The sequence below is a fragment of the Cellulomonas sp. APG4 genome, from assembly GCF_009996735.1.
Classification (GTDB): domain Bacteria; phylum Actinomycetota; class Actinomycetes; order Actinomycetales; family Cellulomonadaceae; genus Actinotalea.
The window spans coordinates 1-51310 of sequence record NZ_JAACYI010000025.1 but is presented as its reverse complement, the minus strand read 5'-3'; the positions used below and the strand labels follow the sequence as shown (position 1 = coordinate 51310).

General features: G+C 74.8%; 40 protein-coding genes and 1 tRNA gene. 11 read left to right on the top strand and 30 right to left on the bottom strand.

The window, feature by feature from the left end; translation table 11 throughout:
• The 8 genes from GXB85_RS15485 to GXB85_RS15450 form a co-directional block, all read right to left on the bottom strand.
• Positions 1-1575 (bottom strand): ABC-F family ATP-binding cassette domain-containing protein (locus GXB85_RS15485; protein ID WP_161918559.1); only part of this gene is annotated, 1575 nt, incomplete at its 3' end.
• A complete protein-coding gene (locus tag GXB85_RS15480; protein WP_161918558.1) occupies positions 1575-2522 on the bottom strand; it encodes a 4-(cytidine 5'-diphospho)-2-C-methyl-D-erythritol kinase in 948 nt (315 codons plus the stop codon). The genes GXB85_RS15485 and GXB85_RS15480, both read right to left, overlap by 1 nt.
• A complete protein-coding gene (gene rsmA, locus GXB85_RS15475) occupies positions 2519-3394 on the bottom strand; it encodes a 16S rRNA (adenine(1518)-N(6)/adenine(1519)-N(6))-dimethyltransferase RsmA (RefSeq protein ID WP_161918557.1) in 876 nt (291 codons plus the stop codon). Before rsmA ends, GXB85_RS15480 begins: the two co-directional genes overlap by 4 nt.
• Before the next feature lie 102 nt (positions 3395-3496).
• Entirely contained in the window at positions 3497-4717 is a 1221-nt protein-coding gene (locus tag GXB85_RS15470) for a transglycosylase family protein (protein ID WP_370524283.1), read from the bottom strand.
• Positions 4718-5009: 292 nt separating this feature from the next.
• Positions 5010-6203: a ubiquitin-like domain-containing protein gene (locus GXB85_RS15465; RefSeq protein WP_370524282.1), complete on the bottom strand. Its 1194-nt coding sequence runs from the start codon at positions 6201-6203 to the stop codon at positions 5010-5012.
• 157 nt (positions 6204-6360) lie between these two features.
• Positions 6361-7305 carry a TatD family hydrolase gene (locus tag GXB85_RS15460; protein WP_161918556.1) on the bottom strand — a complete coding sequence of 315 codons (945 nt, stop codon included), beginning with the start codon at positions 7303-7305 and terminating at the stop codon, positions 6361-6363.
• A 1-nt stretch (position 7306) separates the two neighbouring features.
• Positions 7307-9124: a methionine--tRNA ligase gene (gene metG, locus GXB85_RS15455; RefSeq protein ID WP_161918555.1), complete on the bottom strand. Its 1818-nt coding sequence runs from the start codon at positions 9122-9124 to the stop codon at positions 7307-7309.
• 286 nt (positions 9125-9410) lie between these two features.
• On the bottom strand, positions 9411-10253 hold the full coding sequence (locus tag GXB85_RS15450; protein ID WP_161918554.1) for a type IV toxin-antitoxin system AbiEi family antitoxin domain-containing protein: 843 nt from the start codon (positions 10251-10253) through the stop codon (positions 9411-9413).
• Positions 10254-10542: 289 nt separating this feature from the next.
• Here GXB85_RS15450 and GXB85_RS15445 point away from each other — a divergent pair, with 289 nt between their 5' ends.
• Positions 10543-11133: an isochorismatase family protein gene (locus tag GXB85_RS15445; protein WP_161918553.1), complete on the top strand. Its 591-nt coding sequence runs from the start codon at positions 10543-10545 to the stop codon at positions 11131-11133.
• Positions 11134-11155: 22 nt separating this feature from the next.
• On the opposite strand, the gene GXB85_RS15440 is transcribed toward GXB85_RS15445, so the two are convergent.
• Positions 11156-12478, bottom strand: a complete 1323-nt coding sequence (locus GXB85_RS15440; protein WP_161918552.1) for an aminotransferase class I/II-fold pyridoxal phosphate-dependent enzyme — start codon at positions 12476-12478, stop codon at positions 11156-11158.
• 36 nt (positions 12479-12514) lie between these two features.
• Here GXB85_RS15440 and GXB85_RS15435 point away from each other — a divergent pair, with 36 nt between their 5' ends.
• Complete coding sequence (locus GXB85_RS15435) at positions 12515-13207, top strand: pyridoxamine 5'-phosphate oxidase family protein (RefSeq protein ID WP_161918551.1); 693 nt, start codon at positions 12515-12517, stop codon at positions 13205-13207.
• A 35-nt stretch (positions 13208-13242) separates the two neighbouring features.
• Here GXB85_RS15435 and rsmI read toward each other — a convergent pair whose 3' ends face one another.
• Complete coding sequence (rsmI, locus tag GXB85_RS15430) at positions 13243-14076, bottom strand: 16S rRNA (cytidine(1402)-2'-O)-methyltransferase (protein WP_161918550.1); 834 nt, start codon at positions 14074-14076, stop codon at positions 13243-13245.
• 35 nt (positions 14077-14111) lie between these two features.
• Between rsmI and GXB85_RS15425 the strand changes: the two genes are divergently transcribed.
• Complete coding sequence (locus GXB85_RS15425) at positions 14112-15650, top strand: phospholipid carrier-dependent glycosyltransferase (protein ID WP_161918549.1); 1539 nt, start codon at positions 14112-14114, stop codon at positions 15648-15650.
• A 178-nt stretch (positions 15651-15828) separates the two neighbouring features.
• Here the strand turns inward: GXB85_RS15425 and GXB85_RS15420 are convergent.
• From GXB85_RS15420 to galU, 5 genes are all read right to left on the bottom strand, one after another.
• Positions 15829-15901, bottom strand: a tRNA-Ala gene (locus GXB85_RS15420).
• A 55-nt stretch (positions 15902-15956) separates the two neighbouring features.
• Positions 15957-16958, bottom strand: a complete 1002-nt coding sequence (locus tag GXB85_RS15415; protein ID WP_370524281.1) for a hypothetical protein — start codon at positions 16956-16958, stop codon at positions 15957-15959.
• A gap of 110 nt (positions 16959-17068) precedes the next feature.
• Positions 17069-17671: a GNAT family N-acetyltransferase gene (locus GXB85_RS15410; protein ID WP_161918548.1), complete on the bottom strand. Its 603-nt coding sequence runs from the start codon at positions 17669-17671 to the stop codon at positions 17069-17071.
• Complete coding sequence (glp, locus tag GXB85_RS15405) at positions 17671-18885, bottom strand: gephyrin-like molybdotransferase Glp (RefSeq protein ID WP_161918547.1); 1215 nt, start codon at positions 18883-18885, stop codon at positions 17671-17673. Before glp ends, GXB85_RS15410 begins: the two co-directional genes overlap by 1 nt.
• A 10-nt stretch (positions 18886-18895) precedes the next feature.
• Positions 18896-19804, bottom strand: coding sequence for a UTP--glucose-1-phosphate uridylyltransferase GalU (galU, locus tag GXB85_RS15400; RefSeq protein WP_161918546.1), 909 nt, complete (start codon positions 19802-19804; stop codon positions 18896-18898).
• A 140-nt stretch (positions 19805-19944) separates the two neighbouring features.
• Here galU and GXB85_RS15395 point away from each other — a divergent pair, with 140 nt between their 5' ends.
• Positions 19945-20583: a 5-formyltetrahydrofolate cyclo-ligase gene (locus GXB85_RS15395; RefSeq protein WP_161918545.1), complete on the top strand. Its 639-nt coding sequence runs from the start codon at positions 19945-19947 to the stop codon at positions 20581-20583.
• 13 nt (positions 20584-20596) lie between these two features.
• On the opposite strand, the gene GXB85_RS15390 is transcribed toward GXB85_RS15395, so the two are convergent.
• On the bottom strand, positions 20597-23182 hold the full coding sequence (locus GXB85_RS15390) for a penicillin acylase family protein (RefSeq protein ID WP_161918544.1): 2586 nt from the start codon (positions 23180-23182) through the stop codon (positions 20597-20599).
• Positions 23183-23351: 169 nt separating this feature from the next.
• Here GXB85_RS15390 and GXB85_RS15385 point away from each other — a divergent pair, with 169 nt between their 5' ends.
• From GXB85_RS15385 to mscL, 3 genes are all read left to right on the top strand, one after another.
• The gene (locus GXB85_RS15385) at positions 23352-23723 is read left to right on the top strand and encodes an FmdB family zinc ribbon protein (protein ID WP_161918543.1); all 372 of its coding nucleotides are present in this window, start codon (positions 23352-23354) and stop codon (positions 23721-23723) included.
• A 103-nt stretch (positions 23724-23826) separates the two neighbouring features.
• The gene (locus tag GXB85_RS15380; RefSeq protein WP_161918542.1) at positions 23827-24474 is read left to right on the top strand and encodes an RcpC/CpaB family pilus assembly protein; all 648 of its coding nucleotides are present in this window, start codon (positions 23827-23829) and stop codon (positions 24472-24474) included.
• Positions 24471-24908 carry a large conductance mechanosensitive channel protein MscL gene (gene mscL, locus GXB85_RS15375; protein WP_237728319.1) on the top strand — a complete coding sequence of 146 codons (438 nt, stop codon included), beginning with the start codon at positions 24471-24473 and terminating at the stop codon, positions 24906-24908. Before GXB85_RS15380 ends, mscL begins: the two co-directional genes overlap by 4 nt.
• Positions 24909-24935: 27 nt before the next feature.
• On the opposite strand, the gene GXB85_RS17930 is transcribed toward mscL, so the two are convergent.
• A complete protein-coding gene (locus GXB85_RS17930; protein WP_202628053.1) occupies positions 24936-25160 on the bottom strand; it encodes a hypothetical protein in 225 nt (74 codons plus the stop codon).
• Between the two features lie 4 nt (positions 25161-25164).
• A complete protein-coding gene (locus GXB85_RS15370; RefSeq protein WP_370524280.1) occupies positions 25165-29541 on the bottom strand; it encodes a hypothetical protein in 4377 nt (1458 codons plus the stop codon).
• A 399-nt stretch (positions 29542-29940) separates the two neighbouring features.
• Between GXB85_RS15370 and GXB85_RS15365 the strand changes: the two genes are divergently transcribed.
• Positions 29941-30423: a hypothetical protein gene (locus tag GXB85_RS15365; RefSeq protein WP_161918541.1), complete on the top strand. Its 483-nt coding sequence runs from the start codon at positions 29941-29943 to the stop codon at positions 30421-30423.
• Here the strand turns inward: GXB85_RS15365 and GXB85_RS15360 are convergent.
• From GXB85_RS15360 to GXB85_RS15345, 4 genes are all read right to left on the bottom strand, one after another.
• Positions 30363-31742, bottom strand: a complete 1380-nt coding sequence (locus GXB85_RS15360) for a DUF2254 domain-containing protein (protein ID WP_161918540.1) — start codon at positions 31740-31742, stop codon at positions 30363-30365. The genes GXB85_RS15365 and GXB85_RS15360 overlap by 61 nt on opposite strands.
• A gap of 126 nt (positions 31743-31868) precedes the next feature.
• Positions 31869-32219 (bottom strand): GNAT family N-acetyltransferase, encoded by a 351-nt coding sequence (locus GXB85_RS15355; RefSeq protein ID WP_161918539.1) that lies wholly within the window; start codon positions 32217-32219, stop codon positions 31869-31871.
• A gap of 123 nt (positions 32220-32342) precedes the next feature.
• Positions 32343-33521: a serine hydrolase gene (locus GXB85_RS15350; RefSeq protein WP_161918538.1), complete on the bottom strand. Its 1179-nt coding sequence runs from the start codon at positions 33519-33521 to the stop codon at positions 32343-32345.
• Positions 33522-33657: 136 nt separating this feature from the next.
• Positions 33658-34368, bottom strand: a complete 711-nt coding sequence (locus GXB85_RS15345; RefSeq protein ID WP_161918537.1) for an MBL fold metallo-hydrolase — start codon at positions 34366-34368, stop codon at positions 33658-33660.
• Positions 34369-34451: 83 nt separating this feature from the next.
• Between GXB85_RS15345 and GXB85_RS18970 the strand changes: the two genes are divergently transcribed.
• The gene (locus tag GXB85_RS18970) at positions 34452-35015 is read left to right on the top strand and encodes a TetR/AcrR family transcriptional regulator (RefSeq protein ID WP_161918536.1); all 564 of its coding nucleotides are present in this window, start codon (positions 34452-34454) and stop codon (positions 35013-35015) included.
• Here GXB85_RS18970 and GXB85_RS15335 read toward each other — a convergent pair.
• The 8 genes from GXB85_RS15335 to GXB85_RS15300 form a co-directional block, all read right to left on the bottom strand.
• Positions 34999-36195 carry a YibE/F family protein gene (locus tag GXB85_RS15335; protein ID WP_161918535.1) on the bottom strand — a complete coding sequence of 399 codons (1197 nt, stop codon included), beginning with the start codon at positions 36193-36195 and terminating at the stop codon, positions 34999-35001. The genes GXB85_RS18970 and GXB85_RS15335 overlap by 17 nt on opposite strands.
• A 117-nt stretch (positions 36196-36312) precedes the next feature.
• The gene (locus GXB85_RS15330; RefSeq protein WP_237728318.1) at positions 36313-37917 is read right to left on the bottom strand and encodes a glucoamylase family protein; all 1605 of its coding nucleotides are present in this window, start codon (positions 37915-37917) and stop codon (positions 36313-36315) included.
• 23 nt (positions 37918-37940) lie between these two features.
• The gene (locus tag GXB85_RS15325) at positions 37941-40202 is read right to left on the bottom strand and encodes a glycoside hydrolase family 3 N-terminal domain-containing protein (protein ID WP_161918534.1); all 2262 of its coding nucleotides are present in this window, start codon (positions 40200-40202) and stop codon (positions 37941-37943) included.
• On the bottom strand, positions 40199-43642 hold the full coding sequence (locus tag GXB85_RS15320) for a hypothetical protein (RefSeq protein WP_161918533.1): 3444 nt from the start codon (positions 43640-43642) through the stop codon (positions 40199-40201). The genes GXB85_RS15325 and GXB85_RS15320 overlap by 4 nt, the downstream gene beginning before the upstream one ends.
• Entirely contained in the window at positions 43639-44547 is a 909-nt protein-coding gene (locus GXB85_RS15315; protein ID WP_161918532.1) for a carbohydrate ABC transporter permease, read from the bottom strand. Before GXB85_RS15315 ends, GXB85_RS15320 begins: the two co-directional genes overlap by 4 nt.
• Positions 44544-45575, bottom strand: a complete 1032-nt coding sequence (locus tag GXB85_RS15310; RefSeq protein WP_161918531.1) for a carbohydrate ABC transporter permease — start codon at positions 45573-45575, stop codon at positions 44544-44546. Before GXB85_RS15310 ends, GXB85_RS15315 begins: the two co-directional genes overlap by 4 nt.
• Before the next feature lies 1 nt (position 45576).
• The gene (locus GXB85_RS15305) at positions 45577-46830 is read right to left on the bottom strand and encodes a sugar ABC transporter substrate-binding protein (RefSeq protein WP_161918530.1); all 1254 of its coding nucleotides are present in this window, start codon (positions 46828-46830) and stop codon (positions 45577-45579) included.
• Between the two features lie 135 nt (positions 46831-46965).
• On the bottom strand, positions 46966-48132 hold the full coding sequence (locus GXB85_RS15300; RefSeq protein ID WP_370524279.1) for a LacI family DNA-binding transcriptional regulator: 1167 nt from the start codon (positions 48130-48132) through the stop codon (positions 46966-46968).
• A 216-nt stretch (positions 48133-48348) separates the two neighbouring features.
• On the opposite strand from GXB85_RS15300, the gene GXB85_RS15295 reads away from it, so the two are divergent.
• Together GXB85_RS15295 and GXB85_RS15290 are read left to right on the top strand one after the other, a co-directional pair.
• A complete protein-coding gene (locus tag GXB85_RS15295; RefSeq protein WP_370524278.1) occupies positions 48349-49425 on the top strand; it encodes a LacI family DNA-binding transcriptional regulator in 1077 nt (358 codons plus the stop codon).
• Positions 49426-49856: 431 nt separating this feature from the next.
• The gene (locus tag GXB85_RS15290) at positions 49857-51113 is read left to right on the top strand and encodes a glycoside hydrolase family 68 protein (protein WP_370524277.1); all 1257 of its coding nucleotides are present in this window, start codon (positions 49857-49859) and stop codon (positions 51111-51113) included.
• Positions 51114-51310 lie beyond the last annotated feature (197 nt).

Here is a 51310-nt window from a genome sequence, read left to right as displayed (position 1 = left end):
CGCGGCGCCGCGCACGGCCGCCCGGCGCAGCGCGAGGTACTCCTCGACACCGCCCGGCAGGTCGCGCAGGTGACCGTCCCCGAGCAGCGCCGCCTGCCGGTCGCACACACGCTCGAGGAGGTAGCGGTCGTGGGACACGACCACGAGCGTCCCCGGCCACCCGTCGAGCAGGTCCTCGAGCGCTGCGAGCGTGTCCGTGTCCAGGTCGTTCGTGGGCTCGTCGAGCAGCAGGACGTTGGGCTCGCCGACGAGCAGGCGCAGGAGCTGCAGGCGTCGCCGCTCGCCACCCGAGAGGTCGCGCACCAGCGTCTGGGCGCGCTCACGCGTGAAGCCGAGCCGCTCGACGAGCTGGCCCGCGGTGAGCTCGCGTCCGCCCACCACGACGCTCCGCCGCTCGGCCTCGACCGCCTCGAGCACCCTCAGGCCGCCGATCTCGTCGAGCTCGGCGACGTCCTGGGTGAGGGTGGCGACGACGGCGGTGCGCCCGCGTCGCACCCGGCCCGCGCCCGGCCGCAGCTCACCGGCGAGCAGGCGCATGAGCGTCGTCTTGCCCGCGCCGTTGACACCCACCAGGCCCCAGCGGTCACCCGGGCCGAGGCGCCACGTGACGCCGTCGAGCAGCACGCGCGAGCCGCCGTCGGCGTCCGGGAACGCGACGTGCACGTCCTCGACGTCGAGCACGTCCTTGCCCTGCCGCGCGGTCGCGAGCCGCGTCAGCTCGAGCTGGTCGCGCGGGGGCGGCTCGTCCGCGATCAGCGCGGCGGCGGCGTCCAGTCGGAACTTGGGCTTGCTCGTGCGCGCGGGTGCACCCCGCCGCAGCCACGCGAGCTCCTTGCGCAGGAGGTTGTCGCGCCGCGCGGCGGTCGCGCGCGCCGAGCGCTCGCGTTCCGCGCGGCTCAGCACGTAGGCGGCGTAGCCACCCTCGTAACCGAGCACGGACGCGGTGTCGGGCCCGGGGCGGTCGCCCGTCACCTCCCACATGCGCGTACAGACCGCGTCGAGGAACCACCGGTCGTGGGTCACCACCACGAGCGCGCCGCGGGCGTCCGACCTGCCCTCGACGCCGAACCGGCCCGCGAGGTGCTCGGCGAGCCACGCGACGCCCTCGACGTCGAGGTGGTTGGTGGGCTCGTCGAGCATCAGGACGTCGTGGTCGGCGACGAGGAGCGCGGCGAGCGCGACCCGTCGCTGCTGGCCGCCCGAGAGGGTCTGGACCTCGGCCTCGAGGTCGACGTCGGCGAGCAGACCCGCGTGGACCGCACGCACGCCCGCGTCCGAGGCCCACTCGTGGACGGCGGTGTCGCTCCCGTGCACGAGGTCCCCCACCCGCACGCCGGTCGGCAGCTCGTCGCGCTGGTCGAGCAGGCCCACACGGACGCCGCCGGCGTGAGTCACGCGCCCGGCGTCGGGCTCCTGACGGCGCGCGAGCAGCCGCAGCAGCGTCGACTTGCCGGCACCGTTGGGCCCGACGACGCCGATGCGCATGCCGTCGTCGACGCCCACGCTGACGCCGTCGAGCAGGGTCCGCGTACCGACCGTGAAGGAGATCTGGTCCGCACCGAGCAGGTGCGCCATCAGCCGCGTTCCTCGGCCGCACGCACCTCGGTACCGATGACCCTGGCGCCCGCCACGGGGCCGCTCACGCACATCACGTCGTCGGCGACGCCGGCCGCGGTGATCGCGGCCGCGATCGCGAGGGCCTGGTGCTGCGAGCGCGCGAGCGCCGCGACCGTGGGGCCCGAACCGCTCACGACGACCCCGAGCGCGCCCGCGTCCTCGGCGACCGCGAGGGTCTCGGCGATCTCGGGTGCGACCTCGAGCGCCGCGGCCTGGAGGTCGTTCGAGAGGGCCGCGCCGAGCGCCGGGAGGTCACCCGCCCGCAGGGCCCGCATGACGGCCGGATCGACGTCGGGCTCGTCGTCGACGGCCCCCGCGAGGAGCTCGTCGAAGACCCCGTAGGCGCGCGCGGTCGAGAGCCCGTCGCTGCGCAGCGCGAGGGTCCAGTGGTACTCGCCCCGGGTCATCGCCGGGCTCAGCGCGTCGCCGCGGCCCCTGCCGACGGCGGTCTGCCCCGCCAGCGCGAAGGGCACGTCGGCGCCGAGCTGCGCGCCCAGCTCCGTGAGCTCGGCACGGCTCATCCCCGTGCGCCACAGCGCGTCGCAGGCCACCAGGGTGGCGGCGGCGTCGGCCGAGCCGCCGCCCATGCCCCCCGCGACCGGGACGCCCTTGTGCAGGTGCAGCGCGACGCCCTCGTCCACGCCCGTGATGCGCGCGAGCAGGTCGGCGGCCTGGAGCGCGAGGTTGGCACCGTCGGTCGGGACGTGCTCGGCGTGCAGGCCGCTCACCGTGACAGTCCGGTCCTCGGCCGGCCACGCCGTGACGTCCTCGAAGGCAGAGACCGCCTGGAACACCGTCGCGAGGGGGTGGTAGCCGTCCTCGCGGCGCCTGCCGACGCCGAGGGTCAGGTTGATCTTGCCGGGCGCGCGCACGCGCACGCCGTCGGCGGCTGGTCGAGGACTCATCCGTCCCACTCTCGCACGTCGGCCGGGACGACGAGGTGCTCGGCGATCCGCGCGAACGCCTCGATGTCGAGCTGCTCACCTCGGACGTCGGGCCGCACCCCGGCGGCCACGAGCGCGCGCTCGGCCTGCGCGCTCGAGCCCGCGAGCCCGGCGAGCGCCGAGCGCAGCATCTTGCGCCGCTGCGCGAACGCGGCGTCGACCACGGTGAACACCTGCTCACGTGAGGCCGTCGTGCGGGGCGGGTCGCGGCGCTCGAGCGCCACGAGCGCCGAGTCGACCCGTGGCACCGGCCAGAACACGGCCCGGCCGATCGAGCCCGCGCGCCGCGCGCTCGCATACCACGCGGCCTTGGCCGACGGGATGCCGTAGGTGCGCGAGCCGGGCGGGGCCACGAGCCTGTCGGCGACCTCCGCCTGGACCATGACGAGCACCCGCTCGAGCGAGGTGAAGCGCGCGAGGAACGACAGGAGCACCGGCACGGCCACGTTGTACGGGAGGTTCGCCACGAGCGCCGTCGGGGCCTCCCCGGGGAGGTCGGTGACGGTCAGGGCGTCGGCGGGGAGCACGGTGAGGCGGCCCGCGGAGCCCGGCGCTCGCTCGGCCACCGTGGCGGGCAGGGCCTCCGCGAGCAGCGGGTCCACCTCGATCGCCACGACGTGCGCCCCGGCCTCGAGCAGCCCGAGCGTGAGCGAGCCCAGCCCCGGGCCGACCTCGACCACGTGCTCACCCGGCCCGACGCCGGCGGTGCGCACGATCCGCCGCACCGTGCCGGCGTCCACGACGAAGTTCTGCCCCCAGCTCTTGGTGGGGCGCACACCCAGGCGTCCGGCGAGGTCACGCACCTGGGAGGGGCCGAGCAGGGAGTCGTTCACGCCCGAGAGCCTAGGCCCGCGCGATGGTCCGGGCAGTCCGGTCCCGGTACGACGACGCCCGCCGGGTTCCACCGGCGGGCGTCGTCGTGCGGGACGTGCGGCTCAGCGCAGGCCGAGCTTGGACGAGCAGGCGGGCCACTGGCCCCAGCCCGAGCGCGCCTGCAGCATCTTCGCGCGCTTGGTCTGCTCGGCGGGCGAGGCCTGCGACGGCAGACCGCTGCCGCCGACCGACTGCCACGTGCCCACCGAGAACTGGTAGAGGCCGTGGTAGAGCCCGTTGCTCGAGACGATCGAGGGGTTGCCGCCCGACTCGCACTGCGCGAGCGCGGCCCACACGTCACCGCCCACCGAGCTGCTGCCGCCCGACGAGGACGAGGAGGACGACGAGGTGGTGGGCCGGGGCGCGGGGCGCGCCTTGGTGCCCACGTGGGTCACCTGGGTGACGGGCTCGGTGGTCACGGTGTCGCTGAGGAGCAGCCGGGACTCCTCGGCGCCGTCGACGGTCACGACACGGTGGACGGTCTCGCGCGTGCCCTCGACGCCCTCGACGGCGACCTCGGACTGCCCCTTGTAGAGCTCGTCCGTCTTCTCGCTCGTCTTCTCGAACGGGATCGCGGTGGTCGTGACGACCTCCTCGGCGACGACGCGCTGGACCTGCACCGTGAGGGGCGTGTCGCCCTCGGGCCGCACGACCGTCACGCGGTCGAGCTCGCCGACCTCGATGCCGAGGTCCGTGAGGACCGTGGCGAGCCCCACGGAGCCGTCGTCGACGGCGTGGGTCTGACCGTCGGCGACCACCTGGACGGGACCGTCGACCGCGAGGCGCAGCCCGAGCTCGGCACGGCCGTCGGCGGCCGAGCGCGAGGCGACCAGCCGCACGTCGTCGCCGCGCTCGGCGAGCGAGGCCAGGACGTCGTCGGCGCTGAGCGCCGTGGTCCACAGGTGCTCCTGCTCGCCGTCGGTGAGCACCTCGACCTGCCGCGCGTGCCGGACGACGATCTCGTCGCCGTCGCGCAGGCCGGCCCCGGGCTCGGGGGCCACGACGTCGCGGGTGCCGATCTCCAGGCCCTCGGCGGTGATGACGCCCGCGACGCTCCCGGCGAACGTGGTCACCTGGGTGACCTCGCCGTCGACGTCGAGCGTCACGGTCTTGTGGGCGGCCGCGTACGCGAGCGAGCCGCCCGAGACGAGCGCGAGCGCCGTGGCGAGGGCGCCGATCTGCAGCGCGCGCCGGTGGCGGAGGGGCGGGGCGGGCGCATCGGTGGAGGTCGAGGGGGTCGGGGAGTCCCCGCGTCCGAGTGCGCGGCGGAGGGAGTCGAGCACGATCACGAAGTGGAGTCCTGACGTCGTCCTGTCCGGGCACAGGGTGCTGCGCGGCTCAGCCCGTGAGGGGTGCGGCGCCGTGGCGCCGGGCTGGCCCGGACCCTGATCCGGCCGTCGGTCGGTGCCCTCGAGGACCGGGGGCGACCGGGGTGCGACCACCGGGAGGCCCCGGCAGCGACATGCGACCGTAACCGGTTCGTGACCTTGGGCCAACCGGTGGGCAGCCTGACGCGGTGCTGACGCGCTCGCGTGACCCGCTTGCGACCGGCTCGGCGCGGGTGCGCCGGACAGGTCAGTAGTAGTTGCGCGAGAGGAAGAAGCTCCAGGCGCCGCACGGGGTGTCGTAGCGGTTCTCGATGTAGCCGAGGCCCCACGCGATCTGGGTCGCCGGGTTGGTGCGCCAGTCGTCACCGGCCGACGCCATCTTCGAGCCGGGCAGTGCCTGGGGGATCCCGTACGCGCCGCTCGAGCGGTTCTCGGCCGTGGTGCGCCAGCCGCTCTCCTTGGTCCACAGGTTGTCGAGGCACGCGAACTCGGCCTCGTCCCAGCCGCGCGCGAGCGTCATCTCGAGGCCGATCGCACGCGCGGTCCCGGGTTCGACCGAAGGGAGGTCGGCCGGGTCCGGCATGGTCATGGTCCCGACGCGCACCACCTGGTCGACCGGCGCGGTGACGACCGACTCCGCGAGCACCGTGCGGCCGACCTCCTCGTCACCCACGAGCTGCGCGACGAAGGTGGTCACGCTCACGCCGGTGCGGCCCTCGACCTCGACCACCTCGCGCCCCTCGACGAGGCGCGGGTCGTCCTCGCGCACGGTCGCGAACGGCGTCTCGGTGCGCTCGGAGCGCGTCTCGGTGCGGACGCGCGTGACGAGCACGACCATGCCGTCCGCGACCGCCGAGTCGAGCGGGGCCGAGAGCCTGTCGTACGGACCGAGCACCACGCCCGCCTCGACCAGGACCTCGCGCACGGTCGCGGCCTGGGTGGTCAGGTCCTGCGTCGCGCCGTCGGCGGCGACGTGGACCGTCTTGACGGTCGACACCGCGAGCGGCTCGCGCCCGAGCACCGACGACCGCGAGGCCGAGGTGCGGACGGCCTGGTCCCGCAGGCCCAGCTCCGCCACCATCTCCTCGACCGTGAGGGCCGTGGTCCACACGGTGCGCTGGTCGCCGTCGACCACCACGTCCACCTCGCGCCCGTGGCGCACGACGACGGTCTGCCGTGTCCCGACCACGTCGGCCGTCCCCGGGCTCACGAGGTCACGCGGGCCGACGACGACGTCGTGGGCTTCGAGCACGTCCCCCACCGTCCGACCGAACGCCGAGACCGTCCGGACGTCGCCGTCGACGTCGAGCGTCACGGTCTTGTGCAGGCTCGCGAACGCCGCGGTCCCCGCGACGACGAGCGACAGGACAAGGGCCTGGGCCACGGTGCGTCGGTGCGCGCGCGCACGGACCACGGTCCGGCTCACGAGCACGTGCGGCACGAGGGCTCCGTCCGTCCGGGGGCAGGGTCGCCGCCCCGACCAGCCGGGCACGGCACATGTGACCGTAGCCCAGCCACGGGCCCCGCCGGTAGGCACCCGTCGGGTGACGCCGCGACGGCGGCCCGACGGCGCACGCGTGGGCACCGCACCGGACGCGTCACCAGGGACCGTAGACCTGCTCGGCGGTGCGCGAGACGGTCCGGCAGAGCTCCTCGAGGTCGAGGTCGAGCTCCTCGGCGACCCGACGCGCGGTCGCGGCGACCAGGTACGGCCCGTTCGGACGTCCGCGGAAGGGGTGGGGCGTCAGGTAGGGGGCGTCGGTCTCGAGCAGCAGCTGCGACGCCGGGGTCTCGCGCAGCGCCGCCCGGAGGCCGTCGTTCGCGGCGAACGTCACGGGCCCTGCGAACGACAGGTACCAGCCCTGCTCGGCGCAGTGCCGGGCCATCGCGGCGTCACCGGAGAAGCAGTGGAAGACGGTCCGCTCGGGCGCACCGTCGGCCTCGAGCACCTCGAGCACCGCGTCATGGGCGTCCCGATCGTGGATCTGCAGAGCGAGACCGAGCTCCTTCGCCAGCGCGACGTGCGCGCGGAACGCCTCACGCTGGACCGCCCGGCCCTGGTCGCCTGCACGGAAGAAGTCGAGCCCCGTCTCGCCGACCACGCGCACGCGGGGGTGCCGGGCCGCTGCGGCGACCGTCGCCATCGCGTCGTCGAGGGAGATGGCGTGCCGAGGCTGCGGATCCGGGTCGAGCCCGTCGGGAGCGACCTCACGGACGCCCGCGTGCAGCACCGCCTCGTTGGGGTGGATCGCGACGCCGCCCAGCAGCTCGGGGTGGGCGTCGAGAGCCTCGAGCGTCCAGGGCACGGCGTCGAGGTCGCAGCCGATCTGCACCAGCCGCGTGACGCCGGCCGCGGCCGCCCGCGCCAGGTGCGCACGCACCTCGGGCCCACCGGCCGACGGCGTCGTCACCGGGGCGCCGGACCACCCGCCCGGCCCCGTGCCGCCAACCACGGCGTCGAGGTGGGTGTGGTCGTCGACGAGCGGGGACGGCAGCGGCTCGGGGTCCGGCGGCCAGGAGACGTCGCGCGGCCGGCGCGCCACGTCAGGCCCCGGCCGCGGAGCCGTCGTCGGGACGCAGCCGCGCGAGCTCGGTCTCGACCACGGACTCGTCGAGCTTGGTGAAGACCGGCGTGGGCCGCTCGACGCGCGCCCCCACCGGCACGGGCGTGCTGGCCCAGGCGGGCGTGGTCGAGTACTCGCCGGTGATGACCGGGTAGGCGTGGCCGTCGTCGAGGTCCTCGACCTCGACGACCTGCGGCATGGGCATGAACTCCCCGTCACCGCCCAGCACCCGGTGCACCGTGTTCGACGAGTGCGGCAGGAAGGGGGCGAGCAGGGTGTTGCAGTCCCAGACGGCCTGGGCGAGCACGTGCAGCACGGTCGCGAGGCGGGAACGCTCGTCGTCGGCCTTGAGCTTGAACGGTGCGGTGTCCGAGACGTAGCGGTTGACCTCGCCGACCACGCGCATCGCCTCGGCGACGGCCTGGCGCTGGCGGTGCCGCTCGATCAGCCCGCCCACGGTCGTGAAGCCCTCGCGGACGGTCGCCAGCAGCGCCTCGTCGGCCTCGGTCAGCTCACCCGCCGCAGGGATCTCGCCGAAGCTCTTGGCGATCATCGACGCGGTCCGGCTGACGAGGTTGCCCCAGCCGGCGACGAGCTCGCTGTTGGTGCGCGTGACGAACTCGCGCCAGGTGAAGTCGGAGTCCGAGCTCTCCGGGCCGGCCGCGCAGATGAAGTAGCGCAGCGCGTCCACCTGGTAGCGCGCGAGCACGTCGCGCAGGTAGATCACGACGCCGCGCGAGGACGAGAACTGCTTGCCCTCCATGGTGAGGAACTCGCTCGAGACCACCTCGGTGGGCAGGTTGAGCTCGCCGTAGCCGCCGGGCTCGCCGCCCCGCTCGCCCCGACCCGCGTAGCCGAGCAGCTCGGCCGGCCAGATCTGCGAGTGGAACGTGATGTTGTCCTTGCCCATGAAGTAGTACGAGCGGGCCTCGGGGTCGTTCCACCACTCACGCCACCGCTCGGGCTCGCCCAGGCGACGCGCCCACTCGATCGACGCCGAGAGGTAGCCGATCACCGCGTCGAACCACACGTACAGCCGCTTGTTGGGGTTGTCGGCCCAGCCCTCGAGCGGGACGGGGATGCCCCAGTCGATGTCACGCGTCATCGCGCGCGGCTTGATGTCCTGCAGGATGTTCCGGCTGAACCGGATGACGTTGGGCCGCCACGTGCCCGCGGCCTCGCGTCCGTCGAGCCACTCCCCGAGCGCCTCCGCGAGCGCCGGAAGGTCGAGGAAGAAGTGCTCGGTGTCGACGAAGCGCGGGGTCTCGCCGTTGATGCGGCTGTGCGGGTCGATGAGCTCGGTCGGGTCGAGCTGGTTGCCGCAGTTGTCGCACTGGTCACCACGGGCCTCGGTGTAGCCGCAGATGGGACAGGTGCCCTCGATGTACCTGTCGGGCAAGGTGCGGCCCGTCGACGGCGAGATCGCGCCGCGCGTGGTCCGCGCGACCATGTAGCCGTTCGCGTGCAGCTGGCGGAAGAGCTCCTGCGCGACGGCGTAGTGGTTCGCCGTCGTGGTGCGCGTGAACAGGTCGTAGGAGCAGCCGAGGGCTGCGAGCTCGTCGACGATCACCCGGTTCGCGCGGTCCGCGAGCTCGCGGGCGGTGGTGCCCTCCTTGTCGGCCTGCACCAGGATCGGCGTGCCGTGCTCGTCCGTCCCCGAGACCATCAGCACGTCGTGGCCCGCCATCCGCATGTAGCGGCTGAAGACGTCCGAGGGGACGCCGAACCCGGCGACGTGACCGATGTGGCGGGGGCCGTTGGCGTACGGCCAGGCGACCGCCGAGAGGATGCGCGACATGCGCCCGATCCTAGGGTGCGAGCACCCGCACCACGCGGTCGTCCCCGGGCCGCGGGTCCCCCGTCCATCCGTGCTTCCGGGCGCGCGGAGCGCGGGGCTACGGCCCGCCCAGGCGGTCTGCGGGACGGCGGGGGCACCTGTGAAAGGCGTGACGCCACTCCTGCCACGTTGTGCACGCACGTCACACGCACCGCGTGGGCGGACCATGATCGAGGCGACGAGACGGCGAGGGGGCACCAGCGCATGGCGCGGGCGGCGCACACGGCACGCGAGGCGGACAGCCCCCTCAGCGCCCGGGACGATGACGGCGCACGGCCTCCAGGACCTCGTCGACTGCGGACGCAGTCGTGTGCACGGCGTCGGCGTAGGTGAAGCGCAGCACAGGCAGACCCTGGAGCTGCGCCGTGCGGTCGCGGCGCCTGTCCTCACCGAACTCGCGCCTGCCCGAGTGATACGCGTAGCCGTCGACCTCCACGACCACGACGCCGTCGACGAGCATGTCGACGAAGCCCACGCCGTCGATCATCGCCTGCGGCCTGACGTCCGCTCCTGCAGCTCGGAGGCCCAGCCGGAGGAACGTCTCGGGCAGCGAGGCACTACGGCCGTCGAGGAGCCTGATGAACCTGTCGAACTCCAGCCGGCCGGCCGACGTCGGTCGTTGTGCCCGGAGGCCGGCGAGCGACACGCGCCCGCTGTTGAGCGCGGCGTCGCCCAGCGCCACGGCGTCGCGCAGCGGCAGGCACCGCACGGCGTGACGCAGCGCACGCGGCATCTCCACGGCCACCCGGACGCCGTCGGGCTCGATCCCGGAGTCCCAGTGCACGACATGCCCGCCGACCGCGGGCGTACCCCGGTAGGCGGGCAGCGCGACGTGCGTCGCGACTGGGGCTGTCTTCAGCGGCATGCCCAGGTGCGCTGCGAGGGAGACACACGTCACAAGGGCTGACACGCGGCGCGCGTCGACCACGACCGGATGCGCGTCGGGAAGCCGGTACAGCCCTCGAGCCACCCGGACGACCGCGCCGCTCGCGACGAGCGACGCGAGCTCGCGCTTCTCGCGCCGCGAGCGGACGATCCGGCCCGTGCGCGCGCAGCCGTGGTGCTCGACGAGGTTCTCGACGACGCCCATGTGGGAAGGGTCGTGCGCCTGCCCTCAGCGCCGGTCGAGGACACCTCGGCGCTGTGGACGAGCCGCGTCCACAGCGGGCGCTGATGGCGCGGTCCGCCGGCGCGGTCCGTGTGGCTCATGGGGACGCTGGGGCTCTCGACGCGACACACAGGACCCACGCGTCACAGGAGTCCCGAGGACCGCGTGGACGGACCGCGCGGCGTGGAGTCACGGGAGGGGACGGACGACGCGGCGCCGGCCGCACCGGGCGGGGGTTGTGCGCGCGGGCGACCGACCTAGGGTGGACGGCATGACCGACGAGCGCCGTGCCCTGCTGGTGGTGGACGTCCAGCCGACCTTCTGCGAGGGCGGTGCGCTGCCCGTCACGGGAGGCAACGCGGTGGCCGAGGCGATCGCGGCCTGGGCGCGCGACGAGCGCGAGCGGTACTCGCTGGTCGTCACGACACAGGACTGGCACGTGGACCCGGGCCGGCACTTCGCGACACCGCCCGAGGAGCCCGACTTCGTCGACACGTGGCCGCCGCACGGGGTCGCGGGCTCGGCCGAGGCCGAGCTGCACCCGGCGCTCGCGGACCTCGCCCCCGACGCGAGCGTCAAGAAGGGCGCCTACGCCGCGGCGTACTCCGGCTTCGAGGGCGTGGATGAGGACGGCCGCACCCTCGCGGCGATCCTGCGCGACGCCGGCGTCACGGACGTGGACGTGGTGGGCCTCGCCGAGTCGCACTGCGTGATGTCGACCACGCTCGACGCCGTCACCGAGGGGCTGCGTGCACGCGTGCTCACCGACCTCACCGCACCCGTGACGCCCGAGCAGGGCGAGACGGCGCGCACGCGCATGGCCCAGGCGGGCGCCGAGCTCGTCGCGTCGGCCAGCCTGTGACCCGCCACACCCGCACCTCGCGCTAGACGGTCGGTCGCCCGGGCCCGAGGACGGCGTGCGCGAGCGCCTCGGCGAGCGGCTCGACGTCCGCGTCCACGAGACCTGCGACGGTGATCCGGACGCCCGGCCCCGACACGAGCCGGAACTGGCTGCCCGGCGCGACGGCCCAGCGCGGGCGCAGCTCGGCCACCACGCGCGTCTCGTCGACCCCGGGCACCCACACGTTGATCCCCGTGCGGCCGTGCGCCCGCACCCCGCGCGCCGCGAGTGCGGCGACGAGGGCCGACCTGCGCCGTGCGTACTCCTCGCGCGCGGTGGCGACGGTCGCCGCGACGTCGTCGTCCTGCCACAGCTCGAGCACCAGACGTTGGAGCAGCGTCGAGACCCACCCGGCGCCGAGAGCCATGCGGCCTGCGACCCGCGCGACGGTCGCCGGGTCGCCCGCGACGACGGCGAGCCGCAGGTCGGGCCCGTAGGGCTTGGAGACCGAGCGTACGAACGCCCAGCTCGTCGTCGCGCCGGCGAGCGTGTGCAGCGGCAGCGGCGACAGCTCGGCCGCGTGGTCGTCCTCCACGAGCAGCACGTCACGCCCCGCGAGCTCGGCCCGCAGCCCTCGTGCCCTCTCCCGGCCGATCGCCGCCCCGGTCGGGTTGTGCGCCCGCGCGGTCAGGACGACGGCCCGGGCTCCGCGGTCGAGGGCCGCACGCAGGCCCGCCGGCGTGGGACCGCCGTCGTCGACGGGCACCGGCACCGGCTCGAGACCCAGCGCCGCGACCAGGTCGAGCAGCGCCGCCCAGCCCGGGTCCTCGACGGCGACCGTGTCGCCCGGGCGCAGGTGGGCGCTCAGCAGGCGCTCGATGCCGTCGAGCGCTCCCCCGGTCGCGGTGAGACTGTCGACCGGCACGCCGTCGGCCGCCAGACGGGCCGCCGCCGCGCGCTCGAGCTCGGGCAGCATGCCGGGCGTGTAGCCGGAGGCGCCGCCGAGCCCGGCGGCCACGCGGGTCAGCGCGGGGCCGAGGGCCGGGAGCAGGGCGGGATCAGGGCTGCCGCTCGCGAGGTCGCGTGCGCCGTCGGCCGGGACCAGCGCGCGGGACCTGCGCGAACGCACGGCGGGGCGCGACCGAATGCGCGTGCCCGCGCGACCGGCGGTCGTCACCACGCCGCGGCGGCGCAGCTCCTGGTACGCCTTCGCGACGGTCGCGGGGCTCACGCCGAGCTCGAGCGCGAGGGCGCGCACGGGCACGAGGGCCTGCCCCGCGACGAGCGACCCGAGCGCGACGCCCTGCTCGACGCTGCGCGCGATCTCCTCGGCCGTGCGCCCCGACACCCGGTATTGTTCTGCCACAGATCAGAGTTTGTCATAGTACGAACGAGGTTGGCCATGGACGACGCGCGCACGACCGTCACGAGGGCCGCGGCCCGGACGACGACGCCTCCCTATCCGGTCTCGCCACGCACCCGGGCGACCCGCGCGCGCGACCGCATGTCGTACGACCGGGCCGCGGTGCACGCCGTGCTCGACGAGGCGTGGACCTGCCACCTCTCGTTCGTCGTCGAGGGCGAACCGCGCGTGCTGCCCACCCTGCACGCCCGGATCGGCGACACGCTGTACGTGCACGGCTCGACCGGCAGCCGCCCGCTGCGTGGCGCGGCCCGCGAGGACGGCCTGCGGGTGTGCGTCGCCGTCACGCTCCTGGACGGCCTGGTGTACGGCCGCTCGCAGTTCCACCACAGCGCCAACTACCGGTCGGTCGTGGCCCACGGCGTCGCGCGCACGGTCACCGACCCCGACGAGAAGCGTCGCGTGCTCGCGGCGCTCGTCGAGCGCACGGGCGTCGGCCGCAGCGCCGACAGCCGTCCGCCCACGCGCAAGGAGCTCGCGGAGACCGCGGTGCTCGCGCTCCCGCTCGAGGAGGTCTCGCTGCGCAGCCGCACCGGCGGCGTCCGTGACGAGCCGCAGGACCTCGCCCTGCCGCACTGGGCCGGCGTCGTCCCCCTCACCCTCGTCGCGGGTGAGCCCGTGGCCGACGACGACGTCGTGGCGGACGTGCCCGCGTACCTGCCGGCGCGCTGACCAGGACGGGCACTCGCGGTCATCGCCGCCCAGGGTCAGCCGCGACGGGCGAGGGCGGCCGCGTACACGTCGCGCGTGGCCAAGCCCGAGGCCTGGGCGACCTCGGCCGCGACGGACTTGAGGCGCTCGCCGGCGTCGACCCTCGCGAGCACCTCGCCCACCACGTCCGCGACCGCGGGGGCCCGCGCAGGTCGGCCGCCGAGGACCACGCAGATCTCGCCGCGCGGGGCGCCGTCGGCCGCCCACGCCGCGAGCTCGCGCAGCGACCCCCGGACCACCTCCTCGTGCGTCTTCGTGAGCTCGCGGCACACGGCGGCGGGCCGCTCGGGCCCCAGCACCTCGACCATGTCCGCGAGCGCCTCGGCGAGCCGGTGGGGTGCCTCGAACAGGACCGTCGTCCTGCGCTCGTCGGCCAGGCCCGCCAGGGCACGACGGCGCTCGCCGGCCTTGCGCGGCAGGAACCCCTCGAAGCAGAACCTGTCCGTGGGCAACCCGGAGAGCGCGAGGGCCGCGAGCACCGCGCTCGGACCCGGCGCCGTGGTCACCGGCAACCCCGCGTCGACCGCCGCGCGCACCAGCGCCAGGCCCGGGTCGGAGACCGTCGGCATGCCGGCGTCCGAGACCACGAGCACCGTCCCGCCGTCGCGCACCACTTCGAGCAGCGCCTCGACCCGGCCCGCCTCGTTGTGCTCGTGGTGGCTCAGCACGCGCCCACCCACCCGGACGCCGAGGCGCTGGGCCAGCGCGCTCAGGCGGCGCGTGTCCTCCGCCGCGACGACGTCGGCGTCCTCGAGCAGCGAGCGCAGGTGCGCCGACGCGTCCCGGGAGTCCCCGATGGGCGTGGCGGCCAGCACGATCCTCCCGGTCATGCCGGTCAGGCTACGGCCCCACCTACGATGACGGCGTGACCAGCACGGGGACCACGCGCGCCCTCGACGTGGCGGCCCCCGGGGTCGACGCGCTCGGCCGTCGCGAGCGCCTCGCCGCCTGGGCCTGGACGCTCGTGGTCGCGGCCCTGGCCGCCGCGGCACGCCTGCCCGCGCTGGGCCGCCCCGACAGGCTGGTGTTCGACGAGACGTACTACGTCAAGGACGCGTGGACCCTGCTCAACCTCGGCTACGAGGGCGCCTGGCCCGACGACGTCGACGCGGCGTTCGCGGCGGGCGAGGTGGACACCTGGTCGGCCGACCCTGCGTACGTGGTGCACCCACCGTTCGGCAAGTGGGTCATCGCCCTCGGGCTGCGCCTCATCGGCGCGCAGGACCCGGTGGGCTGGCGCCTCGGCACGGCCGTCGCCGGCATCCTCGCCGTCGTCGTGCTCACGCGCGCCGCGCGCCGCCTCTTCCGCTCGACCGCCCTCGGGGTGCTCGCCGGGACGCTCCTCGCGATCGACGGCTCGGCGATCGTGCACTCGCGCGTCGCGCTGCTCGACGGCGTGCTCATGCTGCTCGTGGTCGCGGGCTTCGCGGCGCTGCTCGTGGACCGCGACCGCGCGGCCGAGCGACTGCGCGCGCTCACGGGCCCACCCCGGGCGCCGTCGGGCTGGGGACCGTGGCTGGGCGTGCGGCCCTGGCGGCTGCTCGCGGGGGTGCTGCTCGGGCTCGCGGTCGGGACCAAGTGGTCGGCCCTGACGTTCGCGGCCGTCCTCGGGCTGCTGAGCGTGGGCTGGGACGCCACCGCGCGTCGTCGGGCCCGCGTGCGGCACTGGTGGCAGGCAGCCCTCGTGCGCGACGCGCCGTGGGCGTTCGTGAGCGTCGTGGGCGTGGGCGCCCTCACCTACGTCGCGACGTGGACCGGCTGGCTCGCCACGTCCGGCGGCTACCACCGCCGCTGGGCCGAGCTGCACCCGGGCGAGGGGATCACGTGGCTGCCCGGGCCCCTGCGCTCGCTCGTGCAGTACCACCAGGACATGTGGGCGTTCCACACCCACGTCACCACCGAGCACCCTTACGAGGCGCACCCCCTGGGCTGGCTCGTGCAGGCGCGGCCCACGAGCTTCTTCTACGAGTCGCCCGACGGCGCGCTGTGCGGTGCCGAGCGCTGCGCCCAGACCGTCACCTCACTCGGCAACCCGCTGCTCTGGTGGGCCGGGACGGCCGCCGTGCTCGCATGCGTCTGGTGGGTGCTGCGCCGACGCGACCACGTGGCGCTCGCCGCGCTCAGCGGGGTGGTCGCGGGATGGCTGCCGTGGTTCGCCTACACCCACCGGACCATCTTCACGTTCTACGCCGTGGTGCTGCTGCCGTGGCTCGTGCTCTGCCTCACGTGGGCCGTCGCACGCATGCTCGAGTGGGGCCGGCGCGACCCACTGGTACGGGTCATCGCGGTGGTCGCGCTCGGCCTCGTGGTCGCGACGTCGGTGTTCTTCTGGCCGTTGTGGACCGGGCAGGTCACGACGCTGCGCTTCTGGCAGCTGCACCAGTGGTTCCCGAGCTGGGTGTGAAGGGGGTGGCGGGGGGCGAGGCTCCGCTGCGCGGTCGCCGCGGAGGGCTGCGCTGCGCGGTCGCCGCGGTGGAGCTGAGGGGACCCCGTCGGCGCTCCGCGCCTCCTCCTCGAATCACTGAGTCTTCCACCGCATGACGAAGGGCCCGGCGCTGCGCGCCGGGCCCTTCGTCATGCGGTGGAGCTGAGGGGATTCGAACCCCTGACCTTCTCATTGCGAACGAGACGCGCTACCAACTGCGCCACAGCCCCTTGAAGCGGTGAACAGGTTAGCACCCGCGGGCGGGTGCTCTCGACCTCGTGCGGGTCACTCGCCCGACGCGCGACGGCGGGCCAGGACGGCGTCGAGATCCAGGCCGGCCGAGGGTGCGGGAGCGGTGCTCGCCGCAGGTGGCGTCGACTCCGCGACGGCACCCGTCCCGGCGGCGTCCTGGTCGGCGTCCACCTGTTCCGCGACCTGCTGCGGTGCGAGGTGCTCGGCGGTGAGCGGGGCCGGCTCGCGGCGCGGGGCCGCGGGCTTGAGCGCGTACGTGGGGCGCGGCACCGGCACCGGGGCCCACGTGGGTTCCTCCGTCGCCTCCTGCTCGCGCACCTCGGGCTGCGACGGGGCGGCGGTCGTGGACCGCTCCGGCTCGGTGCGTGCCTCGCCACGCGCGGCCGCGGCGGCGCTGCGGCGCACGGGCGCCGCGGGAACGCGTGCGATGACCTCGGTGGTCGCCTCCGAGGGGTGGACGGCGCGCCCGATCACGTGCGCGGTCCGCGCGAGGGGAAGCCTGTCGGACGCACCGGCGGCCCACGCGGCGTCCGCCCGGTGCCCGGCGACGACGGCGCGCCGGCCGAGCACGAGCACGCCACCGAGCAGCACGGTCGGCACCGCACCGAGCAGCAGGCTCGCCGACGCGAGGCCGGCCACGGCCCAGCCACCCACGGCCGCGACGAGCAGGACGACGGTGAGGAGGGCGCGCCGTCGGGCAGCGGCACGGCGCTGGGCGAGGTGGGCGGCCCTGCGGGCGTGCTCGGCGGCCGAGCGGCGCACCGCGTCCGCGACGATGCGGTCCCCCGCGGCATGCGGTCGATCCATGGCCCCGCCTCCTCCTCGAGCTGCTGCAGGGTGCAGCAGCGGCCGTGCCGTGCGGACCTCTCGCACCGGCGCCGGCACCTCGGCGACCCGCAGCACCCGCAGCCCGTCCGAGAACCTGTCCTCGGCACGTGCGTCGAGCAGCTGCTGGCGGAACCGCAGGCGCTGCGGCACCAGGTACGCGATCCAGAGCCCGACCATGGCTGTCGCCACGAAGCCTGCCGGGTCCACGCCACGACGGTAGGTGAGCCGCACGACGCCGTCGGGCAGGCCCCACGGCGTGTCGGCGGGCGAACTACACGCGTGTGGTTCGCCTGTCGCCGCCACCGCCCCGGGCAGGGTCAGCCCGTGGCGGTGCGCTCGCGCCAGCGGGCGAGCAGGCCGTCGGGGACCTCCTCGGCGGTCACGGCGAACGACCGGTGGTCACGCCACTCGCCCTGGATGTGCAGGAAGCGCTCGCGGAGTCCCTCCTCCCGCAGGCCCAGCTTCTCGACCACGCGCAGGCTCGCGGCGTTCTCGGGCCGGATGTTGATCTCCACGCGGTGCAGGCCGACCGGGCCGAAGCAGTGGTCCACGGCCATCGCGACCGCCGTCGGCACGATCCCCCGGCCGGCGACGTGCTCGCTCACCCAGTACCCGAGGCTCGCCGAGCACATCGACCCCCGTGTGAGGCCCGAGACCGTGAGCTGGCCCACCAGCAGGCCGTCGTACTCGATCACGAATGGCAAGGTGGTCCCCGCGCGGGCCTGCTGCGAGACCGTGCGGACGTACTCGCCAAAGCTCGGCCCCGGCCCGGGATCCGGGCTGGGCGACGTCGCCTCCCACCGGTCGAGCCAGTTGGCGTTGCGGATGCGCGTCTCGATCCAGACGCGCGCATCACGCCGCCGCAGCGGCCGCAGCACCACCGGACCCTCGCGCAGCACCACCGGCCATCCCCGCGCCATCAGCCCTCCAGCAGCAGGCACGCGAGCGTGTCGCCCGCGCGCACCGTGGCCGTGTCCTCACCGACGACGGCGAGCGCGTTGGCGCGCGCGAGGTCGCTCAGCGACACCGTGGCCGGATCGCCCACGGGGGTCAGCACGTAGCCGTCCGTCGGCGAGCCGACGACGGTCGCGGGCACGAACTGCCGCAGCCCCGCCGGTGACGCCCAGGGACGCGTCGACGCCGCCCGCACCGACGGGCGGAACAGGTCCTGGTGGCCGGCCATGGTCCGCAGCGCGGGCCGCACGAACACCTCGAACGCGACGAGCGCGGCCGCCGGGAGCCCGGGCAGCGCGAGCACCGGCACCCCCTCGACCGTCCCGAAGCCCTGCCGCCGCCCCGGGGTCATCGCGACGTGGTCGAACCGGACCGTGCCGAGCGGTGCGAGGACGTCGGTGACCGTGTCCCACGGCCCCTCGCTCAGCCCGCCGGTCACGACCAGCAGGTCGGCGCGGACGAGCTGGTCCTCGAGGGCCTCGCGCAGCGTCGAGCGGTCGTCGGGCACGGGCCCCACCCGCACCGCCGTGGCGCCCGCGTCCTGCACGGCGGCGACCAGGGCGTGGCCGTCGGCATCGTCCACCGTGCCGCCTGCGGCCCTGCCGACCTCGCGCAGCTCGTCGCCCACGGTCACGACGACCACGCGCGGGGTCGGGTGCACCCGCAGCCGGCTGCGCCCCACGGCCGCGGCGACCGCGAGGTGGCGCGCGGACAGCCGCGTGCCCGGTTCGAGGACCACCTGCCCGACGGCGGCGTCCGACCCGACCTGCCGCACGTGCGTCCCTGGCTCGACCCCACCGCGCAGACGCACGCGCGCCCGGCCGCGGTCCGTGCGCTCGAGCGGGACGACCGCGTCCGCACCCGCCGGCAGCGGAGCGCCCGAGGCGACGAGCGCCGCCGACCCCGGGACGAGCTGGAGGGGCTCGACCGCCGTCACGGGGACGTCGTCGACCACGGGCAGCACGAGCTCGGGCGGCTCACCGGGACCGGGCAGGCCGACGTCCTGGGCACGCACCGCGAAGCCGTCACAGGCTGCGACGGCGCGCGACGGCAGGTCCGCGGGGGCCACGACCTCCTCGGCCAGGATGCAGCCGGGCGCGTCCGCGAGCACGACGTCGAGTGGCTGGACGGGGCGTGCGGCCGCGAGGACGGCGGCGAGGTGGTCGTGGACGGCTCTCATGGCCGGGACATCATCGCAGCGTGGGCACGTACTCCGTGAGCCAGGCGCGCAGGTCCGGGCCGAGATCGGGCCGGTCGACGGCGATCCGCACGACGGCCTTGAGGTAGTCGAGGCGGTCCCCCGTGTCGTACCGCCGCCCGCGGAAGACCACGCCGTAGACCCCGCCGCCCTGCTCGGCCGGCGTCCCGGCGAGCGTCGCGAGCGCGTCGGTCAGCTGGATCTCGCCGCCGCGGCCGGGCGGGGTCTCCTCGAGCACGTCGAAGACGGCCGGATGGAGCACGTAGCGCCCGATGATGGCGAGGTTCGACGGGGCGTCCGCAGGGTCGGGCTTCTCGACCAGGCCGGTGATCCGCACGACGTCGGCCTCGCCCGTGCCCGCGACGCCGTCGGCGGGCTGGACTGCGGCGCAGCCGTAGAGGTGGACCTGCTCGGGGTCGACCTCGAGCAGGGCCACGACCGAGCCGCCGGTCGCACGCTGGACCTCGAGCATCTGCGTCAGCAGCTCGTCGCGCTCGTCGATCAGGTCGTCCCCCAGGAGCACCGCGAAGGGCTCGTCGCCCACGTGCCGCCGCGCGCACAGCACCGCGTGACCCAGCCCCTTCGGCTCGCCCTGACGCACGAAGTGCACGTCGGCGAGCGCGGTCGACTCGCGCACGCGGTCGAGGCGCTCGGTGTCGCCCTTGGCCTCGAGCGCGCTCTCGAGCTCGGGGACCGCGTCGAAGTGGTCGGCGAGCGTGCGCTTGGAACGACCCGTGATCATGAGGACGTCGTCGAGGCCCGCGCGCACGGCCTCCTCCACCACGTACTGGATCGCCGGCTTGTCGACGACCGGGAGCATCTCCTTGGGCGTCGACTTGGTGGCGGGCAGGAACCGGGTGCCGAGACCGGCGGCAGGGATGACTGCTTTGCGGATCGTCATGGCCCGAGGCTAGCCACCCCCGGTCACATGTGCTCCCGCAGCGTGTGACGGTCGCGTGAACGTGCGCAGACCGGGTGAAGGCCCGGCGAGGCGCGCGGCGCACGGGACCCGCGAGAGACTTTCTTTGCCATGATGTGACCATGAGCGTCCCTGCGCAGCCCTATCCGGAACGCATCGAGGCGCTCGACGTGCTCGACGCGAAGGACGAGCTGCGCCGGGCCGTGCGCTCGGCGCGCGACCGTCGCTCGGCGCGGGCCCGCTCCGAGGCGGCGCTCGGCTTCGCCCAGGTGATCGGCGACCTCCCCGCCGTGCGGCAGTCCGCCGTCGTGGCCGCCTACGTCTCGCGCCCGAGCGAGCCGGACACGGTGCCGCTGATCGAGCGGCTCGCGCGGCGCGGCACCCGGGTGCTGCTGCCCGTGCTCGGCGCGGGGCTGCAGCGCGACTGGGCCTGGTACACCTCGACCGAGCAGCTCGAGGTGCGCGCCCCGGGCCGTCCGCCCGAGCCACCCGGGCCCACGCTGGGGGCCGAGGCGCTCGGCGAGGCCCAGGCGATCATCGTGCCCGCGCTCGCGGTCGACACGTCGGGGGCACGGCTGGGCCAGGGCGGCGGCTGGTACGACCGCGTGCTCGCCCACGCCCACCCCGACGCCGTCGTGGTCGCCATGGTCTTCCTCGAGGAGCTCTACGACGCGCAGGTGCGACCGCTGCCGCAGCAGGAGCACGACCAGCGCGTCGGCTTCGTTGCGACCCCGGGCGGCGTGCAGCGCGTGGGCGACTGACCGCGCGGGCGACCTAGGGGACGTTCGCGCCGTCCGGCCGGAGCGTGAGCTCGCGCACGGAGGCCTCGCGCACGGCCGGCTCGCTGAACGGCCACGCGTAGGACTCCCCGTGCGCCCACGCCGAGAACTGGTCGGTGTAGTGGACGCTCCCCGGGTGGCCGGACGTGCCGGTCAGGTTCACCCAGGTGGACGCGTCGAGGTCCGCGAGGTCCACGACCATCCGCATCGAGGGTCCGGCGGTCACGGTAAAGTCGCCCGACGCGGCATCCCACGACATGGCGTTGACGATCGAGGAACCGCCCGGGACCGGGAGCGGACGCGGGTTCATGAGCTGCCGCACGGGCGCCGGCACACCCTCACCACCGAGCACCGGGTGCTCAGGCGCGGCGGTGTGGAGCCGCCCCCACTGCCACTCGGTCGCGTCCTTGCCGAGCTTGCGCGTGAGCTCGAGGCGCGCGCTCTCGAGCGAGCGAGCGAGGATCTCGTCACGGGTCTCGACGACGTTGACGGTGGTGCGGTCGTCCCACCACGCGCTGCTCGGGTCCTCGAGCAGGTCCATGACGACGGCGAGCCACCGGCTGTCGCCGCTGGGCCACTGCTCCTGGGGCAGGTCGTCCCAGAACGTCAGCTCGAGCAGCGTGGACCACACGGCCGCGAAGTAGGCCGCGGCGGCTGAGTCCGTGGTCTGCACGCCGTCCCACCCGCGCAGCAGGTCCACGCCCTCGCGCGTGAAGTCGTCGGTCACGGGCGCCTCGAGCAATGCCGGCACCAGGGCCGCGGCGTACGGGCTCCACGCGTCGTTCTGCAGCTCCCCGGTCATCGCGACGTCGATCGGCGTCCCCGCGGCGATCGCCTCGTCGAGCAGGTCCCGGATGCGCTGGGAACGGAAGCCGTAGTCCCAGTCCGCCGTCAGGAACGGTCCGGTGCCGGCGGCGGTCACGGCCTGGTTGGCCGCGACGACGTAGCCCACGGCGGGGTCGACCGCGGCCGGCATGTCCGCGGCGTCGACGTAGCCCTGCCAGTCGTACCGCGCGTCCCACCCCGGCCGTGGCCAGGTCCCGTCCGACGGCACGGGGCCGTCGGTGACTCGCGCCCGGACGGGGATCAGCCCGGGGGCCTGGTAGCCGATCTGACCACCCGTCGTGGCGAACACGATGTTCTGCGACGGCACCGCGAACAGGGCCGCGGCCGCGGCCACGTCCTGCGCCGTCGAGGCGAGGTTGAGCGCGAACACCGCGTCGGCCGTGCGGCCCGGCTCGAGGGCGGTCCAGGAGAGGGCGACCTCCATCGAGCGCCGCGGCCCCTCGGGCAGCGGCGACCCGGTGACGCGTGCGACGCCCAGGGCGTCCGAGACGAGCGGGCCGTGGACCGTCGAGCGAACCTCGAGCTCGATCGGGTCGCTTCCGTTGACCTCGATCCGCTCGGTGCGGACCTCGAGGGGCACCTCCTCGCCCTCGCGCTCGTACGTCGCGGCCTCGTCGTCGACGCGCTCGAGGAAGAAGTCGGTGACGTCGGCACCCAGGTTGGTCAGGCCCCAGGCGAGCTCGGCGTTGTGCCCGATGATCACGCCGGGGAAGCCCGAGAACGTGAAGCCCGAGACGGAGAAGGGGCACTCGGGCCCCACCTCGCGGCACTGGAGACCCATCTGGGACCAGATGCCGGGGGCCGACAGGCCGAGGTGCGGGTCGTTCGCGAGGATCGGGGCGCCCGAGGCGGTGTGCTCGCCCGCGACCACCCACGAGTTGGAGCCCGTGCCGTCGCCCTCGGCGACGAGGTGCGGCACCGCCGCCATCGCGCGCTCGGTCGCCGCGAGCGCCCGCGTCAGCTCGGCGCTCAGCTGCAGACCCTCGCGCGCGGCCGCGTCATCCACCGCGGCCGACGTCGGCTCGACCTCGCTCAGGATCGGGGCGTTGACCTCCTGCGGGTACCGCGGGAAGAGCTCGTTCACGCGCGCGACGTCGCGCACCGTGCCGTAGCTCAGGGCGCGGGCGAGCTCGTCGTCGTAGTTGCCCCGCAGGTCCCACGCCATCGCCTTGAGCCACGCGAGCGAGTCCACGACGTCCCAGGGCTCGGGGCTGTCGACCTCGACCTGCAGGCCGAGCACGGTGTACTCGACCCCCAGGGCGTCCGTCGAGTGACGGTCGAGGTAGGCGTTGACGCCGTCGGCGTAGGCCTCGAGGTACGAGCGGGTCGAGGCGTCGAGCAGCTCGACCTCCTGCTCGGCCACGCGCCGCCAGCCGAAGGTGCGGATCACCTTGTCGGCCGCGATCGCCTCGGCGCTCGCACCGACCAGCTCGGCGAGCCGGCCCGCGGTCACGTGCCGGCGGTAGTCCATCTCGAAGAACCTGTCCTGCGCGTGCACGTAGCCCTGCGCGCGGAAGAGGTCCGTCGCCGTGTCCGCGTAGACGGTGGGCACCCCCCGGGCGTCCCGCAGAACCGTCACGTCGGCCTCGAGACCCGACAGCGTGCGCGTGCCCGCGTGGTCGGGCAGCGGGCGGCGCACGACGGTCGTCGCGACCGCGAGCGTGGCGACGACGGCGAGCACGACGGTCGCGGCGACGCCGATCAGGAGGGCACGGAGAGCACGACGTCGGGGCACGGGGCCGAGACTAACGGCTCACCGCGACCGCCACCGCCCGTCCCGCGGCACCCGCGCGGTCCCGGGGCGGGCCCCGTCGCAGCCGTGGCGGCGCAGCGCGTAGCATTGGCACTCGCGGCGCGCGAGTGCCAAGCCGGACGTCGCGTCCGCCCGACCGCCAGGAGGAACAGTGCCCACGTACGCGTACGCCTGCACCGTGTGCGACCACCGCTTCGACGTGCAGCAGTCCTTCTCCGACGACGCCCTCACCACGTGCCCCGAGTGCTCGGGTCACCTGCGCAAGCTCTTCTCGAGCGTGGGCGTCGTCTTCAAGGGCTCGGGCTTCTACCGCACCGACTCGCGCGCCGACCGCAAGGGCGGCTCGTCCTCGAGTGGCTCGGGCGGTTCGAGCAGCAAGGACAGCTCGAGCAGCAAGGACGGCTCGAGCAGCACGTCCTCGGCGTCGACCGGCTCCACCAACACGGGAAGCGCGTCGACCTCCGGCTCGACGGGCTCCTCGAGCGGGTCGAGCACGAGCACGCCGAGCGCCGCCGCGTCCTGACACGCGGCACCTCACCACCTCCCCAGGGCCGCCGCACCGCGCCTCTCCACAGGCGCGGCGGTCCTCGTGCGAGGTCCACGGCATCGCGGCCTAGCGTCGCGCCATGCCCACGGCCCCGCTCCTGCTGACGCTGCGCATCGCCGCCTGGCGCGTGCGGCACGCGCTGCGCGCCGTCGCCCTCGCCCTGCTCGTGCTCATCGGCGTCCAGGTCGCCGTGCCCGCGCCGCCGTCGACGTCGGCCGTGGTGGTGACCGCGAGGTCCGTGCGGGCCGGCAGCCCGCTCACGCAGGCGGACCTGCGCACGGTCGATCTCGCCCCCGCCCCGGAGGGCGCGGCGCGCACGGTCGACGAGCTGCTCGGCCGGACGCTCGTGGTCGACGCGCCCTCCGGGCTGCCGGTGGTCGACGACCTCCTCGCGGGCGCCCGGTTCGACCTCGACCCACCGCCCGGGACGGTGCTGCTGCCCCTCCCGCTCGGTGACGCCGGGCTGGGCGCGGTGCTGCGCCCGGGGGACCGTGTGGACGTGGTCACGACGGTGACGGACGAGGCAGGGCCGCGGACCGAGGTGCTCGCCGAGCGCGCCCTCGTCGTGGACGTGCGCGAGTCCGAGGACGCAGCCCTCGCCGGGACGTTCGCCACCTCCACCGGCACGTCCGCCCCCCAGATCACCGTGGCGGTCGAGCCCGAGGCCGGCCGGCGCCTCGCGGCAGGCGCCGGACAGGCTCCCCTGGGCGCCGTGCTGGTGCCATGATCGAGGGGCCGGAGCCGCCGGCACGAGCGAAGGGGACGGTCATGCTCAGCGGGTTCAAGGACTTCATCATGCGCGGCAACGTCGTCGACCTCGCGGTCGCGGTGGTCATCGGCGCCGCGTTCAGCACCGTCGTGACGGCGCTCGTCGAGGGTCTCATCAACCCTCTGATCGCGGCGCTCTTCGGCTCGCCAGACCTCACCGGGGTCGGGGTCTTCGAGGTCAACGAGGCGGTCTTCTCGGTCGGCCTCGTGCTCGACGCGATCCTCAAGTTCCTCATGGTCGCGGCGGCGATCTACTTCCTCATCGTGCTGCCGATGAACAAGCTCGCCGAGCGCCGCAAGGCCGGGGTCGAGCCCGAGCCCGAGAAGCCGGGCGAGGACATCCTCCTCCTCCAGGAGATCCGCGACCTGCTCGCGCAGCGGCGCGAGGTCTGACCCGCGCGCCGCCCGGCCGGCGACGCGTCACCAGTGCGGCGGGACGTCCCGGAGGAAGCGTTCGTCGTCGTCCCGGCCCTCGGGGCGTTCGCCCCAGCCCACGTCGGCGTCGTCGGCCGACCGCGTCTCCCCCGTCGCGGGGTCCGTGACCGCACCCTCGCCCGTGGGCGCCGTCCCACCGACCGCCCGGCGGCGGCGTCGCGGCCGCTTCCCGGGCTCACGGGGTCCCGTGGCGCGCGCGTCGTCCGGCACGCGCTCAGCCCCGACGACGCACCGCGGCGCCGACGACGGCGTCGATGCGTGAGCCACGACGCGTGAGACCGAGCTCCGCGCGCAGCGCGGCCGCGAGCTCGTCGTCCGTGCGCTCGACCCCGTCGGAGCGGATCCAGGCCACGAGGTCGTCGAGCTGGTCGTCCGTGTAGGCGGCGATCGGCAGGCCGGGCTCGACGCGCGGACGCGGACCCCGCACGCCGCGCGCGACGACAGGCGGTGCGGGGTGGTTGCGTGAGGCCTCGAGGATCCCCGTGGCCGTCAGGTCGTGAGCCGCGCCGAGCGCGGTGCCGGGCACCGGAGCCGGCACAGGCGCGGACGCGGCCTCACCGGCGGCATGCGGCGCGTCGACGCCGTCGACCCCGCCCGGCCCAGCCTCCTGGCCCGGGACGTCCGCTGGTGGCTGCCCCCCGACCGCCGTCGCGTCGGGCGTCGCGTCGGCGGGCTGCGCGTCCACGAGCACGGGCGGTGCCGCGGCGACGGGGCGACGGGAGCGCCGCTCGGCCAGCCGGCGCCCGCACGCCTCGACCGTCACGTCGCAGATCGCGTCCGCCTCACCCTGTGGGTCGAGGAACGCGGCCGCCGACCACACCTGCACGACCGACCAGCCGAGCCGCTCGAGGCGCTCGGGCGCCTGGCGGTCGCGCACGCGCACGCTCGGCTCACCCACGTAGTCGTCGTCGTCGGTGAGTACCGCGACGAGCATCTCGTCGGGCAGGTCCGGGTGCCCGACCGCGAGGGGGATGCGGTGCTCGCCGATCCCGTGGTCGAGCTCGACCGTGAGGCCCGTGCGCCACAGCCGCTCGGCGAGGTCGAGGACCAGCCGGTCGGGCTCGCCGTGCGGTTCGGGCGCCGAGCGCTCACCGGGCGCAACACCCGTGCGGCTGCCGGCCAGCTCGAGGAGGTCCGCGAGCAGCCGGGCACCAGGGGCGCGCAGTCGCTCGGGGTCCAGGTCACCGGCACCGAAGCAGCTCACGACGGTGAGCCGGTGCCTGGTCGAGCCGAGCGCCTCGAGCAGACGTCCCTCACCGCCCGGCTCGCTGAGCGCGCCGAAGCGGTGCAGCACGCGCCCGTGCGGCGTGCGCCCGAAGCCGACGGACAGGATGACGGCCGCACGGCTGAGGCCCTGCGTCGCACCCACCTCGACCACGGCGAAGGGCTCCGGGCGCCCGGGGCGGAAGAAGTCACCGAGAGACGGGTTCTGCCGCACCTCGGTGAGCACGGCGTCGCGCACGCGCTCGGCGTGCACCGCGGAGGCCGTGACGACCGCGAGCGACTCCTCGGGTCGCGTGAGGGCGTGCTCGAGCACCAGCTCGACGACGTGCTCGACCTCCGCGGGCGTGCCCTCGACCGCTCCGTTCGACGCCGGCATCCCGGTGCCGTCGACGAGGTCGAGGCGCAGCAGGGACGTGCGCGTGGGCAGGGGCGTCGCCGAGAGCCTGCCCGCGTAGCCGTGCTGCGCGAGGAACTCCGTCAGGTGCGGGTCGCGGCGCGAGGTGTCCGCGTGCAGCGCGACGGCCGGCAGCACCGCGGCCAGCTCGGTGAGGGCGGAGCCCGAGGCGGAGCGCGTGTCACCCACCACGAGCACCTGGCGACCGCGCGCGAGCGCACCGACGACCGTCTCGAGAGGCAGGTGGCCGGCCGCGTCGAGGATCACCAGGTCCTCGGTGCGTGCGGGCGGCAGCACGTGCGGCACGAGCATGGGCGACGCGACCAGGCACGGCCGCAGGTGTCGCGTGACGTCGGGGTAGCGCTCGACGGCCTGCCGCAGCCCCGCGAACCGCTGCTCGACGACCTCGGCGAACAGGCTCTGGGTCTGCTCGTCGGCCGCGCGCAGGCGCGAACGGAGGTCCTCGCGGACCATCGCGAGCGCGAGCACGCCGCGGTCGGACAGGTAACGACGGTCGAGCGTGCGGAACTCGGCCACGAGACGCGTGAGCGCGGCGCCGTCGTACCCCGCGAGCGCCGGGTCGAGCCCCAGGATCTCCTCGAACACGGTGCTCCACCACGCGAGGTCGAGCTCCGCCGCGACGAGGCCCGCCCCCACCCGGCGGTCGGCGAGGTCGGTCAGCAGGGCGCCCAGCCCCCGGCGGTCGAGGCTGCGCACGAGTGCCGTGCGCTCGGGCAGGGTCTCGAGCGCACCGCGGTCCTGACGCAGGCGCTCGAGGCGGTCGACGAGTGCGTCGAACCGCAGGCCGACCAGGTCCCCGCCGGTGGGGGTCGTCGCGAGCACCGCGGACAGCTCCTCGATCTCGGCGAGCGCGTCGGCGTGGTCCGCCTCGATCTCTGCCATGCCGGTCGGGACGCGCGGCCACCCACCCGCGGGGCAGTGGGCCTGCCACACCTCGCGCTGCGCCTGCACGTCCACGAGGGCGGCGTGCAGGTCGGCCACCGGGCGGCCGGGCCGCACCATGTCCTTGGCCTGCTTGCGCAGCCGACGGCGCAGCGAACCCGGCATGTCGATGCCGCGCTCGGCACGCCACTCCTTGGTGGCGGTGGCCGCGACCATGTCGGCCGCCGACCGCTCGAAGACGAGCGGCTGGAACACGTCGAGCGCACCGCGCACGCCCGCGAGCATGCGCAGCTGCTCACCCCACTCGCCGAGCGTCGTCGCGGGTGTCAGCCCCGTCGCGTCGGCCACGTCGACGGCCTGCTCGCGCAGGCGCGGCAGCGCGTCGTCGAGCAGGTGGTCCAGCCGGGCGAGCGCCCGGTGCGCGCGGTCGGGGGTGGGCAGGTCGGCGCCGTACCACGGGGTCTGGCGCGCGGACGTCGAGAAGGCCCCCAGCCCGGCGGCCCGCACCAGGTCGGCCGCCGCCTGCGCGAGCCGCTCACCCGTGAGCGCCTCGGCGACGGGTCCCGGGAGGCGCACGCGGGTCGACGGTGCGGGGCGCGTCGCGGTGAGCCGGGCGAGCGCCTGGAGCGCGTCGTAGGCCGAGCACCCCCACGGCTCGCGCCGCTCGTGCAGCCCGGCGACATAGCTCTGGAGCCTGCCGCGCCGGTTGAGCAGCTCACGCTGGACGATCGCGACCTTCTCGCCGTCGACGTCCACGGGCTCGACCGTCATCGCGCTCAGCAGGCGCTGCGCGACGTGCGCGCGCCAGCCCGAGTCGGGCGGGACGTCGACGACGAGGCTCTCGAGTCCCAGGGCCGTCAGCCGCTCGACCAGGGCCTCGCCCGCGCGACGGTGCCCCGGCACGTAGAGCACGGTGCGTCCGCTCGCGGCGGCGTCCGCGACCACGGCCGCGAGGGTGCCTGCGACGTCGCTGCCCGACGGCGCGTCCACCAGCAGGTGGTGCCCGGCCGCCACCGCGTCGAGCACGTAGGCCTGGGCCGGGTCGAGGTCACCGACGCCGCGCTCCTGGTCGAGCGGGCGGTCCCCGCGCAGCCTGCCCGGCAGCGGGTGTGCCAGCGCGTCGATCGACCGTTCGTCACCCGCGAGGGCACGCAGCACCTCGTGCCGGTCCAGGGCCGTGGCCTGGGCGTCGAGGTCGTCGAGCAGCACCTGCTCGGGGTGCACGAACGTCCCGACGAGCAGCCGGTCGTCGATCGCGAAGTCCTCGAGCACGGCCTCGCCCAGGGCGCGCAGGCGGTCGAGCGCCGGCAGCGGGTCGAAGCCGTTCTCCGTGAACGCACCGCGCGCGAGGGCCGACGGGTCGAGCAGCGCACCGCGCCTGCGCAGCGCCGTCGCGAGCAACGGGTTGATCTCGAGCGACGGGTCGAGCACGAGTGCGTAGTCGCTCTCGCCACGGCCCCGCGCGCGGATCGCGACCGGACGCAGGAGCACCGGGGCGCGCACCGTACGGGCGGCCTCGGCCGGCGCGTCCGCGACGTCGTCGTCCGCAGCGCCGTCGGCCGCGTCGGCGGTCGCGTCGTCGACGCCCCGCGGTGCCGCGGTCGCGGCGGCCAGCCGCACGACGTCGTCCGTGGTGGGCTCGGCCTGCTCGGTCCAGGTGGCGACGCCGATCGCGAGGAACGCCGACGCGAGGCCGTACCGCTGCGCGTGGTCGTCGGCGAGGGCGCCCACGGCGCGTGCGCGGCGCTTGGCGCTCGAGAGGGCGGCACCCTCACGCACCAGGTTCGACAGATGGGTCTCACGGCCCGCGAGCAGCTGGGCGAGGCCCGAGGGATGGGCTGCGGAGAGGTCGAGCTGCGCGTCACCGAGGCGGTCGACGTCGGCGAGCGCGGAGTACCCGGCGCGGTCGACCAGCGCCGCACGCCACTGCGCGGCGGCACGTGCGACGAGCTCGGCCGGGTCGGGGGGACGGACGGCCTGGGGGCGGGCGTCGTCGGGCACGCCCGGGCCACCCGTGGCGCCGTCGGGGCCCACGGGTCCCTGGTCGCTGGAGCGGGCGGGAGCGTTCACGTCCAGCACGCTAATCGCGTGGGCCGCTCGGGGAGCCCCGGCGCGCCGGGGAGGGTCCAGCCCGCGCGGGTGAAGCACGCTGCGGGTGACTGCGGGCCGCGTGGGGATGGGCGCGACGTCGGGGTGGGCACGACGTCCGGGCGGGCACGGAGCCGGCGGTCCCGGGGCAAGAGAAGACGGTGCGCACCGCGCAGGGGGCAGGCGATGCGCACCGTCGGATTCAGTGTGGACCTTGAAGGCTCAACCGTCAAACGTCTGGGCCGTACGGGTGAGGGATGACGCGAGCGTGAACACGACGGGGTGGACGCATGACCTCCCGGTGACCGCTCCGGTGGCCCTAGGGTCGGGTCGAGCACCCTGGCGAGCAGGCCCCGCGACGGCGGGGCGGAGGGAGGGCACGTGCTCCGCACGGCTCGTGGTCCGCGGTCCCGGCCGCGGGCCCGCTCCGCCACGGCCGCTCTCCTGGTGACCGTCGCGCTCGCTGTGACCGGGTGCACGGGCTCGCCCGGCGACACCCAGGACGGCTTCGGCCTCCCCACGTCCTCCCCGACGATGCTGGCCGAGCTGCCCGGCGCGACGCGTCCCGTCGAGGGCACGCTGCGCGTCGCCACGAACGGCTGCTTCCTCTGGTCGGACGACGGCGGGGCCGAACGCTGGGTGCTCTGGCCGCCGGACGCGAGGCACGACGGCGACCACGTGCGGCTCGCGGACGGGACCCGCGTGGGTGAGGGTGCCGAGCTGCGCGGCACCGGGATCGCGGTGGACGCCGCGGACCTCCCGACGTGGCAGGAGGAGGACGGCTACCTGCACTCGTTCGGGACCTACTGCGCCGCCGACGAGTCCGGCGTGCTCGTGCTCGACGAGGTCTCACCCGTGTCGTAGGGCGACCGCCCCACGCGCGTCACCTCGTCCGCACGCGTCCTCCAGCGCCGCAGGTCACGCTCGTCGTGCCCCGCGGCCTCGAACGCCGTCGTCAGTGCGGGCACGTGCGCCAGGACGGCCTCGCGCGCAGAGGGGTCGAGCGCGCTCCGCGCGACCCGCTCGACGAGGTCCAGGGTCGCCAGCATCACCGCGGGCGCACCGGCGGCGTACCAGCGCATCGCGTCGAGCACGGGTGCGACCAGCTCCGGCAGCTCGGGGCGAGGTGCGTGCACGCGCACCACGCCGTCGTCGTCGCGCCGCAGCGCGTCGGGCGGCGTGCGCCCCGCCATCCGCGCGAGACCGGCCGAGAGGTCGTCCAGCGCGTTGATCGCCGTGGTCGGGTCGTTGGTGCCGGGTGACAGGGCGCGCACGGCGAGCTCGGTGAGCTGCTGCACCGCGAACTCGACGTCCTGGGCGGGGGTGCGGGTGTCGCCGATCTCGAGGGCTCCGCGCACCGCATCGCGGACCTCCCGGCTCGCCGCGTGCGAGGGGTGCACGACGGCGAGCGGTACCCCCGGGATCACGTACCGTCCCGGCCGCACCAGGAGCGCGACGAGCACGTCCCCGTCGCGTGCCGCGGCCATCAGCGCCTCCTCGCGGACGAACCGCACGTAGCCGGCGTCCTCGGCCGCGACCTCGCGCCCCGCACGGAGCGCCGTCGCGAGCCGCTCCTCGTCGTCGGCACCCCGCCCACCGGCGGGCACGCCGAGCCTCTCGGGGTACATCCGGTCGACGGTCGAGGCCAGCTCGGTGCGCACGCGGCGCGAGATCGTCGAGACCTGGATCGAGTCGCTGACGTGGTGGATGAACCAGATGAGCACGCCGATGTTGGCCACGGCGAGCAGCACGGCCGCGTTGGTCGCGAGGTGCGGGACGAAGACCCCGTCGTCACCGTCGAGCGTCCGGATCGCCCGCAGCACGAGCAGGCTGTAGAGGAAGGTGGCGACGTAGACGCCCAGCACCGTCTGGTTGCCGCGGTCCGCCATGAAGTTGCGGACGAGGCGCGGCCCGTAGCTGGACGAGGTGAGGGCCAGGACGGCGATCGTGATGGAGAACGTCGTACCGGCGACCGCGAGGCTCGACGTCGCGATGGCACCCAGCACGTCGCGACTGCCGCTCTCGCCCACGCGGTAGAGCACGACGTCGGCCCAGGAGGGCAGGTCGACCCCGCCCAGGCCGCGGTCGAGCGCGACCAGCCCCTCGGCGAGCACCACGGCGGCGACGCACAGGAGCGAGGGGATGAACCAGAAGCTCTCGCGCGCGCGGTGGACCATGGTCATCACGGCGCGACCAGCCCCTCGGACCGGACGGCGCACCGGCGCCCACCGCAGCTGGCTCGTGTCATGCCCTGGTCCTACCACCGCGCTGATCGCGCCGCGCGGTCAGCCGTGGCGTGGCCCCCTCGCTCAGCGCGCGGGACCACCGGCGCCCTCCGACCCGCCGACCAGTGCGGCGAGCTCGGGACGGCGCTCCAGCAGCGCGACGACGAACGGGCACTGGGGGACGATCCGCACCCCACGGTCGTGGAGGTCGCGCAGCGCGGCCTCCACGAGCCGGCCGCCGAGCCCCGTCTCGCGTCGGTGCGGGTCCACCTCGGTGTGGTCGAGCACGACGGCGTCGCCCTCGCGCCGGTAGCCGAGCTCGCCCGCCTCCTGCCCGTCGATCTCCAGCACGTAGCGCTGCTGCTCGGGCACGTCCCGGACCGTCGCCCCGTCCGCCGTCGTCGCCCCGTCCGCCGTCGTCGTCCCGTCCGCCATCACGCCTCCACCCACGTCCCGATGCCCGCCGCGAGCAGGCCGTCGTCGGCCGCCCGTGTCCCGGCAGCGTAGGACGGGAGGCGCGACGGCGCGCCCGGGACCCCGGGCGCGCCGTCGGGTGCGTCAGTCGCAGACCAGCGTGTCCACGGCGTCGTCGAGCGCCGCGAGCTCGTCCTCGTCCGTCGGCAGGGCGGTCACCGCGAGCGTGACCCCTGCGCCCTCGGAGGTCGCGCCACCGCGGGTCGAGTAGCCGAAGATGTCGCCGCCGTGCCCCCACAGCTCGACGCCGCAGCTCAGCACGTCGAGCGACAGGCCCAGGCCGTAGCCGTCGCCCGGCCACTCCGGGGGCATCTCGACGGTCCGCTGCATCTCGGCGAGCTGCGCGGGCTCGAGCAGCTCGCCTCCCACGAGGGCCTCGAAGAAGGCCGTGAGCTCGCCGGGCGTGGACACCACCTCGCCCGCGGCGCCGCCCCAGGACGGGTCGATCCGCGTGATGTCCGCGAGCTCGCCGTCGGCGTCGGGGTGGTAGCCGCGCGGGTGGTCCTCGCGCAGCTCGCGCTCCCCCGGCAGCGGCACGTAGGTGTGCTCGAGGGCGAGCGGCTCGATGATCCGCTCGGTGACCTGCTCGGCGTAGGGGCGCCCGGTCACGGCCTCGATCAGCAGGCCGAGCACGGTGTAGTTGGTGTTGCTGTACTCCCAGCGCTCGCCCGGGGCGAACAGTGCGGGGTGCTCGAGCGCGACGTCGAGCAGCTCGCGGGCCGGCAGGTAGGTGTCGCGCAACGCGAACGGGTCCTCGAGGCCCAGGTGGAGCGTGTAGTTCGGCAGGCCGCTCGTGTGCTGCAGCAGCTGGCGCACCGTGATGGCGGAGCCGTCGATCCCGTCGCCGCGCAGCAGCCCGGGGAGGTAGGTCTCGACCGGCTCGTCGAGCGCGACCTCCCCCTCGCCCACGAGCTGCAGCACCACGGTCGCGGTGAAGGTCTTGGTGTTGCTGGCGATGCGCACCTGCCCGTCGACGGGCACGTCGGCGCCGGACGCGAGGTCGCCGACACCGGCCGTGACGTCGTACGTGGTGTCCGCCAGGTCGACGTGCGCGAGCGCGGCAGGGAAGACGTGGTCGTCGATCAGGGCGTCGAGTGCGGCGCGCGCGTGCGCCGGCGCCTGGCCGGTCGCGTCCGCGCCGGCGCCGTCGGGCTCCGCCGGGGAGGTGGGCCCGACGACGCCGCACGCGCCGAGGAGCAGGGCCAGCCCGGCGCCGACGACGGCGGTGCGGGTGGCCGTGGGAGGGACGGGACGGGTGCGCATGGCTTCTCCTGGGACGGACGGTCGATGACACGTCCAGCCTTCTGCGCCGGCCGCCGCGGCTCGATCCGGCCTGCACCCGTGCTTCGGGTGGTCCGGGCACCACCCGTCCGCGGGTGCGGGCACCCGCACCCGTGACTCAGGCCGCGGCGCGCACCCGCCGGACGGCCTCGGCTGCGCCGCCGTCCCACGGCTCGCCGTGCCCGGGCAGCACCCACCGCACGGGCAGGTCCGCGAGCCGGTCGAGCGAGTCGAGGGCGCGCGCGGGCTCGTCCGTGAAGGGCGCCGGCTGTGGTCCGCGGCGCCCGGTGAGCACGTGCCGGGTGGTCAGCGCGTCGCCGACCATCACCGCGTCCGCCACGGGGACGTGCACCGCGATGCTGCCCGGCGAGTGACCCGGCAGACCGATCACGCGCGGCCGGCCAGGGAGGTCGAGCACGTCGCCGTCCTGCACGAGCACCACCTCGCGCACGTGCCGGGGGCGCAGGCCGCCCTTGCGGGAGGCGTAGGCGAGGAACCTGAGCGTGGGCCCGATCCTCAGCCGGCCCCAGGCGGGCGACGTCGACTCCTCGCCGCGCGCGCGGGCCGCGTCGGCGTGGTGCACGTGGACCGGCACGCCGTGCTCGGCGCGCAACCTCTCTGCGAAGCCCAGGTGGTCGGTGTCGCCGTGGGTCAGCACGACGCCGCGCACGTCGGCGACGCCCTTGCCGAGCGACGCGAGCTCGGCGATCAGCTCGCGCCAGTGGCCCGGCAGGCCCGCGTCGACGACGAGCACACCCTCGGGGGTGTCGACCAGGTAGGCGGCGACGACGTCGTTGCCGATGCGGTGCAGGTGCGGCGCGAGCTTCATGGGGTCCTCCGGTACGCTGGCGTGATGACTACGCTACATAGCCATGAAGGCTAACGTCAATAGCCAACTGTTGGAGGACCTCCGTGCCCGCTCCCGAACGCACCACGCTCGACGCCATCGTCGGAGCCGGCCTCGCGCTGCTCGAGGAGGCCGGGCCCGACGCGCTCACCATGCAGGCCGTCGCCCAGCGGGTGGGCGTGCGGGCCCCGTCCTTGTACAAGCGCGTGCGCAACCGCGCCGACCTGGTGCGGCTCGTGACGGAGGCCACCGTGCGTGACCTCGGCGACCAGCTCACGCGGGGCGCGGGCGGCGCGGCCCCCGCCGACGAGCTGATGAGCCTGGGACGCACGCTGCGGGCCTTCGCGCACGCGCGCCCCGCGGGCTACCACCTCGTCTTCGCACCGGCGCCCGACGACGCCCGGGCCGACCCTGCCCTCCTGGCCGCCGCGAGCGCCCCGGTGCTCGACGCCGTCGGGCGCTTGGTGGGCCTGCAGGACGCACTCGCGGCGGCCCGCACGCTCACGGCCTGGGCGCACGGCTTCGTCTCCATGGAGCTCGCGGGCGCCTTCCGCCTGGGCGGTGACGTCGACGCCGCGTTCGACTACGGCCTGCGGGCCGTGGTCGGCGCCCTCACGCCCCGGAGGTGACCGGCACGACGTCGTCCGCGGCCGGCTCGGTCGCCGCGAGCGCGCGCGGCCCCGCGACGAGGGCCGCGATGCCCGTGGTCACCGGGATGGCCAGGACGAGCCCGATCGTGCCGACGAGCGTGCGCACCACCTCCTCGGCGACCTCGCCCGAGGTCAGCACGTCCAGCAGCGCGCGGTCGCTCATCGCGACCATGAGCACGAGCGGCAGCGCCGCACCCACGTAGGCGAACGCGACGGTGTAGACGGTCGAGGCGATGTGGTCGCGGCCGATGCGCATCGCGCTCGCGAACACCGAGCGACGGCTCGCCGCCGGGCTGGCCGCACGCAGCTCCCACACGGCGGAGGCCTGCGTGATCGTCACGTCGTTGAGCACGCCGAGGCTCGCGAGCACGAACCCGCACAGCAGCACGCCCGAGAGCGACATGCCGGGAGCCAGCTGGAGCAGGTCGAGCGACACCTCACCGCTCAGTCCCGTGAGCCGGGCGGCCCCGACCGCCCACGCGGAGACCCCGGCGGCCAGCAGCACGCCGACGAGGGTGCCGAGCAGCGCGGTCGAGGTGCGTGCCGAGGGGCCGTGCGCGAGGTAGAGGACGGCCGTCATGATCGCGACCGCGCTCACCACGGCCACCAGCAGCGCGGGCCGGCCTGCGAGGAGGGCGGGCAGCGTGAAGGCGCCGATCGTCGCGAGCGAGATCACCAGCCCGGCCAGCGCCGCGAGGCCGCGCAGCCGCGCGACCGCGACCACCAGCACCGTCATGACGACCGCGAGCAGCAGCATGGGCGGGCCACGCTCGAGGTCGACGAACACGTGGGTCGCGCCGTCCACCGACATACCCTCGGGCAGGGTCATCGCGCGCACCCGGTCACCGGGACGCAGCTCGTCGAGGTACTCGGGCGGCACGTGGACCAGGGCCTGCGAGCCGTCGGGGGCGGTGCCGCGGGCCTGCGGCTCGAGCTCGGCGCCCGGGTCCACCGACGTGAGCTCGACGCTCTCCATGACCGCCCCGGGCGCGGTCGTCGGGTAGGAGGGCAGCTGCTCGCCGCGGGGGAGCAGCAGCCAGCCGCCGACGAGCGCGGCGAGCACGGCGGGCACCAGCAGGGCGGTCAGCACGACGCGTGCGCGCCGGCTCGCGCGGACCGGGACGTGCGGCTCGCCGACGGCGGGGTGGTGGGCTCCCATGGGCCCAGCCTCACGCACGCACGCGGCCCCGCCCGGCACGACGCGCAGCGGTGCGGAAGGTCACCCGCGGGATGCGCGGGCGACCTTCCGCACCTGGGCGCTGCGACCCCGGGCGGCTCAGCCGCCCGCGTTGAACTCCTCGATCGCCAGCAGCGGCCGGATCTCGCGCTTCAGGTCACCCCTGGTGGTGTACCTGCGCACGTTGTCGCGGCTCAGCTCGTTGCCGAGTGCGGCCATGATCATCCCCTGGTCGAGCGACAGGTAGCGCTGCGCCACGGTGCCGCTGCGCACGGCCACCGCGTCGTAGAACCCTCCCGGGCCGTACGCGTCGAAGTCCGCGCGGATGTTCGCGAGGTTCTCGAGCGCCTCGTCCTTGGCGTACGGCAGCGCGAGGAACGAGGCGTGCGGGGTCACCACGCCGTCGCCGTACTCGACCGGCTCGCTCGCCGGTCGCTCGCACTCCGGGTCGTCCCAGCCCGGGTCGGTCACCGTGCGCTCGGTGTCCGACGAGTAGCCGTTCGGCTCCATCCCGATCGCGTCCACGCCGTACTCGCGGTAGCCGCCCTCGGGGTTGCTCGCCGGCGAGAAGCCCCAGTAGCCGTACCCGGCCTCGTCGAGCCCGTGCTCGATGTGCGCGCGCACCGTGAGCGGGTGGTTGACGCCCCAGCTCTTCGGCCCCCACTGCGCCTCGGGCACGAACAGGTCGACCATGAGCGCCTCGAACATCGAGCCACCCCACGTGGGGACGAGCTGCATGTCGCGGTACCGGTAGGCGCCCTCGAACACGTCGACGCCCAGGTACTCGGTCCACTCCCCCACGGGCTTCTGCTCGGGCCACGACCAGTCGCACGTGTCGGGGAAGGTCCGGAACATCGAGAAGTAGTGCTCGGGCGGGATCTGGCCCCACGCGATGCCCAGGTAGCTCGCGATGCGCGGCTCGGTGTTGAGGGTTCCGTAGTGGTGACCGGTGTACCAGACGTCCGGTCCGCGGTCGCGGTAGTTGTCCACGACGGCGGCCTGGTCGGCCGGCTGCTCGTCCCAGAAGCCGCCGCGCAGCTGACGCACCTGCGGGTCGTGGTAGAAGCCGAAGTCCATCGTGTCGCGGATCTCGGCCGCCTGGCGTGCGAGCCGTGGCTCGGCGTTGCCCACGAGCACCAGCGCCGTCGCGAGCCAGCCGTTGTCGACGCTCGACAGGAACGGGTAGATGCGCTCACCCGAGCCCGGGAACTCCGTGAGCTTCTCGCCGGTCGCCTCGTCGTACCAGTTGTAGAACATGCCCGAGTCCTCGTGCCGCTCGAGCCCCGCGACGCTCGCGAGGGTCTGCGCGAGCCGGTCCTTCGCCTCGTGCCGGCTGATCAGGCGCAGGTCGCGCGCCACCACGGTGCTCCACAGGTAGGCGCCGATGTTGGTCGGCGAGGTGTACCCGCTGCGGCTGTCGGCCGAGAGGTCACCGTCGATGTTGTCGGACGGCAGGCCCGTGTCCGGGTGGGCCATGGCCTCGAACGAGGCCCACGTGTCGCGCGCGTACTCCATGAGCACGGCCCGCTCGGCCTTGTCGCCCTTGCCTGGGTGGTCCTTGCCGGGGTGGTGCCCCCAGCCCGAGCCGTGGGTCGGTGCGCCGGTGCTGGGCGCGGGGGCCGCGGTCGCGGGTCCCGCGGCCACGAGCCCGACGGTGGTGAGCGCCGCGAGGGTGAGCCCGGCGGCGCGTGTGCGCATGCTCATCTGTGCTTCCTTCCGTCTGAACGTCATCGGTCGGACGAGTGGGTGGGCACCTCCCCGGGCTCGGCGGTACGCCCGTGAGGCGCGGGAACGACGTCGAGCTCGGCGCTCGACCCGGCCCCGGCGTGCGGGCCGGCGGTGAGGACGAACCGGCCGCCCTCGTGGCACGTGTGCCCGACGGCGTCGCGGTGGGCGAGCAGGCCGTGGTCCACCTCGAACGAGACGACGCGCTCGTCGCCCGGCGCGAGCTCGACCCGCCGCACGCCCACGAGCTCGCTCACGGGTCGCGAGACCGAGGCGCGCCGCGCGCGGGCGTAGAGCTGGACGGTCTCGACCGTCGGCCGGTCCCCGCGGTTCGCGACGCGCACACGCGCGGCGACACGCCCCTCGCGCTCGAGCCGTGAGGACGAGAGCTCGAGCGCGCCGTACTCGACGGGCGCGTAGCCGAGGCCGAAGCCGAACGGGTACATCGGCCCGTCCTGGTGGTCGCGGTACCGACCCACCGGCCCGCCCGGGTCGAGCGGGCGACCCGTGGGCAGGTGGTCGTGGTGCAGCGGCACCTGGCCGGTGACCCACGGGATGCTCGACGGCAGCCGGCCGCTCGCGGGCACGTCACCCGTGAGCACGTCGACCACGCCGTGGCCGCCCTCGACGCCGGGGTGGGGCACGAGCGCGAGCGCGTCGCCCAGGTGCGCGAGCCTGCCGAGGGCGAGCGGGCGTCCCGTCACGACCACCACGACGAGCCGCCGGCTCACGCGTGCGAGCGCCTCGAGCTGCTCGACCTGGCCGGGCGGCAGCTCGAGCGACGTCACCGAGTTGGCCTCGCCGCTGCGCATCGGGTGCTCGCCGACGCACGCGAGCACCACGTCGGCCTCGCGTGCCGCGACCAGCGCCGCATCGGGCCAACGGCCGTCGTCGACCGTGACCTCGGTGCCCGCGAGGCGCTCGCGCACCGCGTCGGCGATCGGCACGGCGTCCTCGCCACGGCCGTCGAGGGTCCACGTGCCGAAGAGCTCGGCCCGGGCCGTCGCGAACGGCCCGGTGACGTGCACGCGCGCGGGGGCACCCGTGCCGTCGGGCGCGAGCAGCGGGAGCACGCCGTCGTCGTCGCGCAGCAGCACCACCGCGCTCGCCGCGGCCCGGCGTGCGAGCGCGCGGTGCTCGGTCGTCAGGTGGACGCGCGCCGCGCGCGCCGGGTCGGTGAACGGGTCGTCGAGCAGACCGAGCCGCACCTTGAGCGCGAGCACACGCCCGACGGCGTCGTCGACCAGCTCCTCGGGCACCTCGCCCGAGCGCACGAGGTCCGCCAGGTGCCCGCCGTAGGCGCCCGTCACCATGTCGACGTCGACCCCCGCCCGCAGCGCGAGGGACGCGGCCTCGCGCGTGTCGTGCGCGACGCCGTGCCGCACGAGCTCGCCGACGGCGTCCCAGTCGCTCACCACCGGGCCGGCGAAGCCCAGGTCGCCCTTGAGGTGCGCGCGCAGCAGGCCCTCGTGAGCGGTCATCGGCACGGTGTCGAGGGTGTGGAACGCGCTCATCACGGTCGCGACGCCCGCGTCGACCGCGGCCCGGAACGGGCGCAGGTGACGGTTCTGCAGCGTGCGCGGGCCCACGTCGACCTCGGCGTAGTCGCGTCCGCCCTGCGCGAGCCCGTAGCCCACGTAGTGCTTGGCGCACGCCGCGAGCGCGTCGGCGGCGAAGGTCCCGTCACCCCGTGGGCCTGCGTCGTCGGCACCCTGAAAACCCTCGACCGCCGCCGCACCCAGGTGCGCGCCGAGCCAGGCGTCCTCGCCCCAGCTCTCGGCGACCCGGCCCCAGCGCGGGTCCTGCGCCACGTCGAGCATCGGGGCGAAGGTCCAGCGCACGCCGTCGGCCGTCGCCTCGCGTGCGGCGACGCGGGCGCACGCCCGCACCAGGTCGGCGTCGAACGAGGCCGCCTGGCCCAGCGGGATCGGGAACACCGTGCGGTGGCCGTGGATGACGTCGCGCGCCACCACGAGCGGGACGCCGAGCCGCGAGGACTCGACCGCGGCGCGCTGGAGCGCGTTGACGGCCTCGGCCTGCGTGCCGGCGTCGCGCACGTTCCCCGCGTGCTCACCGCTCGCCACGATGCACGTGCCGAAGGCCCCGGCCGCGAGCGCGTCGGCGTCGCGCACCGGGTCGGGGTTGGCGACCTGGACGAGCTGGCCGACCTTCTCCTCGAGCGTCATCGCCGCGCGCAGCAGCGCGACGCGCTCGGCGACGGGCAGCGTCCGGTCGAGCCAGGGGCGGTGCGCGGGCGCGGTCACGGCAGCTTCACCTCGAGCTCGTGCGAGCCGTCGAGCGCGTCGGCGAGGTCGGCGAGCGCGACGACGAGGCCCCCGGTGCGGTACGGGTGCTCGACGCGCCGGGCGGGCAGGTCGCGCCCCGCGACCCGCAGCGCCGTCGGGCCCACGCCGCGACCGCCGACGCGGTAGCGCACCCGCAGCGTGCGGCCGTCGAGGGGTACCGTCGCGCGCAGCCCGTCGAGATGTGCGGGCAGCACGGGGTCGATCTCGACCGATGCACCGCGGCGCCGCACACCGAGCAACGACTGCGTCAGCACACGCACCAGCACGCCGGGACCCGACGAGTAGATGCGCCAGCCACCCTCGAGTCCCGTGGCGCCGGTGAGCACGTCGCCGTACCGGGCCGCGAACTCGGCCCTGTCGGCCACCGCGGCGTCCGAGCTCGACGCGTAGGCGGTGGCCTGCCGACGGCGCGCGCCGGGCACGTGCGTCGGGTCCGTCGCGAGGACCTGCCGCACCCCGGCCCACAACGCCTCCGGGTCGCCCCAGTGCGCCATCGCCTCGCACCAGCGCAGGTGCGCGTGCACGTACATGAGGCCGATCTCGCGTCCCACGAACGTCGCGGTCTCCGCACGCTGGAAGTGCCGCATCTGCCCGCCGTGGTAGCCGGGCGGGCGGTCGAACAGGCGCACGCCGTCGACCCCCATGAGGTGCGTGCGCACGAGGTCCACGTGGTGCGCGGCCCCTGCGCGGTCGAGCACGCCGTCGCCCACCGCGTGGATCATCTGGAGCGCACCGCGGCGCAGCCCCGTCTCGGTGTCGCGCGGGTGGACGAGGTACCGGCGCACGCGCACGCCGTCGGCCGCGGGCTCGAGCTGCGCGTAGCCCGTGAGCTCGCCGTCCACGACGAGGTGGCGGTGCAGGTCGGCGGCGACCTCGGCGGCCTCGGCGCGCAGGCGCGCGACGCGCTCGTCGTGCCCGCCCGCCGCCTCCAGGCCGTCGGCGAGCGTGCGCAGCGCCTGGTGGTGGAGCACCACGGTCCACGTGCTCACCAGGGTGGTCGCCATCTCGGGCTCGGCGGGCTGGAGCGAGTCGTTCCAGTCGCCGTGGCCGTAGGCGACCAGGTGCGTCCCGGGCAGCGCGCCGGCACGGGCACGTGCGAGGGCCCGGTCCAGGTGCTCGAGCACCGAGGCCGGGGCCGCGCCGCCGAACCAGCCCACCTGCTCGTCGAGCAGGCTCGCATCGGCCGTGGCGAGCAGCAGCCGCCCGACGGCGAGCACGGGCCAGTGCACCACGTCGCCGTGCGGCGGCTCGTGGCGGAACTCCTCGTCGCCGGGCACGAACCCGAAGGCCTGGGGCCACGAGCCGTCGTCGGACTGCGCCGCGAGCACCGTGCGCAGCAGCGTGCGCGCGTCGTCCGTGCGGTCGAGCGCGAGCAGCAGCTCGAGCGGACCCTGGGTCACGTCGCGCGTGCCCCACGCCCCGCCCGTGTACTGCTCGAGTCCGCGCGGCGACAGGTGGTGGACCAGGGCGTCACGCACGAGCCACGGCAGCGCCGCGTCGAGCGCGTCCACCTCGGCGCGCGCCGGGCCGTCGGCCTCGACGCGCAGGGAGGTGACCGAGGGCCACCAGGCCGACGAGGACGCGGGCCCGTCCGGCCCGTGCGCGGGTGCGGTGTCGGGCGCCCCGTCGGCCAGCCCTGCGGCGGCGACCGCCGCACCGACGGCCGGGCCACCCGGCTCGTGGACCTGCAGCTCGAGGTCGAGCACCGGGACCGGCTCGGTGGTCAGCGTGACCACACCGCCCTGCCGCGACACGCCGTCGTCGAACAGCGGGCCGTCGTCGCCCGCGTGCAGCGGCGTCGACGCACGCACCGCGAGCAGCAGCGGCTCGCCCCCCGCCTCGACCCGCACGACGACGCCGTCGGGCGTGGTCTCGACCGCGGGAGGCTCCGACCCGCGCGGGGGCAGCGGCTCGTCCGGGGTCGCCAGGTGCAGCGCGAGGAGGACGCGTCGTGGAGCGCCGTCGACCGTGACGCGCAGGCGCACCACGTGCTCGTCCGCGGGAACGTGCGTGCGCACCTCGACGCGGGGGCCGCCAGCGCCGAGGCGGTGCACCCAGCGGGCGCCGTCGAGCGTGGTCGCGTGCACGAGCGGCAGGTCGAGCAGGTGCCACGCGTCGCCGTCCTCCACCAGCACACGCAGCCCGTAGGCGCGGTGCAGGTTGAGGTAGCCCCGCACGGTCGTGAGCACGCGGCCCTTCGTCGCGTGGCCGCGGGTCAGGTAGGACGCGGGCGAGCCGGTCATCCACGCGGTGGTCGTGAGGCCCGCGGGATCGGGCTCGGCCCTGTCGCCGGTGCGCAGGATCGTGCCGTGCGGGCGCAGCACAGCGAGCTCCTTGGCACGCGTGACCACGTGCTCGTCGCCCGCGAAGAACGAGAGCAGCCTGCCGTCGTCGGCGCGCTCGACCACGCGCCACTCGCCCGGCCAGCCCGTTTGCAGCTCGGCCTCGGTCAGGTCCGGCACCTCGCGCACGCGCACGTCCGCGGTCGCCGCCCCCGGGCGGGCGACGTGGGCCGCGGTGCGCACCGTGTAGACGCTGCGCGGCGCCTCGTGCGCCTCGGCCCCGGACGGCGGCTCCCAGGCCGCCGTCGTGTGCGCGAGCTCGAGCGCCTCGCGTGCGTACGTCGCGTCATCGGGCGTGGTGGGGGCCGGGTGGTCCGCCACGAGCAGCCCCGCGAACGTCACGCGCCACGGTGTCCCCGGCTCGAGCCGCACGCGCTCGGTCTGCAGCGTCGCGAGCGTGTGCTCGTGCTGACGGCGGCGCGAGGGCAGGTCGCCCGTGGGGCCCGACGGCGCACCCGCGCGGGCCGCGAGACCGTGGACGTCGAGCGCGTCCGTGGCCCAGCCCGCCACCCGGGCGTCGCACGCCAGCACGCACCACGGCGTGCGCCCCGCCTGCGCGAGGTTCTGCCGCACCGCGAGCGCGGTGCCCGTGGGGCGGTCGAGCGGGCTCACGTCGAGGTACTGGCTCACGTACAGCTCGTTGGCGCGCAGGGCCCCCGGGGCCGCGAGCGCGACGTCGTGCGCGTGCACCAGGTCGACCTCGCGGGGTCCGCCGGTCGCGGTCACCGCGACGTGCCACGCCCACGCGGACCGCTCGGGGTGCAGCACCCAGCGCACGTCCCAGCGCAGGCCGGCGTGCTCACCCACGTAGCCGACGCCGTCGTCGTGCACCGTGACCCGGGACGGCGAGCCCGCGCCCAGCAACGGGATCACGGTGCCCGCCGCACCCTCGCGCAGCCACAGCTGGACCAGGCCGGGCTCGAAGGCCGAGGCCGCGTGCTGCACCAGCTCGACCTCGCCGGCCGTGAGCGACGCGAGCCCACCACCCTCGACCACGAGCGCGTGCAGCGTCGACGAGGCGACCCGCCACGGGCCCCTCGCGTGCGCGGCCGTCACTTGATCCCCGTCATCGCGATGCCCTGCACGAAGTACCGCTGGAGCAGCAGGAAGACGATCAGCACGGGCACCACCACCACGACGGCGCCCGCGAGCAGCAGCCCGTAGTCGGTCTGGTTCTGGCCCGTGCTGTAGAGCGCGAGCGCGACCGGGAGCGTGTACTTGTCCTCGGTGGTCGCGACCACCAGGGGCCACAGGAAGTTGTTCCACGAGCCCAGGAAGGTGAGGATCGCGAGCGTCGCGAGCGCGGGCTTGGCGAGCGGCACGACGATCTGCACGAAGATCCGGGCCTCGCTCGCCCCGTCGACGCGGGCCGCGTCGATGAGCTCGTCCGGGATGCCCAGGAAGAACTGCCGCATGAGGAACACCCCGAACGGCGCCGCGAGGAACGGCAGGATCAGCCCCCCGTAGGTGTTGACCAGCCCCATGTTCGCGACCAGCACGAACAGCGGGACCAGGGTCACCATGCCGGGGATCATCAGCGTTCCGAGCACCACGCGGAACAGCAGCTGCTTGCCCGCGAAGTCGCTCTTGGCGAGGACGTACCCGAGCATCGAGCAGAACACGAGGTTCCCGAGCGTCACCGCCGCGGCCACGAGGGTCGAGTTGGTGAAGAACTGCGGGAAGTCGAGGCGCTCGAACAGGTCGCGGAAGTTCTCGAGCGTGGGCGCCTCGGGCCACCAGGTGGGTGGCACGCGGCGGATCTCGCCCTCGCTCTTGACCGACGCGAGCGCCATCCACACGAACGGGCTCATCACCACGACCAGGCCCAGGCCCAGCACGAGGTAGGCGGCGAGGTGCGGCCGCGCGGTGCCGATGGGCCGCTCGCGCGTGCGCCGGGGGCGGCCAGGGGCGTCCGTCGGGGGCTCGGTGGGCGGCAGGGGCGTGCGCGTCGGGGCGCTCATCGTCCGATCTCCTTGCTCGCGACGGCGGCGGGCCGGCGGTGCCACCAGCGGCGGCGGCGCACGGTGTCGCGCTCGCCGAGCAGGCGGAACTGGATCAGCGTCAGCACGACGACGGCCAGGAAGAGCACGTAGCTCATCGCGGCGGCGTAGCCGTAGTTGCCGAAGCCGAACTGGTTGTAGGTGTGGAAGGCGACCGAGAGCGTGCTGTTGAGCGGCCCGCCCTGGGTCATCACGAACGGCTCCTCGAAGAACTGCACGTAGCCGATGCCCGTGATGACGGCGCCGAACAGGAGCGTGGGGCGCATGGTCGGCAGCGTGATGAAGCGGAACCGCTGCCAGGCGTTGGCGCCGTCGAGCGCCGCGGCCTCGTGCAGCGACGTCGGCACGCCCTGGAGCCCGGCCAGGAAGATGATGATGAGGGTGCCGATCGAGCGCCACGTGGCCATCGCGATCATGGCCGGCATGGCCCAGGTGGTGCTCGCGAGCCAGTTGGGCCCCTCGATGCCGAACCAGCCGAGCACCTCGTTGAGCAGGCCCTGGTCGGGGTGCAGCAGGAACCGCCACACCACCGCGACCGCCACGATGCTCGTCACGACGGGCATGTAGTAGCCCACACGGAAGAACGTCTTCAGCCGCGTGATCCCCGCGTTGAGCACCACGGCGACCGCGAGCGAGACCGCGAGGGTCAGCGGGACGCCCACGAGCACGAAGTACGCGGTGTTCGCCGCGGCCTTGCGGAACATCGGGTCCTGAGCGACGGCGACGAAGTTCTCGAGGCCGACGAACTCGACCGCGAAGGGGTTGCGCAGGTCGCGGCTGCGGATGTCCGTCACGGCCATCGCGAGCGACATGAGCACCGGGCCGGCCGTGAACGTCACGAACAGCAGCACGAAGGGCAGCGCGAAGCCCCAGGCCGCACGCGTCCGACGGCGGTACAGGGGCGGGCGCGTACGGATCCGCCGCGGCTGGTCGGGGGTGCCCCGACCCGGCGCGGGTGCGCCGGGTCGGAGCGCGGGCTGGGCGGTCATGTCAGAGACCGGTCCCGATGGCCTCGGCCTGCTGCTGGATGGTGGTCGCCACCTCCTGCGGGTCGGCCCCGGCCTTCGCGAGGCGCTCGAGCTCGGTGTCGATCACGCTCGCGACCTCCTCCCACGTGGGGATCGCGGGCGGCGCCACGGCGGTCTCGAGCTGCTCGCCGAAGACGCCCAGGTACTCGTCGTCGGCGATCGCCGGGTCCTCCCACGCCGAGGCGACCGACGGCAGGTCGTTGACCGTCTCGTACCAGGCCACCTGGGTCTCGGGGCGGCTCAGCCACTCGACGAGCTTCCACGCGGCGTCACGGTTGTCCGAGTCCTCGAACACCGCGAGGTTCGCTCCACCGATGAACGAGGCCTGCTCCTCGCCCGCGGGCAGCGGGGAGAGCGCGACGTCGGCCATCCCCGCGGCGTCGAGCTCCTCGAGGATGCCCACGTGCCACGGACCCGAGACGAAAGCGCCGATGTCACCGGCCATGAACGACGGCTCGAGCGAACCCTGCGGCAGGTCGGTCGGCGCGAGCCCGTCGGTGAAGAACGACTGGTAGTACGCGAGCGCCTCGACCATCTCGGGGCTGTCGATGGTGAACTCGGTGCCGTCCTCGTTCGTCATCTCGGCGCCGGCCTGCCACGCGAACGGCATGAACGTCTGCCAGGCGCCGGTCTGACCGGGCTGGAGGTTGACGCCCCACTCGGCGCCGGCCGCCTGGGCGTCGGCAGCCATGGCGGTCAGCCCGGCCCAGTCGGTCGGCGACTCGAGGTCGGCGCGGTGGTAGAGCACACGCGTCTCGACGTACCACGGCACGCCGTAGTGGGTGCCGCCCACGTTCGTGCTCTCCCACGCGCCCTCGAAGAACGCGTCGCCGTCGATGAGGTCGGGCGTCGGGTCGAGCGCACCGGTCGCGGCGAACTCGCCCATCCAGGTGGTGCCGATCATCGTGACGTCGGGCGTCTGGCCGCCCGCGATCGCCGTCGCGATCTTGTCGTGCGCCGCGTCCCACGGGATCGCGGTCACCTGGACGTCGACGTCGGGGTTCTCCTCGGCGAACGCGTCGGTGAACGCGCCGAGGTTCTCGCCCTCGGTGCCCATGGCCCACACCTCGATGGTGCCGCTCGCGGCGCCCTCCTCGACGGCCGCGGCCTCCTCGGGCGCCGCCTCGCCGTCTCCGGCGTCGCCGCGCCCGCATCCAGCGAGCCCGAGAGCGGTGATGGCGAGCGCCGCGGCGCCCACCCGCACGTTCCTGTTCATGGCATGTCCTCCTCGTCGAGTCCCCCGGGGGTGGGGTGCCGCGCATCTATGCGCTTAACTACCGTCCCGTGGGCACCTTAAGCGCTTAGAAAGTGATCCGCAACACAGGACGCCGTCGTCGGCCGTCCGCCCAGGTCAGGCGTGCGGGGAGGGGCAGCCGCAGGACTCGCGGTGCAGCAGCCGCACCGGGAGCGTGCGGTCCACCGGCGGCGCGTCGGGATCGGCGAGCGACGCCATGAGCACGTCGACGGCGAACCGGCCCATCGCCTCCATCGGCTGCCGCGCGGTGGTGAGGCTCGGCCGGTGCAGGCGTCCCGCGACCACGCCGTCGAACCCGGTCACCGCGACGTCACGCGGCACGTCGCGCCCCTCGGAACGCAGCACGGTCATGAGGTCCATCGCGTGCTGGTCGCTCGCGCACACGAGCGCGTCGGGCAGCGCGTCGGTGCGGCTCAGCGCCCGCACCACCGGGAACGGGTCGTCGGCCGCGAGGGGCGTCGGGTCGAGCACCCGCTCGGGCACGCGCAGGCCGCGCTCGCGCAGCGCCGCACGCATGCCCTGGAAGCGCTCGGCGTAGTCCGTCATCTCGGGTGACCCGACGAACTCGACGTGCCGGGCGCCGTGCTCGGTGATCAGGTGCTCCGTCAGGTCCCGGGCACCTCCCACGTTGTCGACGCGCACGTGGTGCAGCGCCCCCTCGCCGTACGGCATCGCGAACGCGACCACCGGCAGGCGGCGCGCGAGCTGGTCGAGGATCTCCTCCGAGCGGTCGCCGGGGAACACCGCGAGGCCGTCGACCCGGCTCGCGACGTCGATCACCCCCCGGTCCTCGCCGCCCGGGCCGCGGCCGATGAGCAGCGCCCGACCCCGCCGGGCGCACTCGAGCTCGAACCCACGCTGGACCTCGTCCACGTAGAGCGGGAACACGCGGAAGTCCTCGTCGTCGGCGTCGTCCGCGAACGCACGCTCGGCCACGTCACCACCGAAGTACGCGCCGGGGTCGCTGCGCACGGGGCGGCCACCGCTCGTGCCGTCGGCCTCGAGCAGCATGTCGAACGAGTACAGGCCGAGGGCACCCGTGCGTCCGCGCGCGAGCCCCCGAGCGCTCGCGCTCGGCACGTAACCGAGGCGACGCGCGGCCTCGAGCACCGCCGCGCGCGTGCTCTCGCGCACGCGCTCGGGCTGGCGGAACGCGAACGACACGGTCGCGATGGACACGCCGGCCTCCTGCGCGACGTCGTACACCGTCGGCCGCTTCGCCATGCCCACCTCCTCGTCCGCGTCGAAGCCTAAGCGCTTCACAGCTCAAGGCTCCGCACCACGCCCTCGAACCGCGCCCGCCCCGGCACGCCCGCACCGCGGGTCCGCACGCACGCCGTCCGATGCCCGCGCGCACGCAGCCCCGCCCACGCGCGGTCCGGGTGCGACGGCACGTTCCGCAGGAGACCGGACAAGTATGATCAACCCGCGGCGCCAGCGATCCACCCCCGACACCGACTGGCGCGGGAGGGCGAGCCGGTGAGCACCGCACCCCGTCGCGACGAGGCCCCCGCACCACGTGCGCGACCGCGCGCGACCATGCGCGACGTCGCCGCGCTCGCGGGCGTCAGCATCAAGACCGTCTCCCGCGTGGTCAACGGTGAGACCGGGGTATCGGTCGCGATGAGCGAGCGGGTCAAGGCCGCTGCTCTGGAGCTGAGCTTCCAGCCCGACCTCATCGCCGGCAACCTGAGGCGTACCGGTCGGCGGTCCCGCAGCCTTGGGCTGGTGCTGGCGAGCGTCGACAACCCGTTCTGCGCCTCGATCCACCGTGCCGTCGAGGACGTCGCGCACTCCCGGGCCGTGGCCGTGTTCTCGGCGAGCACCGATGAGAGCCCGGAGCGCGAGCGTGCCCTCGTCGCAGCCTTCACCGCGCGGCGGGTCGACGGGCTGATCATCTCGACCGCATGCGCACCGCAGGACTACCTCCAGCCCGAGGTCGATGCCGGGACGCCGATCGTGCTCGTCGACCGTCCGCCCGTCAACCTCACGGTCGACACCGTGCTCGTCGACAACACGGCGGGGGCCCGCGGCGCCACGGCCCACCTGCTGCGGCGGGGCCATCGGCGGATCGCCTTCCTCGGCGACCTGACGACGATCGCCACGGCACGCGACCGGCGGAACGGCTACCTGCTGGCGATGCGGACCGCCGGGGCGCCGGTGGACCCTGCGCTCGTCGTCGAGAACCTCCGCTCGGTCGATGACGCCTTCGAGGCCGTGCAGCGACTGCTCCGCGCCCCCGAACCACCCACGGCACTGTTCACGAGCCAGAACCTCGTGACCATCGGAGCGATCCGGGCCCTTCGCTCCCTCGGGCTGCACCACGATGTCGCCGTGGTGGGTTTCGACGACTTCGATCTCGCCGACCTCCTGGACCCCGCGGTCACCGTGGTCGCGCAGGACCCTGTGGCGATCGGCCGCACGGCAGCCGAGCGGGTGTTCGCGCGCCTCGAGGAGCCCCACCTCCCCCCGGCCGAGACCCTCCTGCCGACGCGACTCGTCGTGCGCGGCTCGGGCGAGATCATGCCTCGGCCCGCGATCGTCAGTGCACTCTGACCTGTGATGTCCGCCCAGCGATGGGACAACGTTGTCCACGTTGCCCGCAGGCCCCGTGGCGCACGGCGGCACTAGCCCAGTCATGGTCAACTGCACAAGAGTCTTGCGCGAAGTTCACCCATAGGTGTTCAGTTGAGGACGGCACCTCGGTGCCGCCTCTCGGGGGCTCCCCGACGCAGGAAGCTCCTCACGCCGGTGGCGACCGGCTGCATGGTTCTGCGCTGACATCGGTGTCAGCGCGGTCGAAGCGTGACGGCAGTGCGGCCGTGCCGCGCCGCCGCCCGCGCAGGACTCTGGGGGACAGAACGATGAGAAGAGCTGTACGAGGCGCGCTGGGCGCCGTGTGTGCCGTGACGATGATCGCTGCGCTGCAGCTGCCGTCCGCGGCAGTCGACCGGCCGGACCTCACCCCGGACCGGGGTAAGGGTGGCGTGGAGACGAAGGCCGTCTTCCACCCGGGTTCGACCTATGTCGCCAACTGGACCCGCGCCGACGCGCTCAAGATCGCGCCGGACGACAGCAACACCAAGCCACGGATCCCCGAGGACTTCCCGCTCATGACCGAGGAGGTCTGGGTCTGGGACACCTGGCCGCTGACAGATCTCGACATGGAGCCCGTGGCGTACGAGGGATGGAACATCATCTTCTCGCTGGTGGCACCCCGAGACATCTTCTTCGGGGACCGGCACTGGCAGGCCCGGATCGGGTACTTCTACTCCCAGGACGCGCAGAGCTGGACCTACGGCGGAGAGCTGTTCCCCGCCGACTCGTCCTTCGGTTCGCGGGAGTGGGCCGGCTCGACCGTCATCACCGAGGACGACGACGTCCACGCGTTCTACACGGCCTCCGGGCGGGACGACGGCGGCATCGATCCCACCGACGCCCTCCAGCGGCTCGCGCACGCCGAGGGCCGCATCCACGCCGACGACGACGGGGTGTGGTTCACAGGCTTCGAGGACCACACGATCATCGCCGAGGCGGACGGCAGGCTCTACCAGACGCTCGAGCAGTCCGAGAGCGGACCGATCATCTACGCCTTCCGCGACCCGTTCGTCTTCCGCGACCCGACGGACCGCCAGATCTACGCCCTGTTCGAGGGGAACAACGGAGGTGTGGCCGGTTCGCACAGGTGCGACCGCAAGGAGATCGGCCGCGTCCCACCGGGCCACGTGGTGCCGGACGACGCCCGGTACTACACAGGCAACATCGGGCTCCTGCGCCTCAACCGCGGCTCGGACTTCACGAGCTGGCGGCTCATGCCGCCGCTCCTCTCAGCGGAGTGCGTGAACCAGCAGACCGAGCGCCCGCACCTCGTGGTGCACGAAGGCCGCTACTACCTGTGGACCATCAGCCACGAGTTCACCTTCGCACCGGGCCTGTGGGGACCGGACGGTCTCTACGGGTTCGTCGGAGCCGGGCTCCGCAGCGACTACAAGCCGCTCAACGGGAGTGCCCTCGTTCTCGGCAACCCGCAGGACGCACCGCTGCAGAACTACTCGGACTACGTGATGCCCAACCTGCTGGTCGAGAGCTTCATCGACACCGTGCCCACCGCCGACGGTGGTGTCCGCTACGGAGGCACCCTCGCGCCCACCCTCGAGATCGAGCTCGACGGTGCGGCCAGGACCTCCGAGCTCGTCGCCGAGCTCCCGTACGGGTACATCCCGGCCAACCGGTCGGTTCCCTGACCCGGCGGACGAGCTCCGTCGCGGAGGCTCGTCCCACGGACGACCGTAGGGGCGGGGCCGGGGGCCCGCTGCCCCCCCCCCCCCCCCCCCCCCCCCCCGCCCCCCCCCCGCCGCCCCCCCCCCCCCCCCCCCCCCCCCCCCCCCCCCCCCCCCCCCCCGCCCCCCCACCACGACGCCCCCCCCACCCCCCACGCCGA

Excerpts from the sequence above, each read along its gene's own strand:
- GXB85_RS15480 (WP_161918558.1), bottom strand. The coding sequence starts at position 2,522 with ATGAGTCCTCGACCAGCCGCCGACGGCGTGCGCGTGCGCGCGCCCGGC.
- metG (WP_161918555.1), bottom strand. The coding sequence starts at position 9,124 with ATGTCGCGCATCCTCTCGGCGGTCGCCTGGCCGTACGCCAACGGCCCC.
- GXB85_RS15450 (WP_161918554.1), bottom strand. The coding sequence starts at position 10,253 with ATGGGCGTCGTCGAGAACCTCGTCGAGCACCACGGCTGCGCGCGCACG.
- GXB85_RS15445 (WP_161918553.1), top strand. The coding sequence starts at position 10,543 with ATGACCGACGAGCGCCGTGCCCTGCTGGTGGTGGACGTCCAGCCGACC.
- GXB85_RS15435 (WP_161918551.1), top strand. The coding sequence starts at position 12,515 with ATGGACGACGCGCGCACGACCGTCACGAGGGCCGCGGCCCGGACGACG.
- rsmI (WP_161918550.1), bottom strand. The coding sequence starts at position 14,076 with ATGACCGGGAGGATCGTGCTGGCCGCCACGCCCATCGGGGACTCCCGG.
- GXB85_RS15410 (WP_161918548.1), bottom strand. The coding sequence starts at position 17,671 with ATGGCGCGGGGATGGCCGGTGGTGCTGCGCGAGGGTCCGGTGGTGCTG.
- glp (WP_161918547.1), bottom strand. The coding sequence starts at position 18,885 with ATGAGAGCCGTCCACGACCACCTCGCCGCCGTCCTCGCGGCCGCACGC.
- galU (WP_161918546.1), bottom strand. The coding sequence starts at position 19,804 with ATGACGATCCGCAAAGCAGTCATCCCTGCCGCCGGTCTCGGCACCCGG.
- GXB85_RS15395 (WP_161918545.1), top strand. The coding sequence starts at position 19,945 with ATGAGCGTCCCTGCGCAGCCCTATCCGGAACGCATCGAGGCGCTCGAC.
- GXB85_RS15380 (WP_161918542.1), top strand. The coding sequence starts at position 23,827 with ATGCCCACGGCCCCGCTCCTGCTGACGCTGCGCATCGCCGCCTGGCGC.
- mscL (WP_237728319.1), top strand. The coding sequence starts at position 24,471 with ATGATCGAGGGGCCGGAGCCGCCGGCACGAGCGAAGGGGACGGTCATG.
- GXB85_RS15360 (WP_161918540.1), bottom strand. The coding sequence starts at position 31,742 with ATGACCATGGTCCACCGCGCGCGCGAGAGCTTCTGGTTCATCCCCTCG.
- GXB85_RS15355 (WP_161918539.1), bottom strand. The coding sequence starts at position 32,219 with ATGGCGGACGGGACGACGACGGCGGACGGGGCGACGACGGCGGACGGG.
- GXB85_RS15350 (WP_161918538.1), bottom strand. The coding sequence starts at position 33,521 with ATGCGCACCCGTCCCGTCCCTCCCACGGCCACCCGCACCGCCGTCGTC.
- GXB85_RS15345 (WP_161918537.1), bottom strand. The coding sequence starts at position 34,368 with ATGAAGCTCGCGCCGCACCTGCACCGCATCGGCAACGACGTCGTCGCC.
- GXB85_RS15335 (WP_161918535.1), bottom strand. The coding sequence starts at position 36,195 with ATGGGAGCCCACCACCCCGCCGTCGGCGAGCCGCACGTCCCGGTCCGC.
- GXB85_RS15330 (WP_237728318.1), bottom strand. The coding sequence starts at position 37,917 with ATGAGCATGCGCACACGCGCCGCCGGGCTCACCCTCGCGGCGCTCACC.
- GXB85_RS15315 (WP_161918532.1), bottom strand. The coding sequence starts at position 44,547 with ATGAGCGCCCCGACGCGCACGCCCCTGCCGCCCACCGAGCCCCCGACG.
- GXB85_RS15310 (WP_161918531.1), bottom strand. The coding sequence starts at position 45,575 with ATGACCGCCCAGCCCGCGCTCCGACCCGGCGCACCCGCGCCGGGTCGG.
- GXB85_RS15305 (WP_161918530.1), bottom strand. The coding sequence starts at position 46,830 with ATGAACAGGAACGTGCGGGTGGGCGCCGCGGCGCTCGCCATCACCGCT.